Source organism: Paenibacillus sp. MER TA 81-3 (assembly GCF_023713585.1).
GTDB lineage: Bacteria > Bacillota > Bacilli > Paenibacillales > Paenibacillaceae > Paenibacillus_B > Paenibacillus_B profundus.
Genome location: NZ_JAMAWB010000022.1, coordinates 1 through 57671 on the forward strand (window position 1 = coordinate 1; position 57671 = coordinate 57671).

The 57671-nt window shown below is 46.7% G+C and carries 57 protein-coding genes, 1 riboswitch and 1 other annotated feature (1 of these 59 running past the window's edge); of the genes, 26 read left to right on the forward strand and 31 right to left on the reverse strand.

The features are described 5' to 3' along the window. Positions 1-454: 454 nt before the first annotated feature. The 7 genes from prsW to M3650_RS24765 all read right to left on the reverse strand — a co-directional run bounded on the left by prsW (position 455) and on the right by M3650_RS24765 (position 5880). Positions 455-1225, reverse strand: a complete 771-nt coding sequence (gene prsW, locus M3650_RS24735) for a glutamic-type intramembrane protease PrsW (protein ID WP_251578707.1) — start codon at positions 1223-1225, stop codon at positions 455-457. A 2-nt stretch (positions 1226-1227) separates the two neighbouring features. Continuing rightward, positions 1228-2478 (reverse strand): Glu/Leu/Phe/Val family dehydrogenase, encoded by a 1251-nt coding sequence (locus M3650_RS24740; RefSeq protein WP_251578710.1) that lies wholly within the window; start codon positions 2476-2478, stop codon positions 1228-1230. Between the two features lie 176 nt (positions 2479-2654). After that, a complete protein-coding gene (locus M3650_RS24745; RefSeq protein ID WP_019420097.1) occupies positions 2655-3275 on the reverse strand; it encodes a genetic competence negative regulator in 621 nt (206 codons plus the stop codon). 266 nt (positions 3276-3541) lie between these two features. After that, entirely contained in the window at positions 3542-3991 is a 450-nt protein-coding gene (locus M3650_RS24750) for a DNA-directed RNA polymerase (protein ID WP_251578713.1), read from the reverse strand. A 72-nt stretch (positions 3992-4063) separates the two neighbouring features. Continuing rightward, positions 4064-4897 carry a metallophosphoesterase gene (locus M3650_RS24755; RefSeq protein WP_251578715.1) on the reverse strand — a complete coding sequence of 278 codons (834 nt, stop codon included), beginning with the start codon at positions 4895-4897 and terminating at the stop codon, positions 4064-4066. A 6-nt stretch (positions 4898-4903) separates the two neighbouring features. Beyond that, on the reverse strand, positions 4904-5293 hold the full coding sequence (locus M3650_RS24760; RefSeq protein ID WP_019420094.1) for a hypothetical protein: 390 nt from the start codon (positions 5291-5293) through the stop codon (positions 4904-4906). Beyond that, on the reverse strand, positions 5290-5880 hold the full coding sequence (locus M3650_RS24765) for a type II CAAX endopeptidase family protein (RefSeq protein WP_019420093.1): 591 nt from the start codon (positions 5878-5880) through the stop codon (positions 5290-5292). The genes M3650_RS24760 and M3650_RS24765 overlap by 4 nt, the downstream gene beginning before the upstream one ends. A 247-nt stretch (positions 5881-6127) precedes the next feature. Then, positions 6128-6370: a binding site (T-box leader), on the forward strand. A gap of 65 nt (positions 6371-6435) precedes the next feature. Here M3650_RS24765 and serA point away from each other — a divergent pair. Continuing rightward, positions 6436-8022: a phosphoglycerate dehydrogenase gene (serA, locus tag M3650_RS24770; RefSeq protein WP_251578718.1), complete on the forward strand. Its 1587-nt coding sequence runs from the start codon at positions 6436-6438 to the stop codon at positions 8020-8022. A 164-nt stretch (positions 8023-8186) separates the two neighbouring features. On the opposite strand, the gene M3650_RS24775 is transcribed toward serA, so the two are convergent. The 18 genes from M3650_RS24775 to ribD form a co-directional block, all read right to left on the reverse strand. After that, positions 8187-9623, reverse strand: coding sequence for a HAMP domain-containing sensor histidine kinase (locus M3650_RS24775; RefSeq protein WP_251578720.1), 1437 nt, complete (start codon positions 9621-9623; stop codon positions 8187-8189). Positions 9624-9625: 2 nt separating this feature from the next. Beyond that, the gene (locus M3650_RS24780) at positions 9626-10342 is read right to left on the reverse strand and encodes a response regulator transcription factor (protein ID WP_019420090.1); all 717 of its coding nucleotides are present in this window, start codon (positions 10340-10342) and stop codon (positions 9626-9628) included. Between the two features lie 99 nt (positions 10343-10441). Then, positions 10442-11701: a c-type cytochrome biogenesis protein CcsB gene (ccsB, locus tag M3650_RS24785; RefSeq protein ID WP_251578723.1), complete on the reverse strand. Its 1260-nt coding sequence runs from the start codon at positions 11699-11701 to the stop codon at positions 10442-10444. Further along, positions 11698-13362 carry a cytochrome c biogenesis protein ResB gene (resB, locus tag M3650_RS24790; RefSeq protein ID WP_251578725.1) on the reverse strand — a complete coding sequence of 555 codons (1665 nt, stop codon included), beginning with the start codon at positions 13360-13362 and terminating at the stop codon, positions 11698-11700. The genes ccsB and resB overlap by 4 nt, the downstream gene beginning before the upstream one ends. Positions 13363-13390: 28 nt before the next feature. Next, positions 13391-13966, reverse strand: coding sequence for a thiol-disulfide oxidoreductase ResA (gene resA, locus M3650_RS24795; RefSeq protein ID WP_251578727.1), 576 nt, complete (start codon positions 13964-13966; stop codon positions 13391-13393). 206 nt (positions 13967-14172) lie between these two features. Next, entirely contained in the window at positions 14173-14913 is a 741-nt protein-coding gene (locus M3650_RS24800; RefSeq protein WP_019420086.1) for a pseudouridine synthase, read from the reverse strand. A 283-nt stretch (positions 14914-15196) separates the two neighbouring features. Continuing rightward, the gene (locus M3650_RS24805) at positions 15197-15742 is read right to left on the reverse strand and encodes a spore maturation protein (protein ID WP_233696526.1); all 546 of its coding nucleotides are present in this window, start codon (positions 15740-15742) and stop codon (positions 15197-15199) included. A gap of 100 nt (positions 15743-15842) precedes the next feature. Next, on the reverse strand, positions 15843-16499 hold the full coding sequence (locus M3650_RS24810; RefSeq protein ID WP_251578810.1) for a nucleoside recognition domain-containing protein: 657 nt from the start codon (positions 16497-16499) through the stop codon (positions 15843-15845). A gap of 27 nt (positions 16500-16526) precedes the next feature. Continuing rightward, positions 16527-17768, reverse strand: coding sequence for a D-alanyl-D-alanine carboxypeptidase family protein (locus M3650_RS24815; RefSeq protein WP_251578729.1), 1242 nt, complete (start codon positions 17766-17768; stop codon positions 16527-16529). Between the two features lie 193 nt (positions 17769-17961). Next, the gene (gene ytfJ, locus M3650_RS24820; protein WP_233696528.1) at positions 17962-18417 is read right to left on the reverse strand and encodes a GerW family sporulation protein; all 456 of its coding nucleotides are present in this window, start codon (positions 18415-18417) and stop codon (positions 17962-17964) included. Further along, on the reverse strand, positions 18390-19067 hold the full coding sequence (locus tag M3650_RS24825; RefSeq protein ID WP_251578731.1) for a DUF2953 domain-containing protein: 678 nt from the start codon (positions 19065-19067) through the stop codon (positions 18390-18392). Before M3650_RS24825 ends, ytfJ begins: the two co-directional genes overlap by 28 nt. A gap of 167 nt (positions 19068-19234) precedes the next feature. After that, positions 19235-19933 carry a metal-dependent hydrolase gene (locus M3650_RS24830; RefSeq protein ID WP_019420080.1) on the reverse strand — a complete coding sequence of 233 codons (699 nt, stop codon included), beginning with the start codon at positions 19931-19933 and terminating at the stop codon, positions 19235-19237. A gap of 2 nt (positions 19934-19935) precedes the next feature. Beyond that, positions 19936-20553: an SMC-Scp complex subunit ScpB gene (gene scpB, locus M3650_RS24835; protein WP_019420079.1), complete on the reverse strand. Its 618-nt coding sequence runs from the start codon at positions 20551-20553 to the stop codon at positions 19936-19938. Then, positions 20522-21319 (reverse strand): segregation and condensation protein A, encoded by a 798-nt coding sequence (locus M3650_RS24840; RefSeq protein ID WP_019420078.1) that lies wholly within the window; start codon positions 21317-21319, stop codon positions 20522-20524. The genes scpB and M3650_RS24840 overlap by 32 nt, the downstream gene beginning before the upstream one ends. A gap of 62 nt (positions 21320-21381) precedes the next feature. Continuing rightward, a complete protein-coding gene (gene ribH, locus M3650_RS24845) occupies positions 21382-21849 on the reverse strand; it encodes a 6,7-dimethyl-8-ribityllumazine synthase (protein ID WP_251578733.1) in 468 nt (155 codons plus the stop codon). Between the two features lie 64 nt (positions 21850-21913). Next, complete coding sequence (locus M3650_RS24850; protein ID WP_251578735.1) at positions 21914-23152, reverse strand: bifunctional 3,4-dihydroxy-2-butanone-4-phosphate synthase/GTP cyclohydrolase II; 1239 nt, start codon at positions 23150-23152, stop codon at positions 21914-21916. A 19-nt stretch (positions 23153-23171) separates the two neighbouring features. Beyond that, positions 23172-23849 carry a riboflavin synthase gene (ribE, locus tag M3650_RS24855; RefSeq protein ID WP_251578736.1) on the reverse strand — a complete coding sequence of 226 codons (678 nt, stop codon included), beginning with the start codon at positions 23847-23849 and terminating at the stop codon, positions 23172-23174. After that, positions 23830-24999 (reverse strand): bifunctional diaminohydroxyphosphoribosylaminopyrimidine deaminase/5-amino-6-(5-phosphoribosylamino)uracil reductase RibD, encoded by a 1170-nt coding sequence (ribD, locus tag M3650_RS24860; RefSeq protein WP_251578737.1) that lies wholly within the window; start codon positions 24997-24999, stop codon positions 23830-23832. The genes ribE and ribD overlap by 20 nt, the downstream gene beginning before the upstream one ends. A gap of 328 nt (positions 25000-25327) precedes the next feature. Further along, a riboswitch (FMN riboswitch) is annotated at positions 25328-25485 on the reverse strand. 179 nt (positions 25486-25664) lie between these two features. Here ribD and M3650_RS24865 point away from each other — a divergent pair. The 4 genes from M3650_RS24865 to M3650_RS24880 all read left to right on the forward strand — a co-directional run bounded on the left by M3650_RS24865 (position 25665) and on the right by M3650_RS24880 (position 29188). Further along, positions 25665-26360, forward strand: a complete 696-nt coding sequence (locus tag M3650_RS24865) for a response regulator transcription factor (RefSeq protein ID WP_251578738.1) — start codon at positions 25665-25667, stop codon at positions 26358-26360. 6 nt (positions 26361-26366) lie between these two features. After that, positions 26367-27722 (forward strand): sensor histidine kinase, encoded by a 1356-nt coding sequence (locus M3650_RS24870; protein WP_251578739.1) that lies wholly within the window; start codon positions 26367-26369, stop codon positions 27720-27722. A gap of 13 nt (positions 27723-27735) precedes the next feature. Continuing rightward, positions 27736-28488, forward strand: a complete 753-nt coding sequence (locus tag M3650_RS24875; RefSeq protein WP_251578740.1) for a PepSY domain-containing protein — start codon at positions 27736-27738, stop codon at positions 28486-28488. A 163-nt stretch (positions 28489-28651) separates the two neighbouring features. Then, a complete protein-coding gene (locus M3650_RS24880; RefSeq protein ID WP_251578741.1) occupies positions 28652-29188 on the forward strand; it encodes a PepSY domain-containing protein in 537 nt (178 codons plus the stop codon). Positions 29189-29567: 379 nt separating this feature from the next. On the opposite strand, the gene M3650_RS24885 is transcribed toward M3650_RS24880, so the two are convergent. The 6 genes from M3650_RS24885 to M3650_RS24910 all read right to left on the reverse strand — a co-directional run bounded on the left by M3650_RS24885 (position 29568) and on the right by M3650_RS24910 (position 33997). Then, a complete protein-coding gene (locus M3650_RS24885) occupies positions 29568-30284 on the reverse strand; it encodes a transglycosylase SLT domain-containing protein (RefSeq protein ID WP_251578742.1) in 717 nt (238 codons plus the stop codon). Between the two features lie 164 nt (positions 30285-30448). Then, positions 30449-30682 carry a hypothetical protein gene (locus M3650_RS24890; protein WP_251578743.1) on the reverse strand — a complete coding sequence of 78 codons (234 nt, stop codon included), beginning with the start codon at positions 30680-30682 and terminating at the stop codon, positions 30449-30451. 13 nt (positions 30683-30695) lie between these two features. Then, entirely contained in the window at positions 30696-30968 is a 273-nt protein-coding gene (locus tag M3650_RS24895; RefSeq protein ID WP_251578744.1) for a hypothetical protein, read from the reverse strand. A gap of 69 nt (positions 30969-31037) precedes the next feature. Continuing rightward, positions 31038-31475: a hypothetical protein gene (locus tag M3650_RS24900; protein WP_251578745.1), complete on the reverse strand. Its 438-nt coding sequence runs from the start codon at positions 31473-31475 to the stop codon at positions 31038-31040. A 192-nt stretch (positions 31476-31667) separates the two neighbouring features. Next, positions 31668-32645: a phage lytic cycle repressor MrpR family protein gene (locus M3650_RS24905; RefSeq protein WP_251578746.1), complete on the reverse strand. Its 978-nt coding sequence runs from the start codon at positions 32643-32645 to the stop codon at positions 31668-31670. A 26-nt stretch (positions 32646-32671) separates the two neighbouring features. After that, on the reverse strand, positions 32672-33997 hold the full coding sequence (locus tag M3650_RS24910; protein WP_251578747.1) for a DNA sulfur modification protein DndB: 1326 nt from the start codon (positions 33995-33997) through the stop codon (positions 32672-32674). A 157-nt stretch (positions 33998-34154) separates the two neighbouring features. Between M3650_RS24910 and M3650_RS24915 the strand changes: the two genes are divergently transcribed. The 21 genes from M3650_RS24915 to M3650_RS25015 form a co-directional block, all read left to right on the forward strand. Then, on the forward strand, positions 34155-35429 hold the full coding sequence (locus tag M3650_RS24915) for a hypothetical protein (RefSeq protein WP_251578748.1): 1275 nt from the start codon (positions 34155-34157) through the stop codon (positions 35427-35429). A 215-nt stretch (positions 35430-35644) separates the two neighbouring features. After that, entirely contained in the window at positions 35645-36367 is a 723-nt protein-coding gene (locus M3650_RS24920; protein WP_251578749.1) for a hypothetical protein, read from the forward strand. Positions 36368-36408: 41 nt separating this feature from the next. Further along, positions 36409-37179, forward strand: coding sequence for a hypothetical protein (locus tag M3650_RS24925; RefSeq protein ID WP_251578750.1), 771 nt, complete (start codon positions 36409-36411; stop codon positions 37177-37179). 452 nt (positions 37180-37631) lie between these two features. Beyond that, positions 37632-38114 (forward strand): hypothetical protein, encoded by a 483-nt coding sequence (locus M3650_RS24930; RefSeq protein ID WP_251578751.1) that lies wholly within the window; start codon positions 37632-37634, stop codon positions 38112-38114. A gap of 17 nt (positions 38115-38131) precedes the next feature. Then, the gene (locus M3650_RS24935; RefSeq protein WP_019420059.1) at positions 38132-38293 is read left to right on the forward strand and encodes a hypothetical protein; all 162 of its coding nucleotides are present in this window, start codon (positions 38132-38134) and stop codon (positions 38291-38293) included. A gap of 51 nt (positions 38294-38344) precedes the next feature. Further along, positions 38345-43915 (forward strand): phage tail tape measure protein, encoded by a 5571-nt coding sequence (locus tag M3650_RS24940; RefSeq protein ID WP_251578752.1) that lies wholly within the window; start codon positions 38345-38347, stop codon positions 43913-43915. A gap of 13 nt (positions 43916-43928) precedes the next feature. After that, on the forward strand, positions 43929-44522 hold the full coding sequence (locus M3650_RS24945) for a distal tail protein Dit (RefSeq protein ID WP_251578753.1): 594 nt from the start codon (positions 43929-43931) through the stop codon (positions 44520-44522). Between the two features lie 14 nt (positions 44523-44536). After that, entirely contained in the window at positions 44537-45172 is a 636-nt protein-coding gene (locus M3650_RS24950) for a hypothetical protein (RefSeq protein ID WP_251578754.1), read from the forward strand. A gap of 11 nt (positions 45173-45183) precedes the next feature. Next, positions 45184-45825, forward strand: coding sequence for a phage tail family protein (locus M3650_RS24955; protein ID WP_251578755.1), 642 nt, complete (start codon positions 45184-45186; stop codon positions 45823-45825). Positions 45826-45837: 12 nt separating this feature from the next. Further along, positions 45838-49383, forward strand: a complete 3546-nt coding sequence (locus tag M3650_RS24960) for a phage tail protein (protein ID WP_251578756.1) — start codon at positions 45838-45840, stop codon at positions 49381-49383. A 30-nt stretch (positions 49384-49413) separates the two neighbouring features. Then, on the forward strand, positions 49414-49860 hold the full coding sequence (locus M3650_RS24965) for a PAAR domain-containing protein (protein WP_251578757.1): 447 nt from the start codon (positions 49414-49416) through the stop codon (positions 49858-49860). A 12-nt stretch (positions 49861-49872) separates the two neighbouring features. Beyond that, positions 49873-51027 carry a hypothetical protein gene (locus M3650_RS24970; RefSeq protein ID WP_251578758.1) on the forward strand — a complete coding sequence of 385 codons (1155 nt, stop codon included), beginning with the start codon at positions 49873-49875 and terminating at the stop codon, positions 51025-51027. A 35-nt stretch (positions 51028-51062) separates the two neighbouring features. Next, a complete protein-coding gene (locus tag M3650_RS24975) occupies positions 51063-51443 on the forward strand; it encodes a hypothetical protein (RefSeq protein WP_251578759.1) in 381 nt (126 codons plus the stop codon). Between the two features lie 70 nt (positions 51444-51513). Beyond that, positions 51514-52038 (forward strand): hypothetical protein, encoded by a 525-nt coding sequence (locus M3650_RS24980; RefSeq protein ID WP_251578760.1) that lies wholly within the window; start codon positions 51514-51516, stop codon positions 52036-52038. Between the two features lie 76 nt (positions 52039-52114). Beyond that, the gene (locus tag M3650_RS24985; RefSeq protein ID WP_251578761.1) at positions 52115-52729 is read left to right on the forward strand and encodes a hypothetical protein; all 615 of its coding nucleotides are present in this window, start codon (positions 52115-52117) and stop codon (positions 52727-52729) included. Between the two features lie 9 nt (positions 52730-52738). Further along, positions 52739-53320 carry a hypothetical protein gene (locus M3650_RS24990; RefSeq protein ID WP_251578762.1) on the forward strand — a complete coding sequence of 194 codons (582 nt, stop codon included), beginning with the start codon at positions 52739-52741 and terminating at the stop codon, positions 53318-53320. 2 nt (positions 53321-53322) lie between these two features. After that, entirely contained in the window at positions 53323-54000 is a 678-nt protein-coding gene (locus M3650_RS24995; RefSeq protein ID WP_251578763.1) for a hypothetical protein, read from the forward strand. 17 nt (positions 54001-54017) lie between these two features. After that, positions 54018-55310 (forward strand): discoidin domain-containing protein, encoded by a 1293-nt coding sequence (locus tag M3650_RS25000; protein WP_251578764.1) that lies wholly within the window; start codon positions 54018-54020, stop codon positions 55308-55310. A 66-nt stretch (positions 55311-55376) separates the two neighbouring features. Further along, positions 55377-56552 (forward strand): hypothetical protein, encoded by a 1176-nt coding sequence (locus tag M3650_RS25005; protein WP_251578765.1) that lies wholly within the window; start codon positions 55377-55379, stop codon positions 56550-56552. A gap of 32 nt (positions 56553-56584) precedes the next feature. Continuing rightward, positions 56585-57358 carry a discoidin domain-containing protein gene (locus M3650_RS25010; protein WP_251578767.1) on the forward strand — a complete coding sequence of 258 codons (774 nt, stop codon included), beginning with the start codon at positions 56585-56587 and terminating at the stop codon, positions 57356-57358. A 27-nt stretch (positions 57359-57385) separates the two neighbouring features. After that, positions 57386-57671, forward strand: the beginning of a protein-coding gene (locus M3650_RS25015; RefSeq protein WP_251578768.1) for a hypothetical protein. The gene runs 779 nt beyond the window's last position; the window shows 286 of its 1065 coding nt (coding positions 1-286); its start codon is at positions 57386-57388; its stop codon lies off the right edge, out of view.

Consider the following 57671-nt stretch of genomic DNA (forward strand, 5'->3'; position numbering starts at 1 on the left):
ACTCATGTAGTCCTGCCTACACTCCGTTCCTTCCTTCTTCGGCTTCACGCAACCTTCTCGGTGCTGAAAAGTGACCCTTTTGTTCTCGTAGCATTTTCTGGGAGCATATTCGGCATCGAATCTTGCACTCACCCTCGAAGTACGGTACTCATGTAGTTGCCTACACTCCGTTCCTTCCTTCTTCGGCTTCACGCAACCTTCTCGGTGCTGAAAAGTGACCTTGATCACGAAGCATCCTATATGGGCTGTTCATCAATTACGAAATCTTCACGATTGTCACATACGCATTGCTTGAAGCCGGTCTCGACCCGGCCCCTTTCCCGTCTGCCCCGTAGAATAAATTTCTCACCGCATTGTCTGCAGCGAATGGTTACCTTTACCCGCACACAAGTCCTCCTTATTTGGGTGATTAAACTGAAAAAAAGAGCATTTGTGTACAGTATTTACCAACACGCTACATATTAATCTCTTCCTCGCGATTAACAGAATGAAACGGAGAGCGCGCATTGGCATGCCGTACCTTACCCATCCCGTAATACCAGAGAAAGATCATGAGAGGAACAACGAACCATATCCAATAACGAGTCACCATAAGCAATATCAAATCATATACACCGTGCCAGAACAAAGGAATACCTATGGAATACAGCAAATAACGGCGGGAACGGCCTCCTTTTGAAAATTTGGCCTTTCCTAAATAGTAGCCCATTATTACACCAAACAGAGCATGCCCAGATACTGGAAGCAGCGCCCGAATCAGCAGATGCGAGAATGAGGTATAATTCGACCATGCATACAGCACGTTCTCAATCGTGGCAAAACCAAGTGAGACTGCTACCGCGTACAGTATCCCATCATAATGTTCGTCGAACTCGACATGGTTGTAAATCATATGATACAGGACAAACCACTTAACGAACTCTTCGACACCGGCTGAGATGATAAACGAGAATACATAAGGACTATTTCCCCACCACTGCATAAGTCCGTACTGAATAATGAGAATGGGAAATACGATTAAAAATCCGAGCAGGAAAATACGAATAACCATATGAATCGGTTCGTAATCGTATCGATCCTTTAAATAAAAGTAAACTAACAAAGCAATTCCCGGGGCAATCGCTGCCGTTAACAATGGCAGGATTGGCGTCGTACTTTCGCTTGTTTGCACGGCCGTTTCTGTGATGCTGGCAACAAAAGTAGTCATGGCCGAAATACAAGTCACGCTTACACCCACCCCCGGTAGCGAGCCGCTTCCGCTATTTTACGGACACCGACCATATAGGCGGCAAGCCTCATGTCAACTTGCTTCGTCTGGTGTACTTCGTACACTTTTAGGAATCCGCGCGTCATTAGCTTCTGCAGCTTCTGCATCACTTCTTCCTCACTCCAATAATAACCTTGATTATTTTGCACCCATTCGAAATAAGACACAATAACGCCTCCACCGCTCGCCAACACATCAGGCACGAGCAGTATCTCTCTATCCGTAACGATCTTCGTCGCTTCAATCGTAGTCGGTCCATTTGCCGCCTCGACAATGATCTGCGCTTGAATTTGATGCGCATTATGTTCGGTGATTTGATTCTCGATCGCTGCAGGTACCAGAATATCGCAAGGCTGAATAAGCAGTTCTTCGTTCGAAATTGTATTTTTGAACAGATTTGTTACCGTACCGAAGGAATCGCGACGGTCAACCAAATCCGGGATATCCAATCCATTCGAGTCATACAACCCGCCATGCACGTCGGATATGCCGACAACTTTGGCTCCCGCTTCATGCATGAATTTGGACAGATAACTGCCTGCATTGCCGAAGCCCTGCACGATGACACGCGCATCTTTGAGCGGGATCCCCTTCACTTTTAATGCCTCGTAGATCATCATAACAACGCCTTGCGCAGTCGCTGTCTCACGACCTTGAGAGCCCCCGAGCACAATCGGCTTACCGGTAATGAAGCCAGGAGAATCAAATTCCCGGATAACACTATACTCATCCACCATCCATGCCATAATTTGCGCATTTGTCATGACATCAGGCGCTGGAATATCCTTCGTTGGCCCGACAATCTGGCTAATCGCGCGAACATAGCCGCGGCTCAATCGTTCCAATTCATTTAAGGACATCCGTCGCGGGTCGCAGATAACCCCGCCTTTCCCGCCTCCATAAGGGAGATCGGCAATTCCGCATTTCAAGCTCATCCAGATGGAAAGCGCCTTAACCTCTTCTTCTGACACCTCTGGATGAAAACGAACCCCGCCTTTAGTCGGACCGACAGCATCGTTGTGCTGAGCTCGGAAACCAGTAAACATCTTCACTTTACCGTCATCCATCCGAACCGGAATACGAACGGTCAGCATACGCAGCGGTTCTTTTAACAAATCGACCATGTCTTGTCCATAACCTAAACGATGTAGAGCTTGCTCGATTACAACTTGTGTAGATTGAAGAAGAGAATTGTGATCTTGTGCGGACATCTTGATTCACCTCATAGAGTTTAGTTAGATAGGCTCATTGATTCTATGATGTTGGTTATGTAGTGTCCAATGAGAGGAAGTCAGCATATATTGGTTGACAAGTGATGACAAATTAAAAACAGGGAGCTCACATATTGATGATCCAATAAGCGCTCCCTGTTGACGATGCACGGCGCTTAGACACGTCGCGCTTTGAAATGAGCACAAATTACGGATATCGCATCTTCTGCAATGATGCAGGTACCGTACTCTTCCAAAACAGCGGTTGTTACCGACGTTGCTTCCCCATATTCCGCTAAAATGGCGATAAAGCCATGCAAGCGATGGGGCTCCATATTGGCCGGTTCCACGTGATATATCCACTGTCCGTTATATTGGTAGAGCGCGCCGGAGACGGGGAATTGACCGTTCACCGTATGAGCCGCTTCGATGAAATGTTCAAAATCACGGAACGCGAACACGATGGTGTCGCTTTCCTCCAGTGTAACTTCCATTTCGTATACGTCGTCCAATTCATCTTCATCCACACCGTGAGCATGGTGTGATGCGCTGTCCCAACGGGTTCGTGTGACGATGACGACCATGCCTTGTGCAGGCATTGCGAATACTTCTACGGCAAGCGGTCCCGTCGCGTCAAATCCGAGTTCGGTATACGCTTGATCCATCATTTCCGCGAACAACTCCTGCAGCTTAGTCATTTCCTGCCACAGATCCTCGCGTTGGATCCCGCGCTCCGATAAATCGTCGAACGTAAGAAAAATACGGATTTTATCTTGACTTAGACGTTCGATTTTCATGACAGGACCCTCCTTTACAGCTTCGGTTATAACAGATTATGAAGCAACATATAATATGTGCTGAAAATGGTTCTATGTAACTCATGTTATCATTATTTCAAATGTTTTGCACTACATAAAATAGACGTACAAGGTTATGTATGGAAAAGTCAATTATTACAAAAATAAAGCAACCGCTCTAACGCGGTTGCTTCATCGAGTAAACCATAATTAATCCTTAATGATGGACATGCGTAAAGAGGTTCATTCCAGTTAGAAGCAAACGATTAATGAGTTGATTGTTGCTCGGTGCTGCTGGCGGATTTCGAACGATCCGCCACTTGGGCCTTGGCGATATTTTGCGACGCCGACTCTGCCGCTGACGACTTATTGGATGTCAACGCCGCCGGAATAGGAGCCAGTCCATTCTCACTCAGAATGGCATCGACTTTGCGTCTAACTTCTGGGTCGCCATCAATCAATGCTTTGATCCGGTCCAAGCTGAACCCGTCGACACCATGCTGCGCTTTCGAATCCATGAGCGTCGTCATGTTGGACATCTTCTTGGTAAGCGTGGAGTCCATTACTTTGTCCTTCGCTTTCCCCATCACATCCTGTACCATGTCGCCTGCGAGTTGAAGCTTGGACTGCAGATTCGCAAGCGAACGGCGATCCGCCATGTACATCCCCGCCAATATTCCGATTGCCGCTCCGGAAATAAATGATGTCACCTTCACTGCTGTTCCCTCCTTGTTTGTTAGGATCAGTTGTAGTGTGAGCGCCGGATGTGCGAAGCATTCGGATTAATTTTAGGAAACACTGGCTTTGGCTCCGGAGCGGAGTATTATAAAATGCGCTTCCGGCTTGCTGTTCAAGCGAAAAGGCAGATGGGACGTGCCGAATCCCCTGCTGATGAACAGCTTCGTTCGCCGATTGGCTTCGTCTTGAAAATCATACCAGCCCGCTAAATATTTTCGGTAAAACTTGCCCGTTCGCAGCGGACCATACCCCGGAACACATATTTGACCGCCGTGCGTATGTCCTGACAGCACCAGATCAATGTCCTTGACATCCACCCCCCGCAGAGACAGCGGATCATGAGTAAGAACGATCGTGCAATTCGGTTCGCCTCTCGGCTCGCTCATGGCAAGGCGGATGTCGGTTCTTCCCGAGCTGAAATCATCCCAGCCCACAATCCATATGAATTCGCCGCTCTGCTCGAGCCGCATCGCTTCATTTTCCAATAGCTTAACCCCGATATCCCTCAGATCGTCATCCAATTTGCGGATATCCACTTTATAGTCGTGGTTGCCATGCACCGCGATTACCGGAGCATATTGGCGCAGACAACTCATATTATACAAACATTGTTCTAGCGGAACACCACGCTCAATCATATCCCCGCCGACCAGCACTAGCTCTGCTTTCTCATGCTGTTCCAGTTGCGACATATGCTGCTGTGTCAACATCCTGCGATGGAAATCGGTAATAAAGAACAAGCGGACCCCGTCAAAGGATGACGGCAACCGCTCTAATACCACTTCTTCTTCTGTAATTGTAAGTCCCCGAGCTTCCCACAGCATATACCCGAAGAGAACACCGATAACTGCGATAACACCAATGATAACAGCAGCAGCAAGCATGGCGGATTACCCCTCCAGCGCCATTTTGTGGCGTCCCCATAATAGAAGTCCGACTAATAACCCGATAAACAACAAAAATAGAACATTGTAAAACCAATTCGTCAACTTCGCATAGTCGGAAGGATACAATTCTTTACGAGATGGTAGAGAACGGTCCTCATCTTCATCTATAGATGGAGAAACGGCAGCGACAGCTGCCATTTCTCTAGCGGATATATCCGCCTGATGATTTGCTGTCTTTGTCTTGATGTTCGAATGATGATCGACTTTTGATTCTGATGTGTCCGTCGTATCTTCCTTCAATTGGCGTAGTGCATCCAGTGCCGGGCTATGTACGATCGAGTCTTGACTGCGAGAGAACCCTCGAAAGGACGGGTCTGAATGATTCTCGCTCATGCTTCCCTCCGAAACCGTATAATAAGTCCCATAATAAGATCAATTACAAAATGAGCCATAATTGGAGCCCACAATGTTCCCGTCCATTCATAGACGATCCCCAAAGCGTAACTGATTAAAAATACCATCAAGGTCGGGAGCCAGTGGCGTAAATACCGAACATGGATGGTTGCAAACATAATGCTGGTCCAGTACGGGCCAAACGCATGCTGTACAGCTCCCCGGAAGAGCATTTCTTCGCATACTCCTACTATAAAGGAGATGACGAAAATGTGCCATACCGGACGCTTGCGAAACAGCTTCTCATTGACTCCACCATCATCGTTCAGTTCCTCCGGCACGAAGCGGGATATCGCAATATCGAACAGTACGACAGCAACGGCGAGGCCACATCCCCACCACAACCAGGTCCAGCCTTCCGGCAAGCTTAGCAGCTTGAACGGATTTCTTCCTTGCAGCCAAATCCACACCAAGCCTATCGTAAGGGTTATGGCTTGAGTCAAATATAAGTTAATTAGCAAAATGCGGTCGTCTAAGTCTTGTACATTGACCTGTCGCGACTTGAAGTTTTTCCATTTTTGTTTCATTCCATCCCTGCCTAACCAATTCTGTTTAAATATGAACCAATAGATGAATCATAGCAGAAACTTTAAGAATCATTCAACCTTAGCTGGCGAAAAGAGAAAATCTTTACGTAAATTACTATGTATTGTGTTTTTGTTCGTTATAACGGGGGAAAATAAGCGTTTTCACTCATTTCAAAGATTTCATTTTCGTTTTTTCAACCTATTGACACTGTTCTGGAAGCATGGTACATTAAGTAAAATTTCATGAGTTAATACGGTGAAGGAAACGAACGGGCAAAGAAGCCTACAGAGAGCCGATGTTAGGTGGGAATCGGCGGTGGATTGTCAGGTTCCAGCGTTCCGGAGTTGTTGCGCTGAATTCGAATAGTTAGTAGGCGTGAACGGTTCGAACCCGATATCATTCGTTATCTCTTTATGAGATGAAAAGGCTGTTTGTGTGAACGAACAGCGAATAAGGGTGGCACCACGAAAGAAGACTCTCGTCCCTTACTACGGTCGTAGTATGCGGATGGGAGTTTTTTTATATGTAAACATAAATCTAAAGGAGGAGAAACCATGTTTAAAGTGTTAGTTTCGGATCCGATTAGCGATTTCGGGATTCAGCAGTTGGTGGATGCACAGGATGTTACGGTAGTAAAGCAAACGGGATTGTCGGAAGACGAGCTGGTGGAAATGATCGGAGAGTATGACGCGCTGTTGGTACGAAGCCAGACACGCGTTACCCCGCGCATTATGGAAGCAGCCAAGAAAATGAAAGTTATTGGACGCGCAGGGGTCGGTGTCGATAACATCGATCTGCAGGCGGCGACACAGCGCGGAATTATTGTCATTAATGCTCCGGACGGAAATACAATTACGACGTGTGAGCATGCCTTTGCGATGATGATGGCGCTTGCCCGCCACATCCCGCAAGCTTACGTGAAGACGATTAGCGGCGTATGGGACCGCAAATCGTTCCTCGGCGTAGAACTGTCGAACAAGACGCTGGGCGTCCTCGGCATGGGCCGTATCGGCAGCGAGGTAGCGAAGCGGGCCAAAGCATTCGGGATGGAAGTGATGGGCTTCGATCCGTTTATGACGGAGGAGCGAGCCGAGAAGCTTGGTATTAAGCTCGGTTCGGTAGACGAAATTATCCGTGCGGCGGATTTCCTTACCGTCCATACACCGCTGACGGCCGAGACGCGCCACATGATTTCTCGCCCGCAGTTCGAAGTGATGAAGCCAGACATGCGCATTATTAACTGCGCGCGCGGCGGCATCATCGATGAGTATGCGCTCATCGAAGCATTAGATGAAGGCATCGTTGCTGGTGCAGCCTTCGACGTCTTCGAAGCGGAACCGCCGCAGGCGGACCATCCGTTCCTGCACCATCCTAAGGTCATTGTAACCCCTCACTTAGGTGCATCGACCGTGGAAGCGCAAGAGAACGTGGCCGTGGATGTATCGGAGCAGGTGCTTCATATTTTACGCAACGAACCATTCAAGAATGCGGTCAACATGCCGCCTGTGCCGGCAAATGTTCTTAAAAAGATTCAGCCATACTTCGGTCTTGCCGAGAAGTTGGGGCAATTCGTCTCCCAAATGGCCAAAAGTGCCGTCCATGAGATCGTCGTCAACTATTCTGGTGACTTGGCTGAAGTGGACACGCAGCCGATTACACGCGAAATCGTCAAGGGCATTCTTTCCCAGCATTTAGGCTCGGACGTTAATGTCGTGAATTCCATGCATTTGGCAAAAGTGAGAGACATCAACATCATTGTGCAAAAATCACACATCGCAAAGGGCTTCACCAATCTGCTCTCGGTAACGCTTCGGACAAGTTCGGAAGAGCGTCTGGTAGCCGGTACGCTGTTAAATGGATACGGCGAGCGAATCGTGCAAATCGACAAATATCCGGTAGATATCGCGCCAGAAGGCCATATTTTGCTCATCTCGCATAATGACAAGCCAGGGGTTATCGGAACGGTCGGCACATTGCTCGGCTCCAATGACGTCAATATCGCGACGATGCAGGTCGGACGGAAAATTGTCGGCGGCTCAGCCATCATGGTATTGTCTGTCGATAAGATGATTTCGAAAGATGTGCTTGCACAACTGAAAAACAATGCGGATATTATTAAAGCGAAGGAAATCGTGCTGTAACGCAGTAACGTAATACTTGCGTGTTCAGCCTCTATAAAATTGTTCCACGACGAACAAGATTTATAGTAAAAAAACGCGTTACTCTGACAGCAACTGAGATGCAGATCTCAACAAAAAACTCCCTTCTCTGCCGAAATGGCGGGAAGGGAGTTGTCGTTTGTTAGTCATTTTGCATCTTCTGGTGTACGAACAGGCACCGCAAAGGAGAATGTTGTCCCTTGTCCCAGCGCGCTGTCGACACGTAAGATGCCGTTATGGGCTTCAATAATGTTTTTGACGATGGCTAGTCCCAGCCCCGTACCGCCAGAAGCCCCTCTCTTACGGGCCTTATCGGCTTTGTAGAAGCGTTCAAAGATGTAGGGAACGTCTTCCGAAGGAATGCCTTGACCATGGTCTTCAATATGAATCCACAGCAGTTCCTCTCCGCCTGACGACACCGTTCGTTCGGTACGAATTCGTATTTCTTCCCCTGACGAAGAATGACGGAGCGCATTGTCGAGCAAATTCGTCAACACCTGCTCCAAGCGATCTTCGTCCGCAACAGGCAGGACAGGATCCTCCGCGTCCAATGACATGTGCAAGGGTATGTCTCTTTCTTTGGCAATAACAGAGAATTTGCGGTATACGCGATGAATGAGCTCATGCACATCCGCTTCGCTCCAATGCATAGGCAAGTGTCCCGCCTCCATGCGAGCCAAATCCAATAAATCCTTGACCAAACGCCCCATGCGCAGCGATTCGTCATGAATGACTTGAACTAATTCCTGCCGTTCCTCTGGCGAAGCCGCAATATCGTCCAGCAGCGCTTCGCTGTATCCTTGCAGCATCGACAGCGGCGTCCGAATCTCATGTGAGACGTTCGCCACGAAGTCCTTGCGCAGCTTCTCAAGCCGCACCTCCTCCGTCACATCGCGCAGCACGGCTACAGCGCCGCGCACGCGGCTGTCGGCATGAAGCGGCCCCACGATGACAGACCATACTTCCTGTCTGACATGGACGCGCGTTGACACTTCTTCGCCTTCTCGAATGACCTTCTGGAACAGCGGCTTCATCGGGACGGGAACTGATGAAGGACCGGACGGCTCTACGTCGACATTCCACTCCATCGAATTCCAACGGTTCAAAATCGCTTCCCCATGCGGGTTGGCGAGAAGCATGCTCCCTGAAGCGTCAAATGTAATGACCGCATCAGTCATACTCCGCAGCACGCTTGCCAAATGCTCCTTCTCGTGCTGCAAATCCTGAATCGTCATCTTCAGCTCTTCGGCCATGTGGTTGAACGTGCGCGACAATTCCCCAATCTCATCGGAGGAAGGGATTGTGACGCGCGTCGAATAATCACCCTGGCGAATCGTATCGGCAGCCTGCTTCAACTTGCGAAGCGGCTGCGTAATTTTAGTAAAAAGAAACAAAGCGAAAAAGGTCGTGAGCGAGAACCCGGTAATAGCGGTATATACGAATAATTGTTTTATATCGTTAGGATGGGTAAAGTTGCTATCGATATATGGAAGCAAGTATACACCCAACGTGGCCATGACTACTGCAACGAGACCGATGATGGTCATCCACAGCTTGCCGACTACACTGCGCCAAAATTTCACGATTATTTCGGCACCTCTAACTTGTAACCGACGCCCCACACGGTTGTGATCATCGTAGCCGCTTCCGGTGATACTTTGTTTAATTTCTCGCGCAATCGCTTCACATGGGTATCAACCGTGCGCAGATCGCCGAAAAATTCATAATTCCATACATCCTTCAACAATTCTTCACGCGAAAACACTTTATCCGGAGACACGGCTAAATAATGAAGCAGCTCATATTCCTTTGGAGTCAGGCTGATTTCATGTCCGCCTGCCGTCACCCGGTGGGCGTCATGCTCGATAATCAGGTGAGGAAATACGATGTTGTTGCTTGCTTTTGGATCGTTCGTCAAAAATGCCGTAGCCGATGAGCGACGCAGCACTGCCTTGACGCGATATATCACCTCTCGCGGACTGAACGGCTTCACCACGTAATCATCCGCCCCGACCTCAAAGCCTTGCACCCGGTTCATCTCTTCGCCCTTGGCAGTGAGCATGATAACCGGTGTCGCTTTGACTTGTCTCAAGCGGGTGCACACTTCGATTCCATCCATGCCAGGAAGCATGACATCCAGCAGTATTAGGTCGTAATCCTCGCCAACCGCTTTGCGAAGCGCGATTTCACCATCCTCCGCTTCCTCAATTTCGTAGCCTTCCTTCTCCAGGTACATCTTAAGCAGGCGACGAATCCGTTCTTCATCATCTACGACCAAGATGCGGTTCACTTGTTCGGACATGAACGACTCTCCTTCCAACGGTATCTAAAAGTATGAACGACTGAAGTTCAGCAGGATAGAAGCCGCAGTCGTTCGACCGAATCGTTATCGGCGCAATGGTCAGACTCCCGAATAAGAATGAAGCCCGGAAATGACGAGATTGACGCCGACAAGCGTAAACATCACTATCAGGAGGCCGATAACGGCCAACCATGAAGATTTTGCGCCATGCCAGCTGCGGGACAAGCGCAGGTGAAGATAGGCGCTGTAATATAACCATGTAATGAGCGCCCACACTTCTTTTGGATCCCAGCCCCAGAAGCGGGACCAGGCGATTTGTGCCCAAATCATGGCAAAGACCAGTGCCCCTAATGTAAAGACAGGGAATCCGATGGCGATGGAACGATAGCTGATTTCATCTACCAGATCGGGATCTAACCCCTGCACCAGCGGACTGATAGCTTTTGCAATCGGTTTGCGCAAGATGAGCCGGATTGCCGCATACAGCACAAGTCCGGCAAGAAGTGACCAAATAACCGTATTCAGCTTACGTCCCGCCTGCACCCCTTTCATCCAGCCAGGAGCTTCCATCAGCGGCAACTTCATGCCGATAAAGCTCGGCACCGCTTCTAAAGAGCTTTCTTCACTGTTGTAAGGTGCAATCAAAGGCGGCATCGTGTACGTAACCGATTCTATTTTACTATTGATTTGGCCGTTTTCGACCGTTTCCACTTTTTGATTGACGATCACTTCATAGTCCGCGGCGCGGAAGCTGAATACGACAGCAATGAAGCCGATAACAACAATTATACATCCCATTATGAATTCGAGCCAACGTTGTGAACGCCGGTCGCTTCCCGAATCCCAACGCACCGTCCGCAGCAAATAGAGCAGTGCGGCTACGAAGGCGACTGCAAAAAAAGCATAGCCGAGCGCTGCCAACGTAACGTGTATTTTCAACCAGACCGAATCGAGCTGAGGAATCAAAGGCTGCACTTCACTCGGGAAGACAGAAGCATAAGCCATAATAATGACGGCCAGCGGAACCGCAAATGCGCCAAGCACCGCCGAACGATAAATGAGATACATCACGACAAATGCGCCGATAATCATCATCGCCAAGAATGACATGAACTCGTACATGTTGCTGACCGGGATATGTCCCGCTCCAATCCAGCGAGAGATAAAATAGACGAGCTGACTGCCAAAGCCGATGGCCGTTACGGTAAATGAAATTCTGCCCCACCTGCGCTCATGGCGCGCCCGGTCGTGTGTCTTCATTTTTTTGCCCGGCATCGCATAGACGAACAGGATGAATGAAATACAAAATAAGAAGAACGCGACTACATATGCGTCCTGGCTCAATTCTAATGACGTCACGCCTTACTCCCCCCACGATCGATAGATTTAGCATCGACTTCAATGTCCACTGCTTGCAAAGCTCGGGCGACTTCATTCCGAAGCCCATACCAGTTCTTGTTCGTATGCGCTCCGAGCGCCAGCTGTTGCCCATCCAATCGCAGCCATATGCGGCGGTGCTGCCAATAGAAGCCCATAATAAGGCCAATCATGCTGATGGCAGCTCCTATCCAAATGAACGGCATCGCTGTATCTTTGCGCACATTCAGATAGCTGGTGGATTCAGACAGCGTTACATCGTTCATCGATTGGACATGCAAATCGAACTTGTTGGCTATTTCGCCATTGATGACATCTTGCTGAAACTTCACTTTGTCTTTTTGAAGAGGGAAATACATGTATGGCTCGCCCTCGTTCGGCAGGCCCGGGCCTTTAATCATAAAGATAAAGGCAGGTGCATTCGGGTCTTGAGACTTCGTTGTCGGTTTCCCATTCTCATCAAGTCCGAAATCCATAAATTTGTGGGTGAGTTCTAAGGTGTAAGGACCGACTTCATAGTGGGTCTCCGTACGATTGATCTTCAGCTCGAACTGTCCGTACACTTCTCCAGTCTGCGGATTCTCCAGCACTGGCTTTACTGCGACGAGTCTTGGTGTCAGATCGAAGTCGAATTGATACACCATCAAGCCTTCATACTCCAATGGCTCGTTCACGCGGATATCATGCTTCATCACTTCTTCTAGTACCGGTTCGGCGGCGAGTTCATCGCATTTATCCACGCAGCGATACAGCGTCGCCTTTGTCTCGAACAACTTCGCTATGACACGGCCTTCCTTGACGAATTGCTCGGGCATGTCCTCCTCGCCATAATATTCAACCGTAAAGTGGTCATTCTGCAAATAAAACGGTGTACCCGGTATTTCCTTCGGCTGACCTTGCGGAAAAGCATCATAGTATTCCATATGCCATCCTGGAATGCTGCGGGCCAGAACAGCCAACAAAAAGATAATAAGCCCGATATGGTTTATGTATGGACCCCAACGGCTGAAGCGATTTTTCTCCGCCAAGAGCGCATCCTCATCGCGGACGATCTTGTACCCTCGCTTCTTGAGCGACTTGCTCATCCCGTCGAGCCAAGTATTCGGTGAATCCTGTATGTCGCCTTGGTACACAATGCGCTGACGGGTGATGAATTGCCCATGCTTGCGCACTTTCTGCTTATGCAAGGCGCGATATAAAGGCAGCACCCGATCCAGACTGCAGATGACGAGCGACGCCCCAATCATGACGAGCAGCGTAATAAACCACCAAGACTCGTAGGTATGGGACAAGCCGAGCAAATAATAAATGTGCCCCATTGTCCCATACGTTTGCTTATAGTACAACGAAGCGTCAATATTGATGAACTGGCTTTCCTGTGGGTAGATCGTGCCGAACATCGAGCCTATCAGTGTGATGACGATTAAATAAACCGCTACCTTGACGGATGAAAAAAAGTTCCAAATGCGATCGATAATGGACGGATTCGCTTTTTGCGATTTTCGCGCAACTCCGTCATACCGCATCTCTAGGACTTCATCCAATGCGGGTTCTTCATGCTGCGGCTTCCCGCACGCTTCGCAGAGAACGGTTCCAATTGCATTCTGGTGGCCGCATTCGCATTTCGTATTATCGAACCGCACTACATTGTCCTCCTTCCATTATCGATTATCATTGTCCCGTTATCTCCTGAAGATATTTATCCAGTTGAGATTGGGTGAGTTCACCGATATGGATGGCGTGAACTTTACCGTCCGGCTTCACGAAAAATGTGGTCGGGAGCGGTCGGATCCCAAACGCTTCCGTTACTTTCTTCTTCTGATCAAGCAGCATTGTAAAGCGCACATTGACCTTTTTCATATAATTTTGTACGACCAATGGATCTTCGCCATAGTTAATTCCGACGATTTCAACATTTTTGGCCTTCCACTCATCCGCCGCCTTCTGCAGCGTCGGCATTTCCCGTTCGCACGGCTCGCACCACGAGCCCCAGAAATTGAGCACGAGCGCCTTGCCCTTGTAATCCCCCAGCTTCACGACGCTGCCGTTCAATTGCTGCAATGGGAGATCCGGGATCGTGCTGCCTTCCTTCGGCACCTCCGGCTTCTTGAAGGCAGAGCTTACGGCGAAGCCGCCGAGTACGAGAATGACGACCAAGATGATGATCTGGGTTGTTTTATTCCGCTTGCCCATTACCAACGCCCTTTCCAGAAGTTGTTCAAAAAGCCCCTTTTGATCACGAAGCATCCCAAGATGCGATTCGACATCAACTGAAAATGGTTCTTTTTGAACTCGCACTTCTATGACATTATTCACATTTTAGAGGAAGATTTTCAACAAATTCATTACACCACTCACGATCATTATAATTCAAAGACCAGCGGTCATATCTTCCTCAATATGAAAATTATGTGTCTTAGCCAAGGGCAGATATAATGGCGCGGTTCGTTCCGTTAAGGGGTACGATTCGACAAGAGCGCCATTTGCAGCTCATTTACTTCAGACTTGGTCAAATGGCGATATTTCCCGCGCGCGATGCCTTGCAGCGTAATATTGGCGAATTGAACCCGCTTTAATTTAATGACTGGATGACCAATTGTATCAAACATGCGGCGAACTTGGCGATTACGCCCTTCGTGAATGATGACACTAATGGTTGCAATATTACGTTCCATATCAACATCGTGATATTCGACTTCCGCAGGCTGAGTCATACCGTCATCCAACATGACGCCTTTCTTCAGCTTCTCCAACGCATCCCCGTGTGGAACGCCTTTCACTGTTACATGATAAATCTTCGCCACGTGATGGCGTGGATGCGTCAAGCGATTGGCTAAGTCACCGTCGTTCGTCAGGAGCAGTAAACCTTCGGAATCGTAGTCCAGACGTCCGACAGGATATACACGTGTGCCAACGCCTTTAATAAAGTCGATAACCGTTTTGCGTCCTTCTGGGTCCGATGTGCTCGTAATTACACCCTTCGGCTTGTGAAACGCCAAGTAGACTTTATCCGTCTTCACTCTGAGCGGCTTGCCGTTCACCGTTATGACATCACTGGCAGGGTTCGCCTTCACTCCGAGAGTCGTAACAACCTCCCCGTTCAATTCAACCTTGCCGGCTAATATAAGTTCTTCGCATTTTCGACGCGATGCTATACCTGCATTCGCTAAAATCTTCTGTAAACGTTCTTCCATATACGTTTGTCACCTCATGATAATGATATCCTTTTGTGAACAATACCACAAGAAGGACTGTTCAAAATGTTGTCGAAATTTGGTTGTCGAATTGACAAGATACGTAAGCAGCTGACCCAAACGTAGATAAATACACGTGAGGGATACTTGTTCTCGATAGTACGTGCTGCATTGATTCCCCTCAACCTGTCCTTCTGCAGACAAAAACAGGGACTGTCCTTCAGGTCATACAGACCTTTTAAGACAGTCCTTGGTCATTCATTTCTTTCAAGCTATATAGATATTATCCTGATATGAAGCCAAATACAAGCAAACATACGATAATGGCTGCCACAAAGCCTACCAGATCAGAGAAGAGTCCGACTTTGAGCGCATAGCGCCCGTTGCGGATGCCTACGGCCCCGAAGTACACAGTCAGCACATACAGCGTCGTATCCGTACTGCCTTGGATCGTAGAAGCGATTCGTCCGATGAGTGAATCAGAACCATACGTCTTAATCAAATCCGTCGTAAACGCCAACGAACCGGCCCCGGTTATCGGCCGCAGAAAAGCGAGCGGCATCACCTCGCTCGGCACACCAAGCATATCGAGCAGCGGCCGGAACAGACTGACCATCCAATCCATTGCCCCTGAGGCGCGAAAAACGCTAATCGCCACCATCATCCCCACTAAGGTTGGGATAATATTAATCGAGGTCTGAAAACCGTCCTTTGCGCCTTCGACGAACGTTTCATAGACGGGCACGCGGCGAAAATAAGCGTATAGGGGAATAAATACGACAATGGCTGGAATGGCCCATGCAGATATCGTGGTAACAAAAGAATACATGAGCGAACCGTCCTTTCCGAAGCATTACAGAAGCTGCAGATAGATAAGTCCGTAGATTGCAATGGCGGCGCATGCCGTCATACGACCGCGCGTCATATCATTAATCCGGCACTGGAGGCAACTCCACGCTGGCTTGAGCCGGCAGTCCAGACTTGCGGCGTGTCGTTATTCCTGGCGGTGCATTGCTGCGCCGTCGGTACCATCGATCCGCCGCAATGGCCGCACACGTGGCGACAATCGTGGCCAGCAAGGTCGTGCCGACAATTTCCGCTGGGTTCTCCGAGCCGAAATTCATCCGAATCGCAATCAAGGTCGTCGGAATAAGCGTAATGCTTGACGTATTAATGGCCAGCAAGGTGCACATGGCAGGACTCGCCGTGTCTTTGCTCGGATTTAATTTCTGCAGCTCCTGCATGGCGCGAATCCCCATCGGAGTGGCAGCATTGCCAAGACCTAACAGGTTCGCGCTCATGTTCGACATGATGAAACCTAAGGCCGGATGGTTCCGCGGCACATCTGGGAACAAATACCGCACGATAGGCCCAAGCGCCTTGGCCAAACGCTTCAATAATCCTGCGTCTTCCGCGATGCGCATCATACCAAGCCAGAACACCATGACGCTAATCAGACCGAAGCTGACGGTCACCCCCGTTTTTGCACCGTCGAACACTGCCTCTGTGACCGTCTCAATACGGCCTTGAGCAGCAGCCGCGATAAAGCCGACTAGCAGCATAAACATCCAAATGGCATTTACAATCGTTTCCGCCTCCTATTGAAGATGAGATTATGCGCCGAATAGCGAACCAACCACATAGCGCATTTTTGCGAACCACTTGCCCACAAGCGTAGCAGCCTGTCCTTCATAAGATGGCATAGACGACGCAGGCGAGGAGGCGGAGGCATTGGAATCCGTTAACGGAACCGTTGCGATCACGTTGTCATCCAGCTTCACAATGAGCCGTCCGCGGTGACCTAAACGAGCATCCAGACTGTTCTTGTCCAGAATGCTCACAGCCGTCACAATGCGCTCTCGCTCTCCTACACTTATCGGATAAGCAACCTCACTTGATGTTTGCAAGGGATATCCTTCAATTTCCTGCCCCTTTTCCACCAACGACGTCATCGGAAACGCTTGAAAGCCATAATTAAGCAGCCGTGAGTGGTCTACCCAATCGCTCGAATCATTCAAGGTGACCGCCACCAATTGCTGTCCGTCTCGCGTGGCTGAGCTGACAAGACAGCGCAAAGCATCTGACGTATAACCCGTCTTCACACCGTCCGCCCCCTCATACAAGCGAAGCATTTTGTTCTTGTTCATCCATTTGTAATCCCACTTCTCATACGGATTCGGGGCCATCTTCACCTGAGTGCGCACGATATCACGAAAGATGCTGTTATGAAGCGCGTAGGCGGATAATTGGGCGAGCTCATTAGCCGTTGTGTAATGTCCTTCTGCATCGAGTCCGTGCGGGTTGCGGAATTGCGTGTGCTCTAACCCAAGCATCTTGGCTTTCTCATTCATCATATAAACGAACCCTTCCTCTGACCCGCCCACATGTTCCGCGATCGCAACCGCTGCATCATTGCCCGATCGCAGCATTAATCCGTACAACAGATGGTTCAGACTCATCTCTTCGCCAAGCCTTAAATATATCGAGGAGCCTTCTTTTCCGAACGCCTTTCCGCTAACCTTCACTTTGTCACTGAGACGGCCATGTTCAATCGCTACGATCGCCGTCATAATCTTGGTGGTGCTTGCCATTGGCAGCATCGCGTCACCGTTATGGCTATACAGCAATCGGCCTGTCTTGACATCGATTAATGCCGCAGCCTTAGCATTCGTGAATGGCAGTGAAATACGTGCAGGCTTCTGACCGGACGGAACTGGCTTCGTCGTCTGGATAGTCGCTTCCGTATCGTTCGGCGAAGCGGGTTGTCCGAACACTTCTACGGCCCCCATTCCCATCAGCACCATACTGATGAGGAGCAATTTCGCAACTTGTCCCACGTATGGAAATCTGTTCATAAGTTCCTCCTTCACATTCGTACCGGTCAAGTTGTTTCATATGTATGCTTACGCGAGACCAGATATGTCCAATTTCTTGCTTGCAACGGGCTAACGCAATAAGGCGCCAAGCTCGCTGTCTCCTTCACAGCCATTGCGGGAACGGCTTTTTTAAGGACAGTGAACTTGACGCCAATCGTTGTGTCGTGTTCTTCTACGGCAAAATGATATCTTCACCTGGCACAGGTTTCGATTGGGATGGCGAGCGTCTTATCATCGCCTCAATGCGATCCAGCACTTTTGGCGTGACGTCAATAATTTTTTCCAATAGATGCGTTTGATTATCGAGCGACACTACATTGATACCTTGCGGACCAACGACTAAAAATGCGATGGGCGTAATACATACACCGCCCCCGCTCCCTCCCCCAAAAGGCTTGGCAGCGGGCGGATGGTGCTGCGCTCCAGGTTCTCTACGCTGGAGTTCTTTCTCTTCAATGCGAAAATCGCTTCCGCCCGCAGCGAATCCCAATGCGACCCGGCTAATCGGCAATATTACGCTGCCGTCAGGTGTTTGCACCGGATCCCCCACGATTGCGTTGACATCCACCATCGCTTTGATATTCTCAAACGCGGCGTGCATTAAGCCTTCGATAGGATGTTCCGCCATGTTCTGACTCCTCCTTCTGCGCGAACGATGCGAATGATTAGCTTAAAAACGACACTTATAGCGTGTGCGGTGCGAATTTTTGTTATACAGACAAGTCTCGTGGAAAAATACGGATAATTGTAATGCGGGATCACATCCAGATCAGGATTGCGGTAGAAACGGATATGTCTCGTCAAAAATCCTACCAGCAGGCTTTTTACTGACCAAGAAGCTCCTGACACGATTCCTGTCGCCATAGGGTTGCGCAGGCCGATTTCCGTATCCCATATCAGCGAATCGCACTTTACTTTATCCAGCGCTTCACCGACCCACTCCATAAAATCAAGCGTATGATGGAGAAGCCTCTTCACTTTCTCGGCATAATAACGCAGTATCCGCTTATTGATGCGCCCTTTCTGTTTACGGGCATGGCCGGTTCCTACATTGTCTTTCTTATGAACTCGTATATTAAAGCCTTCGTCCCAATCGACAAAGCGAATCGAGCGCCATTCATACCGCAATCGAACCCGGCCAAACAAGAAGCGGATAAATACGGCAATGCGGTCATGCTTGCCTGACTTATGAATGACAATTTTACACTCGACAGATGAGGCAAGTATGCAGATCAACAGCAGAAGAAGCACGATGAAGACTACCGTCCCTATAATCATATGGTATGCCTCCCCCCATTTCCTGAACTAACCGTATTATGGCCTTTCATCCAACTGAGCATACTTTCAGGATTCAAGATTCATCCATTACATGATAAAGAGCCTGTCTGTCAAAGACGATGAACATCTTTGACAGACAGGCTCTTACCCGCTCAAACGCTAGCCCACTATAAGTTTAAATCGGACGTCTCTAAGGATTCACCTGGTTGAAGCTCAACGCCATGAATGCCGATTAATTTCAATCTGGATATGTATGCCGAAGCATCCTGTTCAATAGGAGGAAATGTATTGTAATGAATCGGAACGACGACTTTGGCTTGTACCCATTGGGCGGCAAGCAGCGCGTCTTCTGGATCCATCGTGAAGAAGCTCCCGATAGGCAAAAAGGCAATATCCGGTTTGAAACGTTCACCAATCAGCTTCATGTCGCTGAACAGTGCCGTATCGCCAGCGTGATACAATGTCAGGCCGTCCATTTGCAGCACGATCCCAGCGGGGTTTCCCAAATAAATGGCTTCTCCATTCACTGTATACGAAGAGCTGTGCAGTGCTGGCACCCATTTAATCATGCCAAAATTAAAGGTGCAGGATCCACCCAAGTTCATACCGACTGCTCTCGCGCCTTGCCGTTCCATATACTCTGCCAGTTCTACCACGGCAAGTATAGTCGCATCATTCTGCTTCGCAATGGCGGCAGCGTCGGCAATGTGATCTCCGTGCCCGTGTGTCAACAGCACATAGTCGACAGCGATGTCCGCGGGCTTGGCGGTCGCGACCGGATTGCCGGTCAGGTAAGGGTCAATGAGTAAACGGTGATGTTCGGTCTCCAATTGAATGCAGGAATGGCCGTGAAATTGAATTCGCATCATTATTTTCCTCCTTCAGTTTCATTCACATCCTCTATCGTCAGCTGACGTCCTTCTAATTTCTCGAACAGAAGCTGTGTTTCCTCCTCTAACCCATCTGTTTTTTCAAATAAAGAAGCTTCAGGCAATTCCTGAATCGCTGACAGACCAAAATAATCCAAAAATGATTTAGTCGTTCCATACAGAATGGGGCGACCGATGGCTTCTGCCCGTCCGACTTCCTCTATTAAATCTTTATTGACGAGCGTCTGTATCGCCCGATCCGATTTCACACCGCGGACTTCCTCGATTTCTACCCGGGTAATCGGCTGGCGATAAGCCACGATGGATAGCGTCTCCAGCGCCGCCTGGGACAAGGATGAACGAGAAGGCGAATATGCCATGCGTTCAAAATACGGCGCATGATCAGGCAATGTAGCCAGTTGATACATACCTGCTATGGCGACGATTTGGATGCCGCGCTTGGCCCGCTCCATCTCTGCCTGCAAATCGTTGATAGCTTCTTGCACAATCTCCTGACGCTGTTCCGTAATCTCTGCCAGTTGCTTATTATTTAACCCTTCATCTCCCGCCATAAACAGAAGACCTTCAATAATCGACTTCAACATCTGAAAGTCCATCCGTTTCCACCTCACCGTTCCATTGAATCACGATATCTTCGAATAATTGGTCTTGATAGCATTGTATTTGCTTCATCTTCATTAATTCAAGCAGAGCGAGAAACGTAACCACGATCTCATGCCGCGACATTTGTTCGCTCAACAGCTTGGAGAACATCGTCTTGCCGCCGTTGCCGACCGGGCGCAGCGCCCGTACAATATCTTGAATCCGGTCCTTCACAGATATTTCATCCCGGTGGATGGTCGCCACCTGAGTACGTCTTGCCGCCTTGCGGAGCGCCTTCTGGAAAGCGGCGATCAAATCCGTCACATGCAGCCCCTCCACCGGATTTTCCTGAGCTGTCGGCATGTACGGCGATAAATCTTCCGGCTCCTTCGTAAAGATCAAGCTGCGTTCAGTCTCGCGTTCGCGCAGATGCTCGGCGATGCCTTTGTATTTGCGATATTCAATCAGCTTGCGAATCAATTCCGAACGCGGATCCATATCATCATCATCGTAATCCACAAAGTCATCTTCCCAGTCCATCACCGGAGGTTTAGGGAGCAGTTGCTGTGACTTCATCGATAATAAGGTTGCCGCCATAACGAGGAACTCGCTCGTAATTTCAAGCTCGAGCTCGTGCATATTGTGCAAATAATCCATATATTGATCAGTAATTTCGCTAATAGATATGTCTTGAATATTAATTTCCGCTTTATCGATAAGATGCAGGAGCAAATCGAGCGGCCCTTCGAACAAATCCAATTTATACGTTACTACGGACACCCCGTGAACCTCCCGTGAAAAACAAATGTAGCGCCCAAAAAGGGCACTACATTAAATAAGCACTATTTTAACTGATTCGTCAAGTTTGCCATCTCAATCGCGGTAGCAGCCGCTTCCCACCCTTTGTTGCCGGCTTTCGTTCCAGCACGCTCAATTGCTTGTTCAATGGAGTCGGTAGTCAGCACACCGAAGATGGTCGGTACGCCTGTCTTCATATTCACTTGCGCTACGCCTTTAGCAGCTTCACTGCATACATAGTCAAAATGTGGAGTGGATCCGCGGATAACCGCACCGAGCGTAATGACGGCATCATATTTGCCTCTTTCTGCCATTTTTTGAGCAATTAAAGGAATTTCAAATGCTCCCGGCACCCAGGCTACATCGATTTCATCATCCTTGACACCGTGCCGCTTCAAAGCATCAAGCGCCCCAGATACAAGTTTGCTTACAATAAACTCGTTAAAACGTCCGGCAACAATCCCATATTTCAATCCATCGGATACTAAATGTCCTTCAAATATATGTGGCATAGGTGAAACCTCCCATAGAGTTTGAGTATTAAATTGCAGGTTGCGTGCAAATGAAATGCGCCTGTCATTGGTTGTGTTCGTTCTGTTCAATCGAATCAAATTTCAGCATATGGCCCATTTTATCGGCTTTCGTGTGCAAATAGCGCGTGTTGTCCTCATTTTCTTCCATTTGAATCGGAACACGTTCAACCACTTCAAGCCCGTACCCTTCGAGACCTTTAATTTTGCGCGGGTTGTTGGTCATAAGCCGGATTTCACGCACACCGATGTCTTTCAGTATTTGCGCACCGATGCCATAATCGCGCAAATCCGGAGGAAAGCCCAGCTTCAGATTCGCATCAACCGTATCCAAGCCCTGCTCTTGCAGCTTATAGGCTTTAAGCTTATTAACCAGTCCGATACCGCGACCCTCTTGACGCATATAGAGCAGCACTCCCGTTCCCTCTGTCTCTATCTTCTGCAAGGCGGCAGCGAACTGAGGCCCGCAATCGCAGCGGTGAGAATGGAAGACGTCACCCGTCAAGCATTCGGAATGAACGCGGACGAGCACGGGCTGCGTACCGTCGATGTGACCCTTCACGAGAGCAATGTGTTCTTTGTTGTCGACTTCGTTCGTATACGCAATCGCCTTGAATGTGCCGAAGTCGGTCGGCATGTTCACTTCTACTTCGCGACGCACCAGATGTTCCTTCTCATTGCGGTAATGAATAAGGTCCTTGATGCAAATGAGCTTTAAACCATGCTTTTCCTTAAGTTCCATCAAATCCGGCAGACGAGCCATCGTTCCATCTTCTTTAATGACTTCGCAGATGACTCCAGCAGGACTGGCACCGCACATACGGGCCAGATCGACCGCCGCTTCGGTGTGTCCCGCACGACGGAGCACGCCGCCCGACTTCGCGATCAGCGGAAAGATATGGCCGGGACGGCGGAAGTCATGCGCCTTAGCTGCCGGATCGAGCATCTTCAGAATCGTGAGTGAACGCTCATGGGCCGATATCCCCGTCGCCGTGTCCACATGGTCGATAGATACGGTGAATGCGGTGCCGTGGTTGTCGGTGTTGTGTGTAACCATAGGCGGCAGTTCGAGCTCTTCGGCACGTTCCGCTGTAATTGGAACGCACACAAGCCCCCTTCCTTCCGTAATCATGAAGTTGATTACTTCTGGAGTCGATTTATCCGCAAGCGCGAGAAAATCACCTTCGTTTTCGCGATCCTCGTCGTCTACGACTACGATCACTTTGCCTTGCATCAAATCGTAAATAGCATCTTCGATCGAATCAAAGTGAATGATTTCATTCATGGAATTTCCCCCTTATCGGTTACATAAAGCCGTGCTCTGCCAAAAAAGCGGCGCTCAGCGAACTTGACTTTGCCGTGCTGTTCTGCTTGTCTTCCACGGAGGATATACGATAGTTAAGCAAATGCTCGACATATTTGCCAAGTACGTCGCATTCAATATTCACCGTATCGCCAGGCTGTTTGAAAAAGAGCGCCGTCTCCGCCAGCGTGTGCGGAATAATGGATACGGCGAACTCGCCTTGCTCAGAATGAATGATCGTCAGGCTAATGCCGTCTATCGAAATCGAACCTTTCGGGATCATATATTTCGCCATGTCAGGCCGTGCCGCTCTAAATTCGAACACGACCGCATTATGCTCCGGCGTCCGGCTCACAATGGTGGCCATCCCATCCACGTGTCCTTGCACAATGTGACCGCCAAAGCGGCCGTCTGCTGCCATTGCCCGCTCCAAATTAACAGGGTCGCCCGGACGCAAATCTTTCAGATTCGTATGCCGGAATGTTTGCGGCATCACATCCGCCGCAAACGATGAACGGTTGAAGGAGGTAGCCGTCAGACAGACACCGTTGATAGCGATGCTGTCTCCTATCTTCATGCCCTCAAGCACGCTGGCCGCTTGAATGTTCAGCACCATCGCCTCACCGCGCTTGGTCACGGACTGAAGCTTTCCTATCTCTTCAACAAGCCCCGTGAACATCGTCCTCTACCTCCTTATCACATTCTGAAGCTCCCCCATTTTCGGAAGATTTCCCGTATGGATAGCCGGTAATGCAAATATTATCTCCTAGCGTTTCTACTTTTACTTGCTGCAGCCGATACGCATCCTGCATGCGTTCGACACCGGCAAAAGAGAAGTTTCCCGGCGCGAGGCTGCCGCCTGCAATAATCGGCGCATAGAACAAGATGACTTTGTCGATGAGACCGGCTTCCAGCATCGCTCCGTTCAGTTGGCCTCCGCCTTCGAGAAGGACGGAGCCAATCTCGTGCTGGCCGCACCATATCATCATTTGCCGCAAATCCACATGTTCGCCGTCCCCTGCCGTAATTACCTCGGCTCCAAGCTTCTGTAAAGCAATCCGCTTCACTTCATCTGCGTGCGAGGTCGTAAAAATAACCGTTGGTGCGAGACCGTCCGTCACCACCCTGGCATCTATCGGGAGGCGCAGCTTGGAATCTACAATGAGGCGCATCGGATGCAAGCCTGCAACAGCGAGGCGAGTCGTGAGCGATGGATTGTCTGCCAGCACCGTTCCGCTGCCGACCATGATGGCTTGGTGACGATGACGCATTGCATGCACCCGCTCGCGCGCTTCCGCATTGGATATCCATTTGCTGTCTCCGGCAGACGTCGCAATTTTGCCATCGAGCGTGCTGGCTGTTTTAAGCGTAACGTACGGGAGACGTGTCGTAATATATTTGGCGAACATTTCAATTAGCTCGCGCCCCCGTTCCTCCAGCACCCCCACGGTAACCTCGATGCCGTTAGCGCGCAGCAGTGAAATACCGTTCCCCGCTACGGCCGGATTCGGATCTTGGCACGCAACGACGACGCGGCATACGCCAGACTCCACCAAACGCAAGCTGCAGGGAGGCGTTTTCCCATAGTGACTGCATGGCTCAAGCGTCACATAAGCGGTTGCGCCTTGGGCCGAATCTCCCGCCATATGCAGCGCATGCACCTCTGCATGGCCTTCACCGCGCTTTAGATGTGCGCCAAGTCCGACTACGCGGCCTTCACGCACAATGACACATCCGACCGCAGGGTTAATCTCCGTTTGCCCCACCGCCCGTTCCGCCATGCCGAGCGCCAGCTGCATGTAGAATTCATCATTTATGACATCGTGCACCGATTTCAATCCTCCTTTCCTGCAATTCTTCCCTGATCGGGTTATTCGGGAACAAAAAAAGCCCTTCGGTTCCTCCGAAGGGCTAGAGCATATGAGCTTACAGGTATGTACTTCATTTCACAATTAGCCAAAGCAAACGCGACGTAAAAATCGGCAGTAAAAATAACACTTTTTCAGAAAATTCTAAAAACGCGTGTTCAAAAAGGTCCTTTTTGAACAACAGCTGAAAAAGTATCATACGCCAATATAAACGTTGCACACAGCTTCGTGTGTACTTCGCATTGTGAAAAAAAGAACTATAAAGAACCAAAAAAAGGTCCTTCTCCTGACGCCCCTTCTCCCATCCAGACTATACTGTCGGCTCCGGAATTGCACCAGATCCACCGTGCGAACTTGCTCGCCCGGGTCACGGACTGAGGACTTGCCGAGATTCGGTCATCGCCCATCACCGCCGGTCGGGAATTACACCCTGCCCTGAAGGTAAGTCAAAATATATGAATGATAAAGCCTTGCGAATAGAAGTTTATCATTAGTCGCTGTAAAATGCAACCGGGCATCCCCGCTCATGTTGAACATGACACGATAACGGGATATCCTTAATTACAGCACGTTTTGCCGAAGCGGCACAATATAGACCCATACGATATATTCCGGGAGATGCAACGATGAACAATGGACACATCTTAATTATTGAAGACGAAGTAAAAATAGCGCGCGTAATCAAGCTGGAGCTGGAGTATGAAGGCTACACGGCGGACATCGAACATTCCGGCACCGAGGGACTTCGAAAATATAATGAGCAGCAATGGGATCTCGTTCTGCTGGATGTGATGCTGCCTGGGCTCAACGGTCTCGAGGTGCTGCGCCGCATTCGGGCAGCTGAAGATATGACGCCGGTCATTCTGCTGACGGCAAGGGACTCTGTTCCGGACAAAGTGAGCGGTCTCGACATGGGCGCGAACGATTATATTACGAAGCCGTTCCAGATCGAGGAGCTGCTTGCTCGAATCCGGGCGTGTCTTCGCACTAGGCAACAGCTGCAGCAAGGCAACGATGGGAATGAAGGTTTGCTGGAAATCGCCGATCTTGCGCTGGATGAGAAATCCCGCACAGTTACACGTCATCTCGTCCCCATCGAGCTGACGGCACGCGAATTCGATCTGCTCAAGTTCCTGATGATGCATGCCAACCAAGTGTTAAACCGGGAACAAATTTTGAGCAATGTGTGGGGATACGATTTCGTGGGCGATACGAATGTGGTGGACGTGTATATCCGATATTTGCGCAAAAAAATGGATTATGATTATACTCCCCCGCTCATTCATACCGTGCGAGGCGTGGGATATGTGCTGAAGGAGTAGCTTCCAATGAATCTCAAACACAAGATTCAGTTGTTCTCGACGGTAGGAATGCTATTCATCGTCCTTATTATTAACACGTCTATCTATTTCCTTTTCAATCGCATGATAACGAATGAAGAGCTAGATCGGATTGCAATGCGCACCCAGAGCATCGCCGAAGCCATGAAGCCTTCCAAGCTTGCAATCCCGGCTGCCGAATTGCTGCGCGCATACTTGCCATCGTCTGGCATGATTCGCGTCATTAAGGAGGATGGGCGTTCTATCGTGACGGTGACGAAGGAGCCGGAATTCGCGGGCATTGCTCCGACCTATAAGAGCGCGCAAACGACAGAGTTGTCCAAATTGAAGGGCACTCTCATCGCAAAGTCGTATTTCCCGATCATTTGGAGTGACGGCAGCATCGCCGCCCTGGAAGTAACGGAAAGCCTGGCATCGGCCCAACAAAATATGAAGCTGCTGCTCGCCGTCTTAATTGCCGCATCGCTCGTCGTGCTCATCCCTTCCTTTATTGCCGGTAAAATGCTTAGCAATGTCATCTTGCGTCCGATACACTCTTTAAATGCGACCATGTCAGAAATTAGACGCAACGGAGTTTTCAAAAAGCTTGAGCTCACCGGCAGCGCAAACGATGAATTGGTTCAATTGGGCAACACGTTCAACAGCATGATTGACATTTTGAAGAACAACTTCGAGAAGCAGCAGCAGTTCGTCTCTGACGCCTCCCACGAGTTGAAGACCCCGCTCACCGTCATCGAGAGCTATGCGCGTATGCTGAAGCGTTGGGGAATGAACAAGCCAGAGGTGCTGGAAGAGTCCGTCGAGGCGATCTACTCCGAATCCGTCCGGATGAAGGAGATGGCGAACCAACTGCTCTCGCTTGCCCGGCATGATATGGAGCAGGCCGTTGAGTTGTCTCAGGCGGATTTGCTGCAGCTTGGCGAAGATGTGGTTAGGCTGATGCAGGCGGTGCATGACCGTCCGATTACGTTGTACAGTGAAGAGCGCGAGGTAGGTGCCTTCGTCGATGAACAGATGATGAAGCAATTGATGTTCATCCTGCTTGATAACGCGTTGAAATACAGCAAGTCCCCTATCGAGCTGCACATGGGCTGCGATGATGCTGGTGCGTTTTTCAGCGTCAATGACCGCGGGATTGGTATTCCACAAGAAGACATCCCGCACATCTTCGATCGGTTCTACCGGGTGGACAAAGCCCGCAGCCGGGAAACCGGCGGCACAGGGCTAGGCTTATCGATTGCGAAGCAAATCGTCGACGCCCATGCAGGAACGATTGACGTGAACAGCATAGAAGGCGCAGGAACAAGCTTCATGGTAAGGATTCCAGTGAAGACACTGCGATGAGGTGGTTACTAAAATGAATCGAAACAAGCGCATTGCATTCGGCGGTGTCATCGCAGCCATCCTCTTGATTGCGGGGATAGCCTGCCTGGTATTTAATCAGCGGCCATCTTTGCTGTCCGAACAAGAGATCAAGACAAAGGTCGAAGCCGTCTACCCCGGAAAAGTGACGAAGCTGGAATTGAGTGGCGGCAAAGGACACGCTGTATATACCATGCTTTTGAAGTCGTCGAATGGTGCCTACGACATTCAGGCCGATGCGGTGACAGGAAATATTGTTCATGTAGCAGCGTCCCGCAGCAATGTCACTGACAACACTCCGGCTCCCGATGTCGCTCCTAAGCCGGTTGTGACGGAAGAACAGGCGGAGCGCATTGCGCTCTCGAAGTCACAAGGTGACGTGACGGAAGTGAAAAAGAGCAAGCGCAACGGCAAGGAAGTATATGTGGTCACCATCCAAACCAAAAATCACGGCAAAGCGATCGTCGAAGTGAGTGCGGACACCGGTGACGTCGTGTATATGTCAGAAGTCGAAGATGCTGGCGGCACGTCAGAAGACAAGCCAACATTACAGCCGAAAATTAGCGCCGAACAAGCAAAAAAAATCGCGATCGCTAAAGTGAAAGGCACAGTGCACTCGGTTGAACTGGAGGACGACGACGATACCCTTCTCTACGAAGTGGAAATCATTACGTATAAAAAAGAGGAGGTAAAGATAGAGGTTCATGCTTACACAGGAGAGGTGCTGTCCATCTCATGGGAAGACTAACTTAAGGTTGGTCAAAAATCTCCCTTTTGATCATGAAGCATCCCGTGAGGTCATTCGTCATCGCATTACTGTCTCTCATCAAATTTTAATCTTGTTATCGTGTTCTTCTCATGTTGACGACCTATGATGAAGCTAAGTTAAACCAAATTAGGAGGTCACAAACATGAAAAAGATCATTATCCTATCATTGGCTGGAGCATTGACGTTGGGAGGAGCAGCTGCCGTTACGGCCCAACCGTGGAGCACCAAAGACGGAAGCCAATCACAGCATCAGGCGAAAATAAGCAAAGAGCAAGCGAAGAAGCTTGCCCTGCAAGCATATGCAGGCACTATTGAAGAAATCGAGCTTGAAATAAAGGACGGACGGCTCGTCTACCAATTCGATTATGACAACGATAAGACTGACGTTTACGTGGATGCAGAATCTGGAAAGGTGTGGCAGCACCACGATGACGAGGACCATGAGGATTGTGCTGATTCCCATTCCAAACCTAACGTTACCCAAGTGAAAATCAACAAGGAGCAGGCAAAACGGATCGCGCTTGCCGAGGCAGCCGGTACTGTGAAGGAAGTCGAACTGGACGAGGATGACGGCAGCTATGTATACGAGGTGGATATACGGACAGGCAAGGGAAAGGAAGCCCAAGTCGATGTCTCTGCAACAACAGGAAATGTATTGAAAGTCGAATGGGACGATTAAAACAGGGAATATTTGTCATTATAAGGGAGGGGCTAACTGCCTCTCCCTTAGAATGATGCATTGCGAAAATACACCTTTCGGAACGGATCGGACACCGAGATGTTCCTGCTGCCGTTCTAATAGGTCATCTCTGACAGGGTTGCGCACGGGATTTATCGAGCTCTCGTAATACATATTAATAAGAGGCGTAATGAGAATGGGAGGATATATATTCGGAGTTAATAGAATGCTTCATAAGTGCTTCATAGTAAACTTCAATAATAAGTACGATTGTTATCAAGTGAGCTTTTGCGCTCACTGCTTGCCTCTTTCCCATTACGGTAATCGTTGACACCAGTACGGCTCATCTTTTAATCCCTAGTAATCCATGTTGCTCTGACTACGAGTGCTTTGCTGCTTCCCGCTCAAAATGTTTCTTATACTTCATCACTTTTTTCGTATAAGAGCTGTCGATCGTGCCTTTATTGTTGATCCATCGCTCCGAGCCTGCCCGGCCGCGATTATATGCGAGCAGCATCGCTTTCTCCAGCTTTTCGCCCTGATACGTGTCTTCCCAATATTCCCTGCATTCAATCAGCTCTTCAATGCCAAGCCGGATATTGTGGTCCGGATTGAATACGTCCAGATTGCTGACGTGAATTTCCTTCGCCAATCTGCCGATGTTCCGTGAATTCATCTGCACCAAGCCGTAATCGGTCGTACCGTTATCGTTATGATAGACGGTTTTGGCGTCGAAGTTGCTTTCCGCTTTGATGAGCGCCAGGAACGTGTAATAGTTAATACCTTCCGCGCTCGTTTCCTTCCAGATGATATCCAGAACTTCATCGGACAATGTGACGGATGGGATATTCGGACGACGGTTATCGCTCACTCCGAGGACGGATACTTCTTTTGTTTTTATCTGTTCCGCCTTGACCCCCTCGCTAGCTTGCACGACTGCAGATCTGTCCTTAATAAACGAACGTGAAATATCGACGACAATTGCTTTGCTTGCCCTCCATTTTTCCAACAACAGCGCTACCTTGTTCGTTTCTTCCCGAGCCGGGGGAGTAATCAACACCAATGCGCTCAAGATAGAGAGAACTATTTTAGCCATATCCAACTCCTTATCATGTTCTCCAGAATATATCAGGCTTGTCCATTCAGAGGAGATTCTGCCGAACACATCTTTACATTAAACCATATAATCGCGCATAAAACACGCCTTTACATCAATTACCACAGTTATTACAGCAAATTTCCATGGATTCTCATTCGTTTTCAATACATATATTTGCAGTTTCGAAGTGGAACGACTGGAAAATCAGCTTGCTCCATTCTCGCTAATAGAGAGCCCAGCAACTTGTATTCGGACGTTGTTAACGCAAAATCCGATTGCATATGATGTGCCTGTTCGAAGCACATGCAAACCAATTGGTATAACGCTAACGTTTGTTCCGAATCTAGTGATATGAAGAACGCAGTCTCGTTCGGATCGATATTGGTATGATTCATCGGTTCAACTCCACTAGGAAGGATTGGACCAATCGTATTGGGCCATATATTGTTTTTTCCGTTGATAATCTGTTTCTGCCCCGCCATACTTTTCAAAATCATATAAAAAATGTTGAAATTGAAACATCCGATCTTCGACTACTCCGCCAATCTTAGGTCTCCCATATTCATCAGACTGCAATTCTTTCGTTTTGACCAATTTGGTGCGTCCTTCCTCCTCCACTTGATGCCATTTGTATTGCGGAATCAATACGCGCTTAATCGTTTTCTCATAATTCGGGACCACAGGAATCACCTCTTCATTTTATGTATATTTTACTTTTATAATGTCAGGAAGAAGCTTGCTGTCAGCCTCTCACCATTTTGCTCGTACTATTTTACTCAGCGAATTATACCATTCGTCATGGATACAGATGTTGTATACTCTGGAAGGAGACAACTCACCGCGAACTATTTTTTGATCGAGCTTCACTAATTCCCAGCTTGAACACTTTTTACGGAACAGCTTTTCCAAGGCGGTTATGCGATTTTTATAATAATCAAATATAAATTCAATTTCAGAATAGTTACTGCGTTTCCAACCAATATAATCGTCTGTAGCTTCCTCTAGCGCATCCACATCTCCACTAAAAAAACGATGCCAATCGTCAACATCTTGTTCAGCTTGGATGGCCTCCTCTATTGCACGAAACGTGCTTCCTTCCGTACATAGGCCGCAAGCTTCAATTAACCACAATAAAAAATAATCTCGCTTGCTTCCCCATTCTTCCTTTACCATTGGACATGCTGCCATTCAAGAACCCCCCTCTGTCTGCTATATGCGTGTTCAAAAAGACCATGGAACTTGTTGAACAACCTCTATATTTCTAGTATAAGGGGCATTTATGATGGCGGATTACAGCAACCTGTTTATTATCACAACATTTTTTTAAAATAATCTTATAGTTTTTTGCCGCTCTATAAGTTTGGCAATATTGTTTTCCGCCTACTTTTCGTTACACTTATATAGCTCTCTAAGCTTAGGAAGATTCAAAAATTCATTTCGAATGCGATAACCGCTCTGTTCTGATTCTTCATTGAATTGCTTCATGATCAACTTATATTCGCTTCGTTCCAGTCGTTCGAACTGTGCGTATAAATTTTTGGCCATCGCCAGCATCCCCGAGTAGCGAATATTCATTGGCGTGAAGCTCGGTTCCTTAATTTCTTTGGCAATGTTAGATAGTCTGCGGTGAATAATATTTTTTTCGGCCTCATTAAAATGCTCTGTTCTGGTGTGAGAAGATTTTATGACATAATTATTTTCGACCAACCATGCTGTCGGAGCTTTAATATCGATGCTTGGATTCCCGTTTTTCTTTTCGTATTCACTTTCTCGCAGCGCTTTCACACATAAATCAATGCATTGCTCGCTGACGGCAATCGTTCTGCGGTTGCCTTTATCGTCTAACAGTGTCAGCTGATTGCTCGTTGCATCCACATCTTCGCTCTTTAAATTCAGCAGCTCGCTATTCGCAACGCCGCGGACGCCGTTGAACAATAAGCTGACGATGACGGCATCCTGGGCATTGACGCATTTTAAAATAATTTTATCGATTTCTTGATCCGTCCAATACTTCTTTATCCCTTTGATAACAAACTGCTCTTTCCACTCTTTCGCTACCCCATCTAATGGATTGAGACCATGTGCCAGACCTTCGTCTATCGCCCAATCTATATATTTCGACACCCATGTCACGTTGGCTCGGCTTGAGTACACTGTCTTGGGCAAGTACAAATAAAATAAGCGTCTTAGTTGTTCGCGATTAAAGTCATACAGATCCTTGTTTACATCATTTTCGAGCGTCTGAGACACTTTAAACAGTCTGGCTATTATTTTTTGGGTGCCTGCGGCGTACTCCTGCATGAACCTGCGCTTCACTTCTTCATTGTAAAACTTATTTTCATAAACGATATTGGCCATTGTTCCACACCCCCAGAAAGCTTGATTTACATGAATTCCTCAACTTTTTGCTCAAAAAACTGTTTAATCTGACGCTTTACTTTGTTGGAATTTACTTTTCCTTGTGTCGTCATCAGCTCATCGAATGGCGAGCCATCACGAGATAAATCGATGCTTCCAATTATACGAACAATTTCATCGACCGGATAATCTTTTCCATACGTGTCGTACAATTTTTTGGCTACGACGATAAACCCGACAAATGTATTATGATGATTAATCCAGCTTTTTTTCGTCGTTTCCTGCATATTGGTTACAAATTCTGCTTCAAAAGCGGGAATCAAGTAGCCAAAAAACTTCTTTAATACTTCGGTAATATCATACCGATCTTTGTTATTTTGAGGCTCGAAAATATGATCGATTGATTCAGACAGGACCGCAAAGTTGGTAAGGTAATCCATCTTCTTATCGATTGAAGTCTTAATAGATATTCTTTTTTTCAATTCCGGAAGCAGCATCAGATCTTTAGCGACCTGTGCACCGATGCTCTCGGCCATATAATGCTTAACTAGCGTCTTGTCAAAACGATTGACCGTATTGATCTGTCCAAGAAGAAATTGTGCCTCGCTTAGCGGATAATATTTAATCGCTACATTCATTATCCCTTCATAATCCGGTTCTTCCTCAAGGACGTTCAATATCGCTTGGACGCGGTGCATCCCATCGATCAGATTGACTGTCGTTCCTTCATAAACGGTTAAGCTGCCAGCTTCGTATGCAACGCGATCATGTCCATCAACTAATATATTGATAAGCAGGGTATCCGCCTTATATTTCCCTTCAAGCATCAAGCGTGTAATATTTTTTACACTTTTCAAATTGATATCCGGTTTTTCGGTTATAGTACCGTCCTTCAGCAGCTTATTCTTTGACAATCGTTGCGCTTGCAAATTGTACGTAATCACCTTGGAATTCCATAATCGTCGAATCTCCTGATAAGACAGCATCGTGACAAAGTCTCTTCCCGATGGGGCTGCGATTACCCCTTCCATCGTATAAGGCAACGTAATGTCGTCCTTGCTTTGACGTTCATATTTAGCCGCTTTCGCTATTTCTCTCTTACTATAAAAATGGGCGGGAGCAGCCTGCTCATTGCCGGTTACTTCGTACAAAGCTAAGGTAAGCACACATAATTCTTCCTCTGACAAGCTATGAATGACTTCATAATTCGCTAACATTTCAATAAACAAGCTTCTTGGAAAGCAATGTCTCTCTACTAATAGGTTATCAATCTCTCTTTGTTGTTCTTTATTTTTAATAATGTCCGCAAATAAGGAAGGCAACGTATCGAATAATAATAATTCCTCCGTCATTATCCCTTCTCCTTTCAAGTCCACACTCTTCGTGGATATAATAGCATACGCTCATATAAGTGAGAACTATATATCACCAAATGCGAACATATGTTTGTTTTTCTTGGAGTTATGCTGTAAAATGATTGTACGAAACGACTCCAGGAGGCGATTGAACATGGAAGAGAAATATATACTATATGATATCAAAAACGAAGGCTTAAAAGATTTGCTCTATCAACTATTTCAGCAGCTTGATTATTCCTTGCAGTATGGCGATGAACGCGTCGCATGGTGTGAAGAGGTGTTGCGCAAGCAATCATGGCTCCATAGCTACATTCAAACCAAGCAGTTCTCAAACAGACATATAAAAACAAATAATGATTTCTTATGTGAAAATGATGAATTTTCCGAGTGCTTATCCAAAATAGCCGACTATATTTTATTTACGGATTTCCGGGACGAACCGCACCAACAAGATGTGCTTTCTGGCAAGTGCAATAATATAAAAAATGAATATCCTACTCTATCTGAGCATAGAAAATCGACAAATAAATATAGAGAAGCGCTCGTATTTGAGAACGTTCCAGAATCGAAGCTGCCCCTCCAAGAGCACAGCATTCAAGAGATGTTAATCAAACGAAAATCCGAGAAAAGACAACAGGAAGATAGAAAGGTTTCAAAAAAAGATATCGAGAAGTATGCGCCGCTCCAACAAATCATGCTGAATATTCATCATTTAGAGAAACAACTGCAGGCAACAGCTACAGCAGCTGCCAATAATCAGCCATTGAACGATGTCAAAGCACGAAAAATGAGGAAGCTGCTTGGAGAATTAAAGTACGAAATGTTTATTGTTAGAGAAAAGTTGCGCGGCGTTTTTTCATTTGAATCGAGCGGCACCTCCGTCTATGTATGGGATGAGGATACCGGTTATTTTGACGAAGACCATTATACTTCAGTAAGCGACAATAAAATTGATTTTAAAAAGGGAGAACATATTCAAGGTATTTTGCTGCATTATTTTGAACTGAGCTCAAAATATGTCGGCCGTGTTGATGAAGACTTATATGAAATACTAAGGGAGGTTAAGGAATTAGCTACAATTACCAACTTAAAGCCAAAGGAAAGAGATGTTCTGAATATCCTGCTGCAGCAAAGTGAGTCGTATCGGATGAATATGTCCTACATCCATCATGAGAAGACCAATGATATTTTAACGGATGACAAGCTGACCGATCATGAAAAGCGGTGTAAGCTGATGACCTTTACGATAAATCCGAAGACGGAAATCATCAGACGCGCCACCGAACATGTGCAGCAGACCTATTCCAACAAAGCCAATATGCGACAAGTGAAACGAATGGTACAGAGCATCGCTGATAAAATATCGAAAACCTATTGCGTGTCGTATAACAGATACATAACAAAGCGTAAAAAGGGGCTCTTATAGACACCTGAAAAATTTTAAAATGGAAAAGTGGTCATTTTTCCTCCAATGCCTCTATATATAGTGAGAGGATGAGAGAGGCGGCGTATCTGATTATTAAAAGCAAAATATACATAATTAAAATATTAGAAACGGAGTGGTGCGCAATGAACTTCATTGTATAAAGACGATACTTATGAGCTATGCACTACATAATAAGCATTCATTGAGGGATCAACATGCATATTAACCGGCTAGCAGCTTTTCTCGGAAGACCCGTGTCATTGGATCATGGAATCCGCCTCTACTCTCCTCTAATTGATGACATTGCCGAGGTCGGCGAGCATAACTATTACATTTATCTGCTGTTTTGTTCTTTTGATAAAGAAAAAATTTTTAAAGATGTGTTTCGCATCGATGATGACAGATATTCGATAATCGAATCTGCAGATGACTATGAATTGTTGACGCTTGAAGAGACAACGAAGGCCTATCTATGCAATGCCCTATCCTTCTTTACAAAGGATGACGTGCAGTTCGATAGCGCAACGCGGCAATTTGTTGTTGATGGCAGGCCTTTTCTTACGAAAGAAAACTATCGTTTCTGTTCCCGTGTCATTCAAGAGCTGAATGGCCAGGTCAGTGAGGCTAAAGCTGAATTAAAACCAAAAAATAATAAAGCTAAAATCATGTTCGAGAAGTTGAAAAGGGCCAGAAGGAAATACAATGATGCGGAGCAAAATGCCTTAGAACTGAAAGACATTTTGTCCATCCTCTGCAGTGCAGAAGGCAACGATATCAATGTATTTAATGTCGGCCGACTGACCGTCTATCAAGCGTACGAGCAGTTCGAACGAATCGGTCTGAAGGAAAGCCACAACCGCATGCTGCCCGTCTGGGCGAATGGTTACATGAAAGAAAATGACCAATTGCCTGAATGGATTGTTAAAAGCAAATTATAGTTTTTTTAAAATTAAACAGACATATTAGGAGGATTTACACTATGACATTAGGAAAATACGGTTCCCGCGAAATTTTGGACACACAAATTATTGATTACGCAACAAACGCGCCGATCTTATATATGGACTACGCCACGTCCGCACAAAATGAATGGACGGGTGAAACGGTATACGCACGCGGCGGAAGCGGCAACCCGCGCCGAATTGCATGGAATGGCGATAAGGGCGCTACGCTTACGCTGGAAACGCAAATCTTTACGATGCAGCATCTCGCCTTGCTGGCAGGCGATGAAATTACGAACGGCCCGCAAAGCATCTACAAGCGTGAAATCGTTCTGGTTGAGAGTGACGGATCGAACGGCAAGAAAATCAAGCTGAGCAAAACTCCAGTTGGCGGAAATAAAGCGGTTAGCGTATTCGAGTTTACTAACGGCGTTACAGGCTCCCCTCAAGACGTGGCGTCGGTAACCTCTGCCGAAGTGAAGCTTGCTGACACTTCCACCGTGGCTGTAGGTCAAGAAGTGGAAGTATATTATCAATTCCAGGCGACGACTGCTCATAAATTGTCCTTTAACGCGAAGTCGTTCCCGAAATATGTGAAAATCGTCGGCGATACACTCTATGCCGATGAAGTGAGCGGCGAAATGGTTCCGATGCAAATGACTTATTACAAGGCGAAACTCCAGCCGAACTTCACCCTGACGATGAGCCCTACTGGTGATCCTAGCTCGCTGTCCCTCGTGTTTGATATTTTCCCTGCGAAGGTAAATGGCGTGGACACGCTGGCAGATATGGTCATTTACGAGGATTAATCGACACTGCGGCTTCAGGAGGCAGATCTACTGAAGCGGCCTGAAAAGCGGCCCGCTGGAGATGCCTAAGAGGCGGTTCCACTGGAACGCCTAAAAGGTGGAACTGCTGGAACAGCCCAAGAGACGGATCCACTGGAAAATGTGCAGCAGAAAGTTGGGTTTGCGCGGCTAAGCGGCCTGTTAATTGGATTTGATCCAATGGATTTGACTATTTTTCTGTGCATACACCGGAATAAGTGCAAAAGCAATGAATCGCATTGGACATATTCCAATGGAACTTAATCTTAAGCGGTCTCCATGCTGCTTTCACTGCACAGAATCCAATGGATGTCACATTGGGGGGGAAGATTGGGAGGCGTTCGTTCCGCTTCTGTCCCAGTTGAATCCGTTTCGCTTTTATTTAGGGGAGTATTCTTCCTCCCCTATTTCATTTTAATAAGGAGGAATCCGACATGGCACAACTCAAAAATCTCACCTTGACCCAGGTAAAAAAAGAAACCAATGAAAAATACAAACCTAAAAAACAAGTCGTGTTCGACAACAACACGAAGGTCGATGTCGAGACCGTATTTCGCCCTTCCCGGAAAAACAAGCTCAAAGCAGAGCTTTTGCGCATCTTGACCGAAGCATTGACAACCAAGCAGCCATTTGATGCCGGCCTGATTCTGGGCCTCGAAACGATGCTGGCCATCAAGTACTTTACGTCGCTGAAGACCGATGCTGAAACCTTTGAGCAATATATGGAGATGCTTCATTTGCTCAATGATGGCGACTATACCGAAAAGATTTTGGATGCTTTTGAAATCGATGAGCTGCACATGCTGTTCGAGGAATTGGATGCCGCTCTCGGCGTATTCAACCAAGCGATCGATCGGGAGCTTGAAAAATGGAACAGCGAACACACAGATACGAAAAAACATACAGAGACCGCTTAGTAAAGGAGTGAACGTTTATGCCTAAATATGAATTGTCGGACAACATCGTCAGCAACATTTTGCAATTTCTGAACCGAACGCCGGTCGAAGGCTTCTCTCAGCAGGATGCGATGTATGAAATCCGCTACCTGCTCTCCCACCCCATCGCGGAGGAGCACGACACCCAAGAAAGTGAATGAGCATGCTGACGAATGCGCATGCGCTCATCATGAAGGAAAGGAGTGGAAGCCATGAAAACCGATTTAACTCTGCTGACCGGTTCCTTGAATATTACGAAGACAGTTGAAGAGATCAATAAGGCAATCAAAAAGATCGAGAAGCATCCCAAGCTTAGTAAAGTAAAACTAATCATCGACAAAAATCCATCGAAATTAATTCAGTCAATTACAGCTTCATTTCATAAGCTTAATCAGGAATCGAAAGAGCATTCTCGCATGCTCAAAAACCTAACGTCCCAATATAATAGCCTGGAGCTTGGCAAGATCGTCACAACGGCAAGCGCGGCCGCTTTCCAGGATCAACTGCAATCCGCCGAGAAGAAGACCAATTTATGGTCGACAGCTCTGGAAAGGCTGAAAACGCCTCTCCGCCTGCTGCAACTCACGGCAAACACGATTATTGAAGTTGACAAGCAAATGACGCAGTTGAAGCTTGTCATGAACGAAAGCACGGACTTCGACGGCTTGCTGTCTAAAAATATAAATTCCGCAAAAGAGTTGGGCCGCTCCATCACCGATCTGAATGCAGCGACAAGCAACTTTGCCAAGAAAGGCTATTCGGAACAAGACGCGCTTGAGTTAGCCAAAACATCCGTCGTCACTCAAAATATTAGCGATTTGACTCCCGACCAATCCGTACAAACCCTTACTACGGCCATGTCCGCGTTCAACATCGAAGCGAGTAAAGGAATAACCATTATCGATAAGCTCGCCGATGTGGACAACCGCTATCACGTGACGACGAGCGACCTCGCCGATGCGTTAAACAAGGCTGCATATACGGCTAAATCATACGGCGTATCCTTGGACGAGCTGATTGGCCACAGTACCGCCATCATGACGGTTACCCATGAGACGGGTGCGGCGGTCGGCGATTCCATCCGCACTATTTATTCCAATCTGATGTCATCAAGCGATGCGGCGGCAGAACTGAGCAATATTGGGATATCCTTCAAAGAGAGCAGCGGTCAAGCTAAAACGGCAAGCGCCATTTTAGAAGAGCTATCTGCGAAATGGTCGTCATTATCTGCCGCCACGCAGCAGAACATTGCCGTGACGCTGGCAGGAAAAGATGAATTAACAAGCTTTCTTGCTTTGATGAATAATTATGAGACGGCCTTGGATGCGACGGAATCCTCCCTCCATTCCAGAGGAGCCGCCATAAAGCAAAACGGTATCTATATGCAGTCCCTGGAAGCCAGAATCAATACGATGAAGACGGCATGGGAAGAGCTTGCTCTCAAAATGGGCGATGCCGTCATTACAGATTCGCTTATACAGTTGATTAGCGCGGCAAGTGCGCTCGGCGACGTCTTCTCATGGTTGACCGAACACTTCGGCGTGCTGCCAATCGTGCTTGGGACAACAGTAGCGGCTTTGCATATGTTAAACGCAGGTTTTAAAAGCTTTATTGCGACGAACGCCATAACGATTGCAGGGCTTTTTGGCGTGGCTCCAGCAGCCGCAGCGGCAAGCACGGGCGTCAGAGGACTGTCGGCAGCTATCAATTCCTTGAAGATTGGACTTAAAGGGTTGGCTGCCTCAACCGGCATTGGTTTACTTTTTGCTGCTGCCGGTACAGTACTAGAATGGTTCATCAATAAAACATCGGATACAAAAGACAGCATGGACGGGCTAAATGATTCCTTTGAGCGAGCTGCCCAAAAATCGAGTGACTTTGATCATTTAAAAGCCTTATCGCAACAATATGAAGAGCTTGCACGATCTGAAAATTTGAATGTTCAAGAAAAAAATAAGCTTGCTTCCATTGAAAATGAGCTGCAAACCAAATTTGGACTCACAATCAAGTCAATTGACGGACAATCCGGCGCCTATGCAAGCAACAATGAACTCATCCAGCAACGCATCTCCTTATTGGACAAAGAGATTAAAGCCGAAAGAGAGAAAGCAGATCTCGAATATCGCCAAGATAAAAAAAATATTGATAAAGATGTGGCTGATAAAGCGGCTAAAAAAGAATCCGCCGAAAAAAGATACAATAATGCCGAACAAAATTATCTTAATATTCTCAACAAAGTAGAAAATAATGAACCATTAGAATTGAAATACAGTAGAAAAACGGGAGTTCGAATCGATAAAACTCTTGATCCCCAAAAGGATAAAGCAGAAATTCAAAGCTATGTCGAGGAACTTGCAAAAGCATTCAATGAAGCCCGCGAATATTATGTCGATACAAGCACTGAATTCGATCAAGCATTTCAAAAAGTAGAACAAGCGAATAAAGCTTCTTTCGCAAGACATATCGACAACTTGGAGCAAGAAGGAAAAAAAGTCGGCGACACTACGAGAAGCTTGTTCGATGCATTAGCTGCTGTATCTGCAGAAAAAAATTACGATTTTACTAAGGAAGAATTAACCCGTATTTTTGATGTATTCAATTCAACAAGTCCCGATAATATCGATAAATTAAAAGATTCATTTTTAGAACTTCCTCACCCAATTGAGTTAACTAGCAAAGAGCTTGGCCTATTTGAACAAATAGTGAAACAAGTGAGCTTTTCAACCATCACAAATCAACAAAAAGAGTTAGATGCAGCAAGCAGAGATCTGCAGCAGACCGTCAACAGTACAGAAAACGAATTGAAATATTTGAATCAAACCTTGTATGACTTAGAACGAGGGCAAAAGTTATCAGCTGAAGCCGTAACGGATCTATTGAAAAAATACCCTGAGCTTGCCGGCGAGGTAAGTAAAATGGGAGACGGATGGACGATTGAGGAGTCAGCAGTAGAAAGCGTTCGCCAAAAAAAGTTAGATCTTCTCAGAGACTCCCTCATGGCAGAACGCGGAATCACAGGTACTCTACATACTGAACTGCAATCAAGACTGAGGAACTATGGAATCGAGTTGTCAAGCATCAAGGATCTTGCAACTGCAAGATTGGAAGCAGCAGACATACCCACTATCGATATACCGTCCAATATTTATAATCATTTACCTGAACATGCAAAACAAATTTTCGAAGAAAAAAATCGGCAAGCGGAAAAAACAAAAGAAGATTTAATAAATTACGGTAAAAACTTAGAGACCATTAATGACCTAGAGCAAACTATGAAAGATCGGTTGTTCGGCGTGAAAAACTCATCTTCGTCCGGCTCCTCCTCCAGCAGCAAAGACAAGGCTGCCTATGAGTCCCGTCTCAAAATAAACAAATTAGAGGACGCCGTCAATAAAGCAAATGCGGCGCTGGACAAAAACCAACAGAAGCAGGATGAAGCCAACGCCTCCGGTAAAGATTACGACAAAGTACTCAAAAATAGACTGACGCTCTACAACAATCTTACGAAAGCCTTAGATCATCTAAAAAACTCGCATGTCAAACAGCAGCAAGAACTAAGAGGCGTCCTTGGCAAGGCCGGGCTGCTTGATAAGAACGGCGATGTCATCGAGAACGTCGGCAAAAAGCTGGAATCCATCGCCAACAGCGGCACGGAAACCATTCAAGGCCATTCTATCCAAACGATCGAATCCTTTGTCGAACAATATCTCAATCTTCCCCAGCAAATCAATGACACAGATTCAAAATTGAACCAAGCGGTCATGGGCATAGCGGACACATTCGGCAAAGGCCTGGAACGAATTCAAAGCACCAGCGAACATAAACAAGCCAAGTCCAAGCATAAAATCGCCATGCTAGGTGAAATCAACACCACGAAAGAAAAAGAGCTGTTGGCTAAGTATACGGAAGAGATTGTTCAGAACATCGTCAACGAGCGAAAGCAAATCAATGATGAAATCTATAAAACCCAGCAATTTATCCGAAGCAGCAAGTCTACGGATGCACAGAAACGGGCTGCGGAAATATACCTGAAGACTTTGCTGGATGCTCAAAACAATAAGTATGAGGAGGTAGTCGCTCAATCTGAGGACCTCGGAAAAAAACAAGCGGACGCCCTCATCTCCGGGTTCGAGGATCAAATTAAAGAGCTGGAATTCCAGAAAAGCCTGTTGGGCTCATTGGACACGCCCGAGAAGCAGCAAGCGGCCAAAGACATCGACGAGGCCATTGCTTCCGTTTACACCCAAGCTGCACAATCCATTGAATCGCAAACCGCGGAATTGACGCGGAAATTAAATCAGAGCCAATCCATCACGGAAAAGAGCCGTACCCAAGCCAAGCTTGATGCTCTCAATGAATATCAGCGCACCGTATTGAAGAAAATCGCCGATATGAACAATGCGGAATGGAAAGCCAGATCCGATCGGGCTGACAGCATCATCGAGAATTACAAGAAAATGCTCCAGAAAGAAAAAGAGCTGCGGGAGCAAGCGATTGAAGAAGAAATACGAGTCGAAAATGAGCGTCATAACAATAAAGTCAAACATTTAGATGACGAGCTAAAACGATACGAAGACATCATTAACGCTCAGCTGAAGTCGCTGGATCGGGCCAATGCGGAAGAGGATTACGAAGCGCAGTTCAATAAATTGATGAAGGAACGGCAGGACATCACCGACAAAATCAATGTGTTGGCGCTGGACAATTCCTTTGAAGCAAAAGCAAAGAAAAAAGCGCTGCAAGAGCAGCTCGATTCCAAAAATGAAGAAATCGACAAGTTCAAGCTCGATCGCGAGCGCGAGCTCGTCAAAGAAGGCCTCTCCGATCAGCTCGAAGACCGGAGACGAACGATCGAGAAAGAAAGAGAGCTCGCAGATAAGCAGCACGAGGACACACTGGACAAGCTTGATCAGGAGAAACGCAAAGTCGAGCGTCATTATAAGCAAATTCTAGAAGATGAAAAATACTTCTATGACATGAAGCAGTCCCTGCTCAGCGAAGATAAAGTCGCCGTATATACGGCCTTGGACGAGATTCAATCGAAATATGATTCGTTCTTTACTTATCTCGAAGGACAAAGCGAGCTGTTCGGCAAGAAAATAGCTGACAATATGAGATACGGCTTTGAGCAGGATTATAAAAATACGCAGGAGTATCGCGATACTGTCGATTCGTCCGGCAAAGCGCCTTCCGGCAGCTCCGGTGTGCCGGGACAAGCAGGCGGAGGCAAGCAGACCGAAGATGCTGACAAGCAGAGAAGCTGGAAGGAGTACCTTGCCAATAAGCAGCGCGCCGAATCCTTGACCAAGCAAGTGATCCAGCTGCAACGAACCGCTCCCAATTCGATTGACATCGTTCATATCAAAGAAGAAATCAATAAGCTGCGCAAATTAAACAACGATTATCGCAACAAATACAATTTCCCGGATCAATCTTATGATCAGTTAAAAAATATGAAGCCGTTCTCCGCGAAGTCAGGCGGCATGACTCCCCCTTGGGGAGGCAACAACGGCAAGTTCCTGCTCGCCCACGAGAAAGAAATCATTTTGAATCAATCCGATTCCTTCAATTTATTGAAGGTGGTTGATATTACTAGAAATGTAGTCGATTCCATTCGGAACATGAAGCTGCCAAGCTTCACGCAGCAGCAAAACACCACGCATGCCGGCACGACGATTCAGAATTTGCACGTAGCCATTACGGGAGCCTTCGGCCCAAAAGACGGCGGCGATATGGCTGCTTCCTTAATCAATGGACTCAAAGCGCGCGGCGTGAATATTTAGGAGGTGACATCCATTGACAATCAGATCTTCCGAATCCTTCTCCTATGCCGGGATCAAATGCAGCGATTACGGAATCGTGAATGTAAACATTAACTCGGGTTTGCTGGAAGAACCTTTCGCGGCCCCGCGCACGCTGCAAGAGGTCAGCATCGGCGGACGCAGCAAGCCTTATTTCCAAGGCATTGCGAAAGACCCGCTTAAATTTCAAGTGTCATTCGCCTTTGAACAGACGTGGGATACGCGGCAAATCCGCGAGATTGCCAGATGGCTGACGGAACAGGATTATTACAAGGAGCTGATCTTCTCCAGCGATCCCGAACGCATCTTCTATGCCCTGGCAGTCGATGAGCCTACACTGGTTCATAACGCGCTGTCGCAAGGCTATGTCAATCTCACGTTCCGCTGCGATTCGCCCTATTCTTACTCCCCTGTCTATTCATCCCCCTGGTATGAATGGCAAGATACCCGTCTCGACCATCGCATCAGCGATTTCTCCGCAGGCACGAAGCCAGGCCTGGCCGAAGATGCCTCCGGGCAGCTCGTGCTGGACTCCAAGGTGCCGCGATGGAGCGACTATTCCGGCGCAGCCTGGCCGGATATTACATAAGAAAGGAGCACAACATGTCACAACTAACGAAAAAACTGAAGCTGCACATCCCGGAGTACACGGATGAGATCTATCAAACGATTCAAGAGCTCGGCGAGAACTTCTCGACCTTGGATAAGGTATCTAAAGATTATGCCTTGTCCCCTCCTGTAGAGGGCTTATGGGATCAGAACGATATCATATGGAATTCGAAGCCCGCCATTGGCGAGTATGCCGGCTGGGTCAATACACGTACGGGACGGACTGCTCCTCAATGGGAAGCACTGACTTCCTATCGCAACGGAGACTATATCATTCCGCCTGAAGACAACGGCCATGTATACACGTGCATTCAAGCAGGCCATTCCGGCGTGATGGAGCCCGTCTTTCCGACCGCTGCGGATCGGGAAGTCCAAGACACGCGCGGCGCTTCCACCTGGCAACGGTCCAAGCTGTATTTTAAAAACGATATCGTCTTCCCGACCGTTGACAACGGCCGTTTTTATGTGTGCATCACCGAAGGCGAAGCCGGAGCGGCCGAACCGGCCTGGACCTTAACGAGCGGAACGAGCATCTACGATAATACCGTGGTATGGCTGGGATATCGCATTGCCAGATGGAAGGAAAGCGGAATATCGGCGCTTTTCAGACCATTTGGGAAAATTGATTAGAGGTGTGAGCGATGGCAAATTGGCTTTCTTTAAGCAACCTGTTAGGCGTCTACACTTCTCCCCCACTAGATATATCCCTGTATGGAGACGGCGCACTGACGCAGATGACGTGGAAGAGCGATGCTCCTCCGAACTGCAAAGTCCATGTGCAGACCTCCCTCTCGACGGATCAAGGATATTCGTGGAGTGATTGGAAGCCGTGCGTGAATGGCGGCAGCATTCCGGACGCCGAGATCGACACGCCGCTGCACGATACGCTGCTCCGATTTCGGGTCATTATGGAGTCTGATCGATACTCGGTCTCCCCTGCCTTCCGCGAACTCTCCCTGCATTTCGAGCCTGTTGCCGTATTCGACAACAAAGGCGATCTGAATTGCAAGCCGGAGATATGGATAACCAAGCAAGGACAAGGCGAATTTGCCGTGGTCAACACGTCGCAAGGCAACGCCGAGTTCCGCTTTGCGGATTTGCTTGATCAGGAAACGGTATATGTCAACAGCGAGCAGGAGCATATCGAGACGAGCTTGGCCGCCACCTATCGGTACGGCAGCTTCAATGACAACTATTTGGACCTTCCGCCCGGCAAAAATGTGCTTAAAATCCGCGGGAACGCCAACTTCCAATTCCGATATCAATTCCAACGCATTCAATAAGGAGGTGAGCCGATGTTAGGAGATATTGATTTCTTGAAAAAACCGATCAAACCGCAGCTGTTCTTGGTGAAGCCGAACGGAGAGACGATAAGCAAGCTGAGCGAGGCCTACGATATTAATCAATCCATCCTGTTGTCGTCCGTCAATGAACTCTCGTTCAAGCTCCCCTATCGAATCGACATCAATCATAGGCTCGCGAACAACAAAAATATCGCCCTGCTGAAGGAACGCTATCATGTCCAAGTCGTGTTGGGCGAACATACAGAGCGCTATATGATTGATTCAACGAACGAGAACGGCGACGGCGAGACTGCTTACAAAGAAATACATGGCTATGCCCTTCCTTATGAGCTGCGCGACAAGCTGATTCGCGATTACGCCGTGGAATCGGTCCATGCCGAGCAAGTGCTGCGCGACGTGCTGTTCAATACGGTTTGGACCATCGATTATTTGGATGCGGACTTCAAGCTTACTTATCGCGCGTTCGATTTCGGCAATACGACGGTGCTGGATGCCGTCTATCAGGTTGCAGAGACGTACAATGCCGTTGTGCAGTGGGATACGAACCGGCGGACCGTATCCATGATGAAGCCCGAATGGTTCGGCGTGAACAAAGGGCTGCGATTTTCGTACGGCAAATATTTGAAGTCGCTCGGCAAGGAGTCCAGAGCGGACGAAATGGTAACCCGCCTGAAAGCATTTGGCCAGGATGGACTGAGCATCCACAAAGTGAACCCAACCGGGCAAAATTACATCGAGAATTTTAGCTACTTCATGTATCCATTTGAACGGGACGCGAGCAACACGGTCATCCGCTCAAGCGACTATATGAGCGATTCGCTCTGCCATGCCCTGCTTGACTACGAAGAACGGATCGAGGCCAGAGAAGAGGAATTCGCCAAGCAGCTCGCCGCCCGGAAGCGCTTGGAAGAGAGCCTGACACAGAAGGAAGTCGAGCTGCACAAGCTGAAAAATAACGAAGCCGTCATCACCAACACGATGCTTGCGCAGCAGTTCGACGGCAAAATGTTTTTCGAGACATATATTCACGATTCCACTAGCTCGCGCAGCTTCCCCGTGAAGGACATCTATCCTTACGCGGTGCTATGCAAAGTAAGCTCTGCCGCTGGCGTCCAGGTTACGCTTAATGGAGCCGCCAAGCCCGTCCAATCGGGCGCGTGGGTGCTGCTCGGCAAGGTGCAGCGGGCGGAGAACGTTGCCGTGGAAGTGCGCGGCGGATCGAATGTTGACGTGTTTTTGCAGGTGGCCAATATTTCGCTGGAGGAATTCGAAGCGGGCAACAACGAGCAGGAGCTTATCGACAAGTTCAGTCTGGATCACAAGCACATGCAGATGAAAGCCGTCGAAATCGAGCTGGCGAATCTGACGCATGAATTAGAGCAAGTGCAGCAGGCGATTGCCGAATTGCAGCAGGACTTCTCCCCCGCGCGCAACTTTACCGACGATCAACTGCTGGAGCTGAATTACTACGTCATTGAAAAAGAGTTTGCGGACGACAAATATGTCGAGGAAGAAGACCTCTATCAGGCGGCCGAGAGCAAGTTCAAAGAACTGCAGCTCCCGCAAACCCAGTTCAGCATCGACATCATTCATTTTCTCGATATCGTGGAAGAGCAGCGGAATTGGGACAAGCTGGGCATCGGTGACTATGTTCGGATTGCTTACGAACTGCTGAACATCAAAATAGAAGCGCGAATTTCCGAAATCCGCTATGATTACGAAAATTCGAGCATCCAGCTTACGATCAGCAACGCCAAGGACTTGACGAATGACCGGAAGAAGCTGGAGAAATTTATTTATGACAGCAAAAACACCTCCGTTACCGTGGACAGCAACAAGCATAAATGGGGCAAGGCGGTGGTGGATACTTCAGAAATGAGCAAGCTGTTCGAGCATTTCTGGAATAAAGTGACGAACAATATCAACATGGCGTCCAACGAATACGTCACGATCGATCGCAAAGGTATCACAATCATCGACCCGCATGATTCCCAGCGTTTCCTGCGGGCGACGCACGGCGCGCTCGGGCTGACGCGCAGCGGCGGACTCCGCTACGAGACGGCCATTACGCCTGACGGCCTCATCGCGGAGCAGGTGCTCGGCAAAATCATTTTGGGACAACGTGTCGTCGTGGGCGACCCCGATGGCCTGTTTACGATTGAAGGTCCGAAGCTGACAGTATCTGATCGGTGCGAACGCGAAGTGATGCGGCTTGGCTTGTATGACACAAAACCGGATAAGTTCGGCATGGTCGTAAACCGTTACCGTTCCTCCGAGTGTGCCGACAACACCATTGTGAACCGCACCACGGTCAACAGCGAGGATGGATTCGTCATCGAGCGCAGCCGCAACGGCACTTTCGACAAGACCTTCTACACCTCGTCCGATGGCGACCTGTATATGAAGGGCAATTTCCAAGCCGGCGAAGGCGATCGCGTCTTTACCATCAACAAGGATGGCTTGGCTCTGGGCAATTCACGCTGGGCTGATGCCCCCTTCCATGCCGATTACTTCGGCAATGTGTGGATGAACAAGCTGTTCGCCGATGATGCGGAAATTAAAAATTCCTTGTTCAAGGACGGGCATATCGAAGGCTCCAGCTTGAAGATCGGTCAAGGCAATGAAGTATTCAAGGTGTTCCCGGACGAAGGAATATGGGCGGGGCACGACCAGTTCGACAAGGCACCGTTCAGCGTGGATCTGGACGGGAATCTGAAAGCGCGCAAAGCGACTCTAACCGGGGATGCGGGTCAAGTGCTTATCGATACTGACAAAGGCTTCCTCGATTTAGATGCGTTTCAACTCATTGCCGGACAGATAAGCGCCAAAAATATCGATGCCGATTATTTAAATGCAAATTATGGCGTCATTAACGATCTAACTGTGACTCGTCTCGTAACGAAAGATACTGCCAATCCTTACGGCGTTACCGTAGATTATATCGATATCTCGGAAAAATCCGCGAAATGGATAACTGGCCTGCGCAAAGGTTCGGAAGTTCAGGCGAAAACGGCGGATGGCAAGCTCCTTTATTATGAACAGGGCACAAGTAAAAGACTGACCACCGAAGCAAGCATCGACGGGATTTCGAATCTGCCGGCTATGGTTCCTGAATACAATAAACTAACAAAAATGGAGTTGAGCTTTGAGAATACGGGCATCGACTCCTACCCAAGAATTCGAATGGGCGTCGGCGATAACGCAATTCCCGAGAAATCGGGCATCGGCTTCATAGAGAAGAAGAACACAACCCTCGATTTTATCTATTTCACGAATAACTCAGGTCGAGAAGTCAGAATTTCATTAGCAGACTCAGGCATCACCAATTATGTTCAAGGCAGCACATTCAAGGTGGAATCAGATGGCTTGCAGGTGAAGCACCACAACGGCACTCAATTTGAAATTAATAAAGAAGGAACGAACATCCGGATGGTTAACCAAAATGGAAGCAAGGTGGAACTGCAAAGCAACGGTGATATTGTGCTGAATGCAACAGGCAAGATCATTATGACCGGTTCAGAAATAAGACTTAATTAAGCACTTGGGAATTGGGAGGTGGTGAAACGTATGGCTGGAGTCGCGTATTACGGGGCCAGCATTGCTTCAACTGCAGCAAGTAACCACATTAGGATTAAATATTGGCACCCTCGTCGATGCTCGGGCGGATGGATAGATGGAGTATGCCAAGGGTGGACGGAAGGGTATTATCAATATGATAGTATTGACGCTACTATCAACGGAGCTGTAAATGGCGGTTCATCAAATGTTTTCGTCAACGGGATGGGTGTCGCTAGACAAGGTGATTCCACGGCGGAAACAGAAACATACTCCATTCCAAGCGGGTGGGATTTAGAGCACTCTGATGGAGGAGGAGCCGGAAGCATTACAATTGGGAATTCCAAAAGCGTATTTGTTAACGGCAGCCCAATTGCTGTAACAGGCAGCACAGTTTCCACTCATGCAGGAGTCTCTACAACAATCAAAGATGGAAGCAGCAATGTATTCATCGGCTAAGGAGGTGATAATATGCCAGAGATAAAAACGCACCTGGAACTGAACGATCCCGTCACCACGATATGGCGCAGCGGCTCCCCGGACGATCCTTATAAAGACCGGATGGACTCCTTGCCTATCATCAACAATCAGATTACTTTGCTTGAGATCCCGTCACACGGGCACAAAGTCATGATTGAGGGCTTCACCGAAATCGACCAAGAGCGGTTCACGAATCGAAGCGCACTCGCGCCTGACGAATTTCTCGTCAACTACTCCAACGGCATCATGCAATTCCATCCCGCCCACGAAGGGAAAACGTTGCTGTGCAAGTACAAAGGGAAAGGGTTCATCCTCTACCCCGCTTCACGCATCTATGCCATGGTCAGCCGGAGTCCCGACGTCGTGCAGACCTTGCAGGATATCATTGACGAGATGCTCCACCGCTTGCAGGAGACCAATACGGCGATTGTCGACTTGAAGCAAGTAATCAAGAACGCTGAGGAAGCCACTCATGCTGCCAACATGGCGTCCGATAATGCGAATCAGGCTGCTGATGACGCAAAGCTGGCCACCGAGAAGGCCTTGCATGCCTATAACACGACGACGCTTGTATTTAAGCCTCCGGTAGCGGATATGAAGGAACTAACGAATACATATCCATATCCACAAGTAGGCTGGACGGTTCAGACCTATAAAGACGGCATGAGATACCGCTTTGACGGCAAGAGCTGGATTCCGATCGATATTTTCGGCCAGAACATTCAAGTCGTAAGCGAACATGCGGACGGGCTAATGTCGATCGCCGAACATGTGAAGCTGAAGAGCATCCCCCTGGACGTGAAAGACCGCGTCATCGTATTTTGCTTGCCTTCCTACCTCTTTCAAGGCGTGCAAAGCGTCATTGCCAAGTTCCCTTTCAAGGGCGAGATTGTATCCGTCGAGGCGATTTGTGGCGTTCCAGGCGATTCCGGCACGGAAATACAAATTGAGAAAACAGCCGATTTAGTGAAATGGAGCAGCATTCTATCCAACAAACTCAGCTTTAAACCGCATGAGTTTTTTGATGACCGGACGTCGACAGTAAGCAGCAGCAATGTCAATGCGGGCGATATGTTCCGGCTGAACGTAGTCAAGCAAGGCGGGAACATTCAAAATGTGACGGTCGAAATGGTCGTGCGCATCTAATCTAGGGACGCCAATCGGCAATAAGGAGGGAAAAAATGAGCAAGCAAGGTACGCAAGTATGGGGATCGGCACCGCTTCAAGCACAGCCCATCGTCATCGACAAAACCAATAACCGCCTATCCTTTAAAGTGGATGAAGTGGAATGTGAGATAACGATTCCTGAAGGCAAATATGAAACCAAGAAGGAGTACTTCACTTCCAATCTAATCGCTCCCTTGAATGGAGCATTAGAAAGCGCAGGCGTTCCTGTAGTCGCCAAGCTAGGTGGAATCCATATGGACAAGCACATGAACGTGCTTGTGCTCGAACATCACGACTCCTCTGCCCCGCATACTATCGATTCGTTCGGCGGAAGCGCCAAGGAACTCGTGTGGGGGAACACAGAGCATACAACCGATCAATACGGCAGCGAATGAACAATGTAAGCAATGTACAAATTTATGCGCTATTTATTTATAAAAATAAAAAATGAAAAGAGGAATTTATATGACACAACCTATTATTTCTTGGCTTAACAGCACGCATTCGGCAGAGGTAACTGCCCCCTATGACTTCGGTGTTATCGATGCCGGAGATAGTAGCCCGCTTGTTACATTCAATATTTGGAACAATAAAAATGGTAAAACGGACGTTTCTAAAATGGAGGATTGCACCATCACAACGCGTGAAATGGAAGGCGGTCTAGAAACACAAGTTGTAAGTGGCAACTGGTTTCACGCGCAAGTAGATTCTTTGGGTGAAACAGATATTGCAGATCCCTCTTCTCTAATCGGCAAAACCCTATCCAAGCCTATTGGAACGACCGGGAGCACAACCAAGGACCATGCCGGAAAAGAACTGACGTTGCCACTGACTCCGGCAGCACAGGAAATACTCGGCGTTAATAATAATGGCAATCCGCTGGATGCGGCAGGCAACTATGTCACCTTCTCGCTGCAGGCAGAAATACCAATGGATGCTTCGAGCGGAAGACAAGACTTCAAAATTCGCGTTTCGTACCGCTACGTGTAACGAACGCTTCCTTTCAAGGCGAGGCTGACCGCAGTCTCGCCTTTTTTCATGCTCACAATACAATGGGAGGTTTACTATGATTTTTCATAACCGATACAATCGTTCGCCGGTTCCCCATCAGAGCTTCATCTGGATTGCGGAATATTATGACGGCACCTATTTGTCCGAATATGACTTCGATACTAAAAAAGCGAACAGCTTTTATCACATAGATAAACACAAATTAACGAGATTCGGCTTAATCGGCCACGGCTCACAAGTATACTTCGATGTTGGCAACGGAGTTTTTACAATGAATAACCATCGGCTCATGGTATCTTACCAGACCAAACAGCATGAGTATCCCCTGACCGGAAGAGCCTTTCTATATAACGACATCATCACCTACAAAGACGCTGTATCCGATGTGAATTTACTGTTGGCTGGCGCTAAGCAAGGACGCTTTAGCGATAAAATTGTGCAATATAATGTGGGCTACAAAAAAAACATGGCCCTGCTGGATGTCAACATTAACTTCCAGTGCCTAATGTCTATCCCCTACAACGAAGCTTCTTTTCTGGCCATTAAAATTACTTCCGATAAAGATCTTGATGGAAAACTGATTATACGCCGCAACGGAATGATTGTGGATGAGATTCATGCTCCGCTCAAAGCGCAGCATGCAGGAATGATGAATTGGGAAATTAGATAGTGAGGTGACATGGCAATGGCTACACAAGAGATAGGCTTACCTATTAAGTTCGAAACCGGAACATTCAACAACACAATCGTCAAAGATGGAAAGCTGCAATTAGCTGAAATCAAAAAAGACGACAAAGGCAACATCGTCTATGCCCCTTTTGGCTCTTGGGAATCGCAGCTTTTTCTCATCCAAGACAAAATCACTTCCTTCAAACGGATCGCTAAAAATATTGAAGTGAAAGGCGATGCAACCTATAAAATCTATACTAAATCCTCAGAGGATGGCACGACATGGACGGAATACACAGAAATAGATAATGCCGATGGCAGTATCCACTCCCCTGCCGCCAAATACGCAAAAGTAAAAGTCGAGATTATTCCCCCACTCATTGGCGCAACCTTTACAGTGGATGAGTTCACGGATGCAGGGAAATATGCCAATGAATTCGTAAATTCGGACAACGGCGTTCTTGAGCTAAAGAAGCATTATCGCTATAAGTATGCGAAGGATGAATCGTGGAAAGATGAAGGTGTGGTTTTGAGGAAGAAAATTCCGAATAGTAAAATGAAGAAAATTGATTCGTTACAAGTGGAGGTGTAGTTATGCCAGTTCCAGCGACTAAGGGACAACTGAGAGAAAGAGTGCAGGATATGAAGGTTGGAGATTATATAGTTTGGAGCTACCATAATAATGACTATTATGAATTTGGTACAAATACTACAGGCTATGTCGAATGTCCCTTGGAAGGTATTCCAAGCGGGCAAACCTCGGAAGGAAAATTTTGGTACGGAATAAAGGTAGATAAAGGCTTACTGATTTCAGACAGAATTCTTAGGAATCAATGGTCTTGGGACTACTTAAATAGTCTGAAGAATATAGAAGGAACTACTATCACAATTTCTAATGTACAGGGCATTGTTCGTTCTCCTACAGGCGGTGTTGCTTACGCAGATGTTAACGGGAATACATCATTAACCGATCAAGGGTACGGTGGATGGCCTTCTAATAATGAATGGGATAAATATATTGTTAAAAGCTCTCTCAATGGCACTATTACTGCTGGAGATGATGCAGTATGGCATTGGAATAAAATGTTTTCATGGTGTCAAGAAACACCTGTTAATGGATTGATATATAGAGCCACAACAGCAACTAACACAAATAGGATTAGACGAGGCTACGGGGTAGATATGACAAGTCCAGAAAGATTATCTTTCGGCCCATCTTCTCAAGCTGATATTTCAGTTGGTTTCCGTCCAGTATTTGAATATAAAGAGTAGAAAGAAGGTGATTAAGAGTGATAGAAGAGGTTAAAAGTATTGGACGATTGAAAGTTGGGAAAAAGATACGTTGTCACTATAAAGCACTTAATAATACCTATGGCACGCTTTCAGGACTAGGAAAAGAAACATCAGATTTCATTTCACCTATAACATCATCTGCAACGCCAGATGGTGATTTTTATTTTATTTGTGTTGACAAGGATCAGCTTGGAAGATGGAAATTAATCGCTGACAGAAACATACAACATTCTATTTCATGGGATACATTAGATAGTGCTGGAATAGCTAGTGGCAGTGGGTTGCCGATTGAATTGAATTATGAGAATATCGCCTTAAAAAAACATGTCGAAGCTGACACTAACCACTTTCAAAACTTTGTAGTATCTAAAGTGGTTGATGGCAATGATAGCCACACTGACGGTTTTTTGCAATCTGATGGGGATAAAGGAAAAATAACAAGAATAATTATTGATTTGGGGAAAGAAGAAAAGATAGATGGATTAGCGCTAACCAATTTATTGTACTCATCTGGTTATCGTTGTAAAAGATTTGAATTTAGCTGGTCAAACGATAACACGAACTGGAATATTATTATAAGTGATTCATTGCCAGATAATGGCCTAAAACATTTTTTCAAAACAAAGGCAGGTGCTAGATATTTCTCAATTTTAATCAAAGATAATTATCTTGGTTCTGGTTGGTCATCAGGGATTGGAGAAATTGAGCTTATTAGGACAAATCATCAGTTGACATCGACTCTTCGGCTCCTAACAGGTGGTATTAATGCCAATGATAAAGATAATGAATGGGATAAATACGTTGTGGATGATAACTTGAATGGTGTAATCACGCCCGGAGATGATAACGTCTGGCATTGGAAATCTTCCACAGCATCATGGACAAGTTCCACTCAAACTGTTGTTAGCAGAAGAGTAAGAAGAGGAGAAGAATCTGGCCAACCAGTAGGATATTATAGTGATAATGCAATTTTGTCAGAAACATTTGAGGCGCGTGTTGGCAACGGTTTTCGACCAGTATTACTTGTTGCTCCTTCATCAACAACATCTTTTATACACCACTATAACAAATATAAAACTTACGACAATGCATGGAAAACAATTTCAACAACTTTACCTTCAAAAGACACTTTTATGAATGATGGTATTAGTGATTTATCTACTCTGGATAGAAAAGAACAAATTGTTACTCTTCCTATGACATCCTCTGGTTTAGGTGAAGGTAAATTGTTTAAGGCAAAGGTTGATTACAAAAAATACTTTGATATTAACCGTATTAATGTGAAGTAGAACTGAACTGGTTCTACTTCTTTTTGTATTGAATAACGATTTTATTTAGATGGGATGGTGATAGGTATGGCTAAGTTTGGAGATGTATTGCTTCAACCAGAATCAGGCTGGAAAAGGTATGATGATTCTGATTCAAAGATCATTTATGAGGGAAGTGGATGGGAACGATATTCGAATAGTGCGTACTACAATGGCTCCCGTCAAGCATGTTCGAGAACATCCATCAATCCAAAAATCAAGTTTAACTTTATTGGGAGCAAATTAATATTAATTAGCTCTCTATATTCTTCTTATTCGAATAATATAGAGATTAAAATTGATGAAATAATTTACGAAACTAGTCAAGTGAGTAACGGGACTTATAATCAAGCAGTCTTTTTTATTGTAGAAGGATTGAAATTCAAAGAGCACTCAGTTGAAATAACAAAAATCAACCAAGGAGGATGGGAAAATGACTTTAATTTTGACGCGATTGATATAGACGAAAATGGACAACTGAAACCATATAACCCTATAGAACATAAGTACCTAATTCAGTCAGTTAATAACCAGTATCTCTCACTTGAAAATCAAATTGCTACTGCAACTGCCATTCCTCAAATGACTTCAAATACAACACCATCTGGACGAGCATTTGCAAAAGACATCTACTCAGCTCCGTATGATGCTTGGAAAGCATTTAATCAAATCGATGATAATGATGGATATTGCTCCCAAAATGGTAGTGCTGGAGTTGGTTTTCTAGGATATGAATTTACTCATGACATTCCTATTTATAAATATACATTACGAAGCATGAATTCATCTGCTGTCCTTCATACTATGCCAAAAGATTGGACTTTTGAAGGAAGTTTTAATGGAGATAAGTGGTTTGTTTTAGATACACAGAAAAATCAAACTTGGACTGCTACAAACACAGACAAAGATTACTACATCACCAATCCGAAATCTTATAAAATGTATCGTTTGAATTGGACTGCCAACAATGGATATACAGGATATACAGGTATCAATGAATTAAAGATGTATAGTGGTTCGAATACGGTCTCACAGATTCCATCAATAAATGAAAAGTATTTTACGGCGTATGGAATGAACAAAATAACTCAACAAACTCTTAAAAGTGATTATGATCAAGTACAGTTAATCTCTAATAGAGAAAGTAATCTGAACGAAGGAAAAACATTCGAGCATGAGATTGATTTGAAGAAATATGAATTGAATAAAATTACACTTTTGTAGACTAAATTTTTTTATGTAAGGAGGTTTGAAAAATGACATTAGTTACATGGGATGAAAATAAAAAAGGGAATGAGAGACTATACAGCCCTATCCGTAGATTCTTGATTTCTTCAACTAACAAAATTTATAGTCCAAACCCTACAAAAATTGTTGATCTTGTCCCAAAGATGACGTCAAATACAACACCAAGTGGAACTGTTATTTATAGCACTAATTATCTTGCTAACTATCCTTATCAAGTTTTCAATAAAAGCACTTCTGGTATATGGTCACCTGCACATAGCAATATTACAAATCAGTATATTGGATATACATTTTCAACAGCTCAAATAGTAAATAGATATACGATACAATTTCCACAAAGTACTAGCATGCTTTACGCTGCTCCTAAGTCTTGGAGATTAGAAGCGTCAAATGATAACACTAGTTGGATTACTCTCGACACGAGAGAGAATGAAGTGGATTGGAGTTCACTCGAAAAGAGGACATTTGATATCGATAATAAGGATCAATATCTGTCATATCGTATATACATTCTTGCTAATAATGGGAACGCATCATGGGTTTATATTTCTGAGATTGAATTTCTACAGATCATTAATTCATCTTTAACTTTGTTAGAGAATCCCTCAGAAGAAGCGTTTAGTATATATGGTGTTGAGAAGAATGTATCTTTAGATATGAACGAATTGATTAGTTCATTAAATTATGTGAAGTATACGAATACGGCACTTGGCTCAGGAAAAGTATTCAGACAAAAAATCGACACGTCAAAAATTCCAATCAAGAAAGTGTCTATTGAATGATGCTTTTATTTAGAAAGGAGTGATGAAATGAAATATGTTAATATTACACCTAAATTTAGTCAGAATAATGAGGTCATTGATGGCGTCTCAATAATAAAAGCACAAACAAACGATTCCGCATCCTTCCGTGCGTTTGACGGAAACCCTAATACGGGGTATAGAAGTTCAATTTTTTATCCTCCTTTCCCTGATCACTTAGGTTTATCGTTTCCAACTAAGCACCTTGTAAAGAAATATTCAATTATTTTAGACAAGACATATCATAGTGTGAAATCATGGGAAATACATGGGAGCAATGATAAGTTTGCAACTT

What these genes read in the sequence shown, in the direction of transcription:
- M3650_RS24740 (WP_251578710.1), bottom strand. Translation starts at nt 2,478, where the DNA reads ATGTCCGCACAAGATCACAATTCTCTTCTTCAATCTACACAAGTTGTA.
- M3650_RS24745 (WP_019420097.1), bottom strand. Translation starts at nt 3,275, where the DNA reads ATGAAAATCGAACGTCTAAGTCAAGATAAAATCCGTATTTTTCTTACG.
- M3650_RS24755 (WP_251578715.1), bottom strand. Translation starts at nt 4,897, where the DNA reads ATGCTTGCTGCTGCTGTTATCATTGGTGTTATCGCAGTTATCGGTGTT.
- M3650_RS24760 (WP_019420094.1), bottom strand. Translation starts at nt 5,293, where the DNA reads ATGAGCGAGAATCATTCAGACCCGTCCTTTCGAGGGTTCTCTCGCAGT.
- M3650_RS24765 (WP_019420093.1), bottom strand. Translation starts at nt 5,880, where the DNA reads ATGAAACAAAAATGGAAAAACTTCAAGTCGCGACAGGTCAATGTACAA.
- serA (WP_251578718.1), top strand. Translation starts at nt 6,436, where the DNA reads ATGTTTAAAGTGTTAGTTTCGGATCCGATTAGCGATTTCGGGATTCAG.
- M3650_RS24780 (WP_019420090.1), bottom strand. Translation starts at nt 10,342, where the DNA reads ATGTCCGAACAAGTGAACCGCATCTTGGTCGTAGATGATGAAGAACGG.
- resA (WP_251578727.1), bottom strand. Translation starts at nt 13,966, where the DNA reads ATGCTTCGTGATCAAAAGGGGCTTTTTGAACAACTTCTGGAAAGGGCG.
- M3650_RS24800 (WP_019420086.1), bottom strand. Translation starts at nt 14,913, where the DNA reads ATGGAAGAACGTTTACAGAAGATTTTAGCGAATGCAGGTATAGCATCG.
- M3650_RS24805 (WP_233696526.1), bottom strand. Translation starts at nt 15,742, where the DNA reads ATGTATTCTTTTGTTACCACGATATCTGCATGGGCCATTCCAGCCATT.
- M3650_RS24815 (WP_251578729.1), bottom strand. Translation starts at nt 17,768, where the DNA reads ATGAACAGATTTCCATACGTGGGACAAGTTGCGAAATTGCTCCTCATC.
- ytfJ (WP_233696528.1), bottom strand. Translation starts at nt 18,417, where the DNA reads ATGGCGGAACATCCTATCGAAGGCTTAATGCACGCCGCGTTTGAGAAT.
- M3650_RS24825 (WP_251578731.1), bottom strand. Translation starts at nt 19,067, where the DNA reads ATGATTATAGGGACGGTAGTCTTCATCGTGCTTCTTCTGCTGTTGATC.
- M3650_RS24830 (WP_019420080.1), bottom strand. Translation starts at nt 19,933, where the DNA reads ATGCGAATTCAATTTCACGGCCATTCCTGCATTCAATTGGAGACCGAA.
- scpB (WP_019420079.1), bottom strand. Translation starts at nt 20,553, where the DNA reads ATGGACTTTCAGATGTTGAAGTCGATTATTGAAGGTCTTCTGTTTATG.
- ribH (WP_251578733.1), bottom strand. Translation starts at nt 21,849, where the DNA reads ATGCCACATATATTTGAAGGACATTTAGTATCCGATGGATTGAAATAT.
- M3650_RS24850 (WP_251578735.1), bottom strand. Translation starts at nt 23,152, where the DNA reads ATGAATGAAATCATTCACTTTGATTCGATCGAAGATGCTATTTACGAT.
- ribE (WP_251578736.1), bottom strand. Translation starts at nt 23,849, where the DNA reads ATGTTCACGGGGCTTGTTGAAGAGATAGGAAAGCTTCAGTCCGTGACC.
- M3650_RS24865 (WP_251578738.1), top strand. Translation starts at nt 25,665, where the DNA reads ATGAACAATGGACACATCTTAATTATTGAAGACGAAGTAAAAATAGCG.
- M3650_RS24870 (WP_251578739.1), top strand. Translation starts at nt 26,367, where the DNA reads ATGAATCTCAAACACAAGATTCAGTTGTTCTCGACGGTAGGAATGCTA.
- M3650_RS24875 (WP_251578740.1), top strand. Translation starts at nt 27,736, where the DNA reads ATGAATCGAAACAAGCGCATTGCATTCGGCGGTGTCATCGCAGCCATC.
- M3650_RS24880 (WP_251578741.1), top strand. Translation starts at nt 28,652, where the DNA reads ATGAAAAAGATCATTATCCTATCATTGGCTGGAGCATTGACGTTGGGA.
- M3650_RS24885 (WP_251578742.1), bottom strand. Translation starts at nt 30,284, where the DNA reads ATGGCTAAAATAGTTCTCTCTATCTTGAGCGCATTGGTGTTGATTACT.
- M3650_RS24890 (WP_251578743.1), bottom strand. Translation starts at nt 30,682, where the DNA reads ATGAATCATACCAATATCGATCCGAACGAGACTGCGTTCTTCATATCA.
- M3650_RS24900 (WP_251578745.1), bottom strand. Translation starts at nt 31,475, where the DNA reads ATGGCAGCATGTCCAATGGTAAAGGAAGAATGGGGAAGCAAGCGAGAT.
- M3650_RS24905 (WP_251578746.1), bottom strand. Translation starts at nt 32,645, where the DNA reads ATGGCCAATATCGTTTATGAAAATAAGTTTTACAATGAAGAAGTGAAG.
- M3650_RS24910 (WP_251578747.1), bottom strand. Translation starts at nt 33,997, where the DNA reads ATGACGGAGGAATTATTATTATTCGATACGTTGCCTTCCTTATTTGCG.
- M3650_RS24915 (WP_251578748.1), top strand. Translation starts at nt 34,155, where the DNA reads ATGGAAGAGAAATATATACTATATGATATCAAAAACGAAGGCTTAAAA.
- M3650_RS24920 (WP_251578749.1), top strand. Translation starts at nt 35,645, where the DNA reads ATGCATATTAACCGGCTAGCAGCTTTTCTCGGAAGACCCGTGTCATTG.
- M3650_RS24925 (WP_251578750.1), top strand. Translation starts at nt 36,409, where the DNA reads ATGACATTAGGAAAATACGGTTCCCGCGAAATTTTGGACACACAAATT.
- M3650_RS24930 (WP_251578751.1), top strand. Translation starts at nt 37,632, where the DNA reads ATGGCACAACTCAAAAATCTCACCTTGACCCAGGTAAAAAAAGAAACC.
- M3650_RS24935 (WP_019420059.1), top strand. Translation starts at nt 38,132, where the DNA reads ATGCCTAAATATGAATTGTCGGACAACATCGTCAGCAACATTTTGCAA.
- M3650_RS24940 (WP_251578752.1), top strand. Translation starts at nt 38,345, where the DNA reads ATGAAAACCGATTTAACTCTGCTGACCGGTTCCTTGAATATTACGAAG.
- M3650_RS24950 (WP_251578754.1), top strand. Translation starts at nt 44,537, where the DNA reads ATGTCACAACTAACGAAAAAACTGAAGCTGCACATCCCGGAGTACACG.
- M3650_RS24955 (WP_251578755.1), top strand. Translation starts at nt 45,184, where the DNA reads ATGGCAAATTGGCTTTCTTTAAGCAACCTGTTAGGCGTCTACACTTCT.
- M3650_RS24960 (WP_251578756.1), top strand. Translation starts at nt 45,838, where the DNA reads ATGTTAGGAGATATTGATTTCTTGAAAAAACCGATCAAACCGCAGCTG.
- M3650_RS24965 (WP_251578757.1), top strand. Translation starts at nt 49,414, where the DNA reads ATGGCTGGAGTCGCGTATTACGGGGCCAGCATTGCTTCAACTGCAGCA.
- M3650_RS24970 (WP_251578758.1), top strand. Translation starts at nt 49,873, where the DNA reads ATGCCAGAGATAAAAACGCACCTGGAACTGAACGATCCCGTCACCACG.
- M3650_RS24975 (WP_251578759.1), top strand. Translation starts at nt 51,063, where the DNA reads ATGAGCAAGCAAGGTACGCAAGTATGGGGATCGGCACCGCTTCAAGCA.
- M3650_RS24980 (WP_251578760.1), top strand. Translation starts at nt 51,514, where the DNA reads ATGACACAACCTATTATTTCTTGGCTTAACAGCACGCATTCGGCAGAG.
- M3650_RS24985 (WP_251578761.1), top strand. Translation starts at nt 52,115, where the DNA reads ATGATTTTTCATAACCGATACAATCGTTCGCCGGTTCCCCATCAGAGC.
- M3650_RS24990 (WP_251578762.1), top strand. Translation starts at nt 52,739, where the DNA reads ATGGCAATGGCTACACAAGAGATAGGCTTACCTATTAAGTTCGAAACC.
- M3650_RS24995 (WP_251578763.1), top strand. Translation starts at nt 53,323, where the DNA reads ATGCCAGTTCCAGCGACTAAGGGACAACTGAGAGAAAGAGTGCAGGAT.
- M3650_RS25005 (WP_251578765.1), top strand. Translation starts at nt 55,377, where the DNA reads ATGGCTAAGTTTGGAGATGTATTGCTTCAACCAGAATCAGGCTGGAAA.
- M3650_RS25010 (WP_251578767.1), top strand. Translation starts at nt 56,585, where the DNA reads ATGACATTAGTTACATGGGATGAAAATAAAAAAGGGAATGAGAGACTA.